The sequence below is a fragment of the Salinisphaera sp. genome (genome assembly GCF_002729955.1).
Taxonomy (GTDB): domain Bacteria; phylum Pseudomonadota; class Gammaproteobacteria; order Nevskiales; family Salinisphaeraceae; genus Salinisphaera.
Genome location: NZ_PBYA01000040.1, coordinates 1 through 49,942 on the forward strand (window position 1 = coordinate 1; position 49,942 = coordinate 49,942).

Consider the following 49,942-nt stretch of genomic DNA (forward strand, 5'->3'; position numbering starts at 1 on the left):
CCTTATACGCACCTTCCCGTCGATCTACCCCCGCTTATTTGCGTATCTTCGCGTTCATTTGCGGACACTTCCGTGCCTGAGCGCAGCCAATGCTTCTCATCGAAAGCGTTTTTATCTGCGTGAATCTGCGTCGATCTGCGGACAAGAAGATCTTCGCGGCCCCAGCTTTTGCTGGCGCGATTCGCGGGCAAAAGGCTTGCTTGCGCACAGCCGATATCATGGCGTCTTTCGTCGGTATGTGTGGACTGTTGAAACGCCATGTCGCTAAGCGCTGAAAGCCCGCGCGCAACCCGTCAGGTCGAGCTGGAACTGGCCGACGAGCGGCTGTGTCTGCGCGGCGATCACAGCCTGTTCTGGCCGGCCCGTTCGACGTTGTTCGTGGCCGATACCCATTTCGGCAAAGCCGGCGTGTTCCGCAAACAGGGGCTGGGCGTGCCCAGCGGCACCACCGATGCCGATCTGGCGCGACTGGGCACGGCGCTGGCCGAAACTCAGGCGCAGCGGCTTGTCGTGCTGGGGGATTTCGTACATGCGCCGCCGACGGCGGATACCCCGTGGCTGGCTCGTTTTGCCGCCTGGCGCGCGCAACATGCGCAGGTCGAAATGATCGTGACCCGCGGCAACCACGATCGCGGCGAGCGGCTGCCTATCGACTGTGACCTGCGTTGGCATGCCGGCAGCCTGTTCGATACGCCTTTCGTGCTACGCCACGAACCCGAGGCGGACGCGCGCGGGCCCGTGCTCGCCGGCCATGTTCACCCGGTGGTTCATCTGGGCGCGGGCCGCGAACGGCTGCGCGTGCCCGTGTTCTGGCGCCATGCCGACGGCTTGATGCTGCCGGCGTTCTGCAGCTTTGCCGGCGGCCAGCGTATTTCGCCGGCCGCGGGTGATCGCGTATTCGTCGTGGGCGACGGCGAGGTGGTCGAGGCGGCGATCGGGTAATCGCCGCCAATCGGCTGCTTCGACCCCATCACTGGGCGCCGTTTTGCTTGCGCCACGCCTCGAAGCGATCGCGTTCGGCCTGGCTGGCGTTGTTCCACCAGTACTTGAGCATCTGCAGCGACTGCGGCGGGGCGTTCTCCGGCGCCGGCTGCGGTGCGTCGCTGCTGGCGGACGGGGTCTTGCCCACCGGCGCGAACACGGTATTGCCGCGGCGGATGGTGTCGATTTCGGGTTCGGCCACGGCCACGTCGCCGCTGACGGTATCGCCGCTGGCGCGGTTTTCGATGGCCAGCGTCGGGTTGGCCGCAAAAGCCTCGCCCGCGCTGGGCGTGGTCGGCCGGTCGCCCGTTACTGCGTACTGGCTGTTCGCGCGGGCGGTGAAACTGACGGTGATGGGCTCGGAAAGCACGCGGGCATAGTCGTCGGTACGGTCTTCGTTGTTCTCGATCAGATCGAAATACCGCAGCACGAGTTCGTGCTCGCCGGGGGCGAGTCGCAGGGTCTGGTCGCGGCCGTCGAAGGTATAGAAGTTCTCGCGCAGCACGGTGCCGTCGATGGCCTGTACCTGGAACTGGTAAGGCACGAACAGCTCGGCGCTGGCCGCGCCGGCCTGCGTGCCGGTATCCAGCTGGCGTACGCCGGCACAGCCGGCCAGGGCGATCAGCGCGGCCATCAGGCCGGTGCCGAGAATGAAACGAGTAGCGAAACGCGACATGAAGCAAGTCCCCGGCGCTCGTGAATGCAATGGGTGATCGAAGCCGCGGTGCGCGGCCGATGCACACCTTGTGCCGTGAATATGACATTGCGATGACAACTACATGACGACAAGGGCCGCCGCCTTCGGCCGGGACGTCTGAGCACATTGCGTGCGCTGCAGGTAGAATCACGCCCATGCTTATCGCAATGATCATCGGTGCCGTCATCGGCGGCGCCATTCTGGGTTTTCCGGGCGTACTGCTGGGCGGCGTTCTGGGTTTCGCGGGCGCACAGATGCTGGCGATGACCCTGCTAAAGGGCGCGCTGGGCACCATACGCGCACAGTTTCTGGATTCCACGTTCGCCGTCATGGGCGCGCTGTGCAAGGCCGATGGCCAGGTCACCCGCGACGAGATTCGCGTGGCCGAGGATCTGTTCGCCAAGCTGCGGCTCAACGACGAGCAGAAGGCCCAGGCGCGGGCGTCGTTCAATCGCGGCAAGGCCGACGATTTCGACCTCGACGGCGAGGTCGCACGCTTTCGCAAGGTCGCGCGCGGCCAGCGGGCGCTGCACCAGATGTTTCTGCAGGTGCAGATTGCCGCGATCGCGGCCGACGGCAAGGTCAGCAACGCCGAGCACGACATGCTCATGCGCGTGGCCCGTGCGCTGGGGCTGTCGGAAATGGAAATCCGCCAGCTCGAGGCCATGCTCTCCGGCGGCGGGCCGGGGCGCGCCTCGGGCGACGGCATGGGCTCGAAGGCCGGCGTCGACCCCAAAGAGCAGCTCGAGCAGGCCTATGCCGTGCTCGGCGTGGATTCCTCGGCCAGTGATAGCGAAGTCAAGAAAGCCTATCGCCGCCAGATGAGCCAGAACCACCCGGATAAGCTCGCGGCCAAGGGCATGCCCGAAAGCATGCGCGAGATGGCCGAGGAGAAAACCCGCGAGATCGGTGCGGCCTACGAGCGTATCTGCGAAGCACGCGGCATCAACTGATCGACAGCGGTATCGGGCCGACCGCGCCTACCGCGGTAACGACAGCCGGTCGATGAACCACTTCAGTGCCCGCCCGCCGGCGCTGCTTTTCCAGAGCAGATAGCTCGGGTGGGGCTCGCGCGGGATCGCCAGTTCGCAGGCGACCAGCCGGCCTTGGCGCAACATCTCGTGCACCCAGCCGCGCGGGCAGTGGCCCACCCCGAGCCCTTGTTCGATGGCTTCTATCTTGCTGTGCATGCTGGCGACGGTCAGGCGCGGCTGGCCGTCCAGCAGCCCGGCGCTGCGCGGTGCCAGCGTACGCGCGCTGTCGGCGACCACCACGGCCCGATGCATACGCAGCGCATCGTCGGCGAGCGGCTGGCCGTGGGCGGCGAGCGGATGATCGGGCGCGCAGCAGAACACGAAATCCACCGACTTGAACGGCGCACGCTGAATGCCGGTCTTGGTCGGTGGGTCGGCCACACCAATGGCCAGATCGACGCGGTCTTCGATGAGCGCCTCCCAGGTGCCGCCGAGTATTTCTTCACGAATGCGGACATCGATCGCCGGATGGGCGCGGTGGAAGTCGGCGAGCACCGGCCAGAGTTCGGCGGGGGCGATCAGGCCGTTGAGCGCCAGGCGCAGTTCCGGCTCCCAGTTGTCGGCCAGCCGCTGCGCGGCCGCCCCCAGTTCGCGGCTGGCGGTGAGAATACGCCGGCCTTCCTCGAGTAGAAGCTGGCCGGCCGGGGTGAGGACGGCGCGATGCCCGCTTCGGTCGAACACGGTCAGTCCGAGATCTGTTTCAAGCTGGCTGATCGTGTACGAGATGGCCGACGGCACGCGATACAGCGATGCAGCCGCCGCGGCGAAGCTGCCGTAACGGTCGATCGCATCCAGTGCCTCCAGGGCCTCGAGCCGAACCGGCGAACCTTGAGCGCTCACGAATGGCGATATTGGTCAGAAAATTTGAACGAGTATGCCAAAAGGCTTCGCTTTCTTCGCGCGCGGCCGGGCTTTATGTTGAACGCAGTCAATCCAAGCCGTGTAGCGGTGGCTTCGGCCATGACCGGCGCGCCTGCAACGAAGGCGGCCACGGGCAACCGATACGGCATGTATACGGTCCAACAAGGAGTTCGTGATGAAAAAGGTCCTGGTTCTCTATTACTCGATGTACGGCCATATCGAGACGCTGGCCAACGCGGTCGTCGAAGGCGCGAAGAGCGTCGACGGTGTCGAGGTCACCCTCAAGCGGGTGCCCGAAACCATGAGCGACGAGGCACTGGAAGCCGCGGGCGCCAAGCGGGATCAATCGGCGCCGGTGGCCGAGCCGGGCGAAATCGCCGACTACGACGCCATCGTGTTCGGCAGCCCGACGCGTTTCGGCAACATGGCCGGCCAGATGCGGACCTTTCTCGATCAGACCGGCGGTCTGTGGGCCAACGGCAAGCTGGTGAACAAGTTCGGCAGTGTGTTCACCTCCAGCGCCACCGGTGCCGGTAATGAAACCACGATCACCTCGTTCTGGAACACCCTGGCCCATCACGGCATGTTGATCGTGCCTGTGGACTACGCGGGCGCACAGGAGCTGTTCGATATTTCCGAACTGCGCGGCGGCTCGCCCTACGGTGCCTCGACCTATGCCGGCGGCGACGGCTCGCGCCAGCCCAGCGACAAGGAGCTTTCGATCGCCCGCTATCAGGGCGAAAAAGTGGCCCGGCTGGCCACGGCGCTGAGCCTCTGACACAGTCGCGACATACGCCGACACAATCGCAAGGATAGGGGCATGACCAAGAACGCAGCGACCGACCACAGCATCCACAACACGCTTGCCGTGCGCTGGAGCCCCTATGCCTTCAGCGACAAGCCGGTACCCGTACAGGATCTGGCCAGCGTGTTCGAGGCCGCGCGCTGGGCGGCCTCTTCCTACAACGAGCAGCCCTGGCGCTATATCGTAGGGGTAAAGAGCGAGGGCGACACCCACGCACGCATTCTCGAATGCCTGGTGGAAGGCAATCGCGCCTGGGCCCAGAACGCGCCGGTACTGGCGCTGGGTGTGGTGGTGCGAACGTTTACCCGCACCGGCGAGCCGAACAAGGCGGCCGAACATGATCTGGGCCTGGCCTCGGCCAACCTGGTGATCGAGGCTACGACGCGCAAGCTGTTCGTGCATCAGATGATCGGGCTCGACCCGGATGCGGCGCGCACCGCTTTCGATATCCCCGATCACGCCGAGGCGTTCACCGCCCTGGCGATCGGTTATCGCGAGACCTCGGCGCACATGAATCAGGCGCTTATCGAGCGCGATACCAAGCCCCGGGAGCGTCGTGCGCTGAGCGAATTCGTGTTCACGAACCGCTTCGGCAACCCCGCCGGATTGTAGGCGTCATCAGTATTTGTGCCGATTTTTGAGTGACTTTCGTTCTGCTCAAGCTGTCGTTAATGAACGACAGTCGTGTTATACGTAGGGGAGGGAATCCACGGTAATAGAAGCGCATGAGCGATAGCGAACAACCTACAAAGGCGGGTATCAATCCGCCTGTATTCTTTCCATCGGTGGCGGTAATCGCCGTACTCGTCGTATTCGGCGCAGCCTTTCCGGACAAGGCCAACGCTTTCTTCAGCGGGATGCAGACCTGGCTGATCGATACGTTCGGCTGGCTCTATCTGGGCGCCGTCGGGGTCTACCTGGTTTTTTGTATCATCCTGGCGTTGTCGCGCTTCGGGCAGTTCCGCCTGGGCCCCGACCATAGCGAACCGGACTTCAGCTATGTGTCCTGGTTCGCGATGCTGTTCTCCGCGGGCATGGGCATCGGCCTGATGTTCTACGGCGTGGCCGAACCGGTCATGCACTACACGAACCCCCCGCAAGGCACCGCCGAGACGGCCGAGGCTGCGCGTTCGGCCATGCGCATCACCTTCTTCCACTGGGGTGTGCACGCCTGGGCGATCTACGCGGTCGTGGGTCTGTGTCTGGCCTACTTCAGCTTCCGCCGCGATCTGCCGCTGCGCATGAGTTCGGCGCTGTACCCGCTGATCGGAAAGCGCATCTACGGCCCCATCGGTCACACGATCGACGTGCTGGCGGTCTTCGGCACGCTGTTCGGCGTGGCCACCTCGCTGGGTTTTGGCGCACAGCAGGTCAACTCCGGCCTGAACTTCCTGTTCGACGTGCCGGAAGGTCTGACCACGCAGATCGTTCTCATCTCCATCATCACCGCCCTGGCCACGACGTCGGTCGTGCTCGGCCTGGATGGCGGCATCCGTCGCGTGTCCGAGCTCAACCTGTGGCTGGCCGCTGCCCTGCTGGCGTTCGTGATCGTGATGGGGCCGACGCTGTTCATCTTCCAGTCCTTCATCCAGAACATCGGCAACTACATGTCCTCGGTCGTGGACATGACCTTCAATTCCTGGGTGTATACGGGTAACGAGGGAACCCAGAGCTTCATGAGCGGCTGGACGCTGTTCTACTGGGCCTGGTGGATTTCCTGGTCGCCGTTCGTGGGCATGTTCGTGGCGCGCGTTTCGCGTGGCCGCACGATCCGTGAGTTCGTGCTCGGCGTGCTGATCGTGCCGGTCGGTGCCACCTTCCTGTGGCTGACCGCCTTCGGCAACGGCGCGCTGCACATGATCATGGTCGACGGCATGAGCACGATCCTTGACGCCGTCAGCGAGAATACGTCGACCGCGCTGTTCGTCTTCCTCGAACAGTTCCCGTTCACCTGGCTGACGTCGATTCTCGGCACCCTGCTGGTGGTGACCTTCTTCGTGACCTCGTCGGACTCCGGTTCGCTGGTCATCGATATCCTCACCGCCAAGGACGGCGACGAGCCGCCGGTATGGCAGCGCGTGTTCTGGGCCGTGCTGGAAGGCGTGGTCGCCATCGTGCTGTTGGCCGCGGGCGGTATCGGCGCGCTGCAGGCGGCATCGCTGGCGTCGGCACTGCCGATCACCATCATGCTGCTCGTGATGGCCTACTGTCTGTACCGTTCGCTGAGTGTCGAGCTGGTCAAGCAGGACAGCCTGCGTCATGCGATGAACACGCCCTCCAACGTCGCCGGCTTCGGTGGCGGCAGCTGGCAGAATCGTCTTCAGACGCTGGTGAGTTCGCCGCGGCGCAAGCAGGTGGACGACTTCCTGACCAACGTGGTCAAGCCGGCCATGGAAGCCGTGTCCAAGCAGTTCGAGGAAAGCGGCATGAGCACGAAGATCAGCGTCGAGGACGACCGCTGTTATCTGGACGTCGACCACGGCGCCGAGATCGACTTCGTCTATGGCGTGCGCGCACGCCGCTTCACCGCGCCCACGTTCTACATGGGCGCGCTGACCCGTCGCGAAGAGCAGCAGAAGGCCAAGGAACGCGAGCACTTCCGTGCCGAGGTCTTCCTGCGCGAGGGCGGTCAGCAGTACAACGTCGTGGGCTATACGAAGGACCAGCTCATCGGCGATATCCTCGACCAGTACGAGAAGCATCTGCACTTCCTGTACCTGTTGCGGTAAACGCTCGCCCGAGCGTGTAACGACCCGGCGCTGCCTCGTGCAGCGCCGGGTTTTTTATGCCAGTGAAGCCATCGTGGCCCGTGCCGTGCGGGCGTAAAAGACGATGCGTTATGCTTGGCGGGTTTCATTCCCAGCCGAGCTTGCCTGCCGATGCGACAGGACCCGTTTGCCGTTTCCAGCGTGCCGCCGATGATCAAATGGCTCTTGATCGCGAACGGGCTGGGTTTTCTGTTCCAGATGTATGGTCCGGGCCTGTTCGTGCAGCAGCTCGCTCTCTGGCCGTTTGGAAGCTACCCGGTGCCACCGTCGATGGGCGGAGGCACGGTCGGCTTCCAGATCTGGCAACTGCTCACCTATGGTTTTCTGCACGGCGGGTTCGGCCATCTGTTCTTCAACATGTTCGGCCTGTGGATGTTCGGCCGCGTGGTCGAACAGGTCTGGGGCGGCCAGCGCTTTCTGATCTATTACCTCGTCTGTGTCGTTGGCGCCGGCCTCACCCAGGTATTGACGCTGGCCCTGATGTCGCCCGGCCAGGCTGTGCCCACGGTGGGCGCGTCCGGCGGCTTGTTCGGCGTGCTGCTGGCCTTCGGCATGATGTTTCCGAATGCCCGGGTGATGCTGCTCATCCCGCCGATTCCGATGACCGCGAAATGGCTGGTGATCGGCTACGGCGCAATGGAGCTGTTCTTCGGCGTGACCGGCACCCAGGCCGGGGTCGCGCATTTCGCGCATCTGGGCGGCATGGCCTTCGGCTTCGGGTTGATTACATACTGGCGCAAGCAGGGCAACGGCCCGCGCATCTGAGTTAGCGCTCGCTGTAGGTATGGGCCGTCGCCGCGAGCGGATCAACCGTTGGTCGACTTTCCGCGGCCGGCGTTTTGCGGCAATCTGGTCTATCAGCGGTTTTGCCTGACCGTGCAACGCGGTACGGGCCGGACATAACGAATTCATAAGCGAAAAATACGGCCGGCTCGCCTCATGTGCAGCGGCCGGATAAAGGGGAGCCATGAGCATCAAACGTCGTCAGTTTCTTACCGGCGCGGCCGGCGCTGTTGCGGCCGCGAGTACCGTCTTCTCGCCGATGACGATCGCGCGCAACAAGAAGTATCGCCTGGGTATGGTCACCTCCTGGCCGTCCTCGATCGATACGCTCTACGGTACGGCCGAGTACATCGGCCGCTCTATCGAATACGCCACCGATGGCGATGTAGAGGTCGAGGTGTTCGCGGCCGGCGAACAGGTCGGCGGGCTGGAAGTCTTCGATGCCGTTTCCAGTGGCGCCTTCGCCATGGGGCATACGGCCTCGTACTACTACATCGGCCAGGACCCCACCCATGCCTTTTTCACCTCCATGCCGTTCGGTCTGACCGGCCAGCAGCAGAACGCCTGGATCGAGGAAGGCGGCGGTGGCGATCTCTGGAACGAGCTCAACGCGCGCAGCAATATGGTCGCCTTTCTGGCCGGCAACACGGGCGGCCAGACCGGCGGCTGGTTCAACAAGGAAATCAATTCTCCGGCCGATCTTAAGGGCCTGAAAATGCGTTTCCCCGGCGTAGGCGGCCAGGTCATGGCCCGGGCCGGCGTGAATATCCAGAACCTGCCGGGCGGCCAGGTTTATTTCGCCCTCGAGCGCGGCGTGATCGACGCGGCCGACTGGGTCAGCCCCTACGACGACGAGATCCTGCAGCTGCACAAGGCGGCCAAGTACTACTACATGCCCAGCTGGGCCGAGCCCGGGGCCACCCTGGGCCTGTACGTCAACAACGACATCTTCAAGGATCTGCCCAAGGATATCCGCGAGACGATCCCGGTGGCCGCCAAGGCCGCCAACGAGCGTATGTTCGCTCAGTACATGGCCCGCAACGGGCCGGCGCTCAAGCGCCTGATCGCCGGCGGGGCGCAGGTGCGCACCTTCCCCTCCGAGGTGCTCGACGTGCTCAAGGGCTATACCGACGAGATCCAGAAGGAGCACGCCGACAAGAACAAGCTCTATGCCAAGGTCTACGATCAGTGGCAGGGCTTTCGCGACGAGGTGCGGGCCTGGACCGACGTCAGCGAGTACAACTTCCTGCGCTATATCAACGACGATCTGGCCTAGCTGGACTTAAGCCCGGCCGACGGAAAGCCGCGCCGCCCGCCGGGCCGCGCGGCTTTTTTAATGCGCGGGCCTACTGTCTGGCTTGCTGAGGCGCGTTCGAAGAAAGACGGTCCGCAAATGAACGCGAATGCACGCGAATAAGACGGAGGTTCCCGCCCTGAGCGATACGCCAATCGCGTCGGCAGCCGGGTAAGCGCCTGCCGCGCGCTTTTTTATTTGCGTTAATGGGCGTTCATTTGCGGACTGTTTTTCATCCGCGGGCTGCGCAGATGGTTTAATCGATTTGTTCGCACCTTGGAATTACGAGCTTTTCGGTCGAATCGGTGCAATCGGCGTAATCTGTGGATTGCTTCAGGCAACAAAGTCTTCGCGTGGCCGAAGGCGAAGATGAGTCCGCAAATGAACGCGAATGCACGCGAATAAGACGGAGGTTCCCGCCCTGAGCGATACGCCAACCGCGTGGGCAGCCGGGTAAGCGCCTGCCAAACACTTTTTTATTTGCGGTTATTGGCGTTCATTCGCGGACTGTTTTTCATCCGCAGACTGCGTAGATGGTTTAATCGATTTGTTCGCACCTTGGAATTACGAGCTTTTCGATCGAATCGGTGCAATCGGCGTAATCTGTGGATTGCTTCAGGGAACAAAGTCTTCGCGTAGCAGAAGGCAAAGATGAGTCCGCAATAAACGCGAATGCACGCGAATAAGACGAAGGTTTCCGCGCCCAGCGATACGCCAACCGCGTGGGCGGCCAGGTAAGGGTCCGGCAACCGCATTTCTATTGGCGTTTACTTGCGGACTGTTTTCCGCCGGGCTCGCGTTGTCGCCTACTGCACCGCGTTGCTGAGCTGCGGCAGCCAGAGCACGAGCTGGGGGAACAGCCAGAGCAGGATCAGCGCGAACAGCTGCAGGCCGATGAAGGGCACCACGCCGCGATAGATATCCACGGTACGAATGCCCGGCGGCGCCACGCCCTTGAGATAGAACAGTGCAAAGCCGAACGGCGGGGTGAGAAACGACGCCTGCAGATTGACCGCGATGAGCACGGCGAACCAGAGCGGGTCGATGCCCAGCTGGATGGCAATCGGGGTGATCACCGGCACGACGATGAAGCTGATCTCGATGAAGTCCACGAAAAAGCCCAGCACGAAGATCGTGAGCATCGTGAAGAACAGGAATGCCAGCGCACCGCCGGGCAGGTCGAGCAGGATTTCTTCCACCAGCTGCGGGCCGCCGAGCGAGGCGAAGACCATGGTGAAGGCCGTCGCGCCGAGCAGGATGATGAACACCATCGCGGTGAGCTTGACGGTCTGATCCATCACCGCGCTCAGGCTTTCCCAGTTCAGGCGGCGATTGATCAGGGCCAGCAGGCTCGCGCCCAGTGCGCCCATGGCACCGGCCTCGGTCGGCGTGGCGATACCGGCGAAGATGGTGCCCAGCACGATGAGAATCAGCGCCAGCGGCGGCGTCATCATGCCCAGTACCCGCAGCATCAGCCGGCGCGGGCTGATATCGCGTTCGCTGGCCGGCAGCGCCGGGGCCCGCTCGGGGTGGCGTATCGCCACATAGACGATCCAGAGCACGAACAGCCCGGCCAGCATAAGCCCGGGGATGAGCGCGCCCAGGAACAGATCGCCGATGGACACCCGCATCTGGTCGCCGAGAATGATCAGCACGATGCTCGGCGGCACGATCTGGCCGAGGGTGCCGGAGGCCGCGACCGTGCCGGAGGCCAGGCCCTTGTCGTAGTTGTACTTGAGCATCACCGGCAGGGCGAGCACGCCCATGGTGACCACCGAGGCACCGACGACGCCGGTCGAAGCCGCCAGCAGGGTGCCGACCACCACCACCGAGATCGCCAGCCCGCCGCGTACGCGCCCGAACAGCAGGCCCATCGTCTGCAGCAGGTCGGAGGCCAGACGCGATTTTTCCAGCATCACGCCCATGAACACGAAGAACGGCACGGCGACCAGTTCGTAGTTGTCCATGATGTTGCCGAAGATACGCCCCGGCAGGATGTTGAGCCGGGCCATGCGAAACGCCGGCTCCCAGGGCAGGGCAATGCCCATATCCGGCAGCATGTCGCTGCCGATCAGCGTGAACAGCACGGCCGTGCCGCCCAGCGTGAAGGCCACGGGGTAGCCGATCAGCAGCAGGCCGATCGCGGTCGCGAACATCCAGAGAGCGAGATAATCCACGGTCAGCAGAGCCTGTTGTCGGGGTATGCGCGCATGCAGGGCTGGCCTAGAGGCCCTCGGTTTCCTGGGTGGCGCGATGGGCTTCGTTTTCGGCGAAGCCGGGTTCGCGGGCCAGATAGGCGATGTTCTTGATCAGCTCGCTTACGCCTTGAAGGATGAGCATCGCAAAGGCCACGAGCATGACGGTCTTGATCGGGTAGCGGGCCAGCCCGCCCGGGTTGGGGCTTTGTTCCATTACTGCCCAGGAGCGCTCTACATAGCCCAGGCAGAAATACAGGCCGAAGATGCAGAACGGCACCAGAAAGAACAGCGTGCCGAATATATCGATCCAAGCTCGCGCGCGCGGGCCCAGGCGGCTGTAGACGATATCCACGCGCACATGGCCGTCAACGCGCAGCAGATAGGCCGCGCCCAGCAGAAAGATCAGATCGAAGGCATAGGTCTGCAGCTCGAGATAGACGTTCGCCGAAAGCTGTACGCCCAGATACTGGCCCAGATAGCGGGTGATCACGTTATAGGCGCCGAGCAGCACCATGGCGATGGTTAGCCACCACATCAGGCGGCCAACGAAGGTGGAAAAGCCGTCGATCGCGCGTGCCACGCCCAGCAGAATGTTCATGTTGTCTCCTCGGCCGTCGTTCTATTGCGACGACTCACGCGCGCATACAAGGCGGCGATTCTAGCCGACCGCGCGGCAATAGCCCAAGCCATGGGCCGCATCATGGGGCGAAGGCGTCGGGATACGCTCGGCAGAAAGAAAAAAGCCCGGCGTGCAGACGCACGCCGGGCCGTTCGGGCACGGGCAAAGCCTAGCGCGTCGCGGTCGTGGCCTCGATGGTTTCCGATTCAAGATTCGGATCGGCGGCAATATCGGCTTGGCGATAGAGCAGCTTGCGGTAGTTCTTGTTCGAATACCGCTGATCCTGGTCCTCGAAATGGTCGGAGCCGGCATCGTCCGACTGGCTGTAGCTGATCAGCCCATAGCCTTCCGGGCCGTTGTCGCCGAAGCTCAGGCCGAAGTGCCAGCTGGTGCCGTAGCCGATCAACCAGCCCTCGTTGGGCGTGCTCGACAGATCGCCCGTATTGGCCAGCGTATCGGCAGGGGCGACACGCGGATAGCGGGTGCCGTCCTCCACCGCGTTGACGTCGGGACGCACGATATTGAAGCCGCCTTCGAGATTCTGGTTGCCGTGCCATTCGATCGGGCTGCCCGAGGGGGCGGGCGTGCCGTTCGGCCGCGTGCCGGCCGATTGCTGCACGCGCTGGACATCGCCCAGGCGTGCGTCATACGCGATATTCCCCTGATCGAGCCGGTCCAGTCCACGCGCCAGCGAGGCCAGCATCGGGTCCTGGGCGGGGTTGCTCGGTGCGGCGTTGGGCGTGCTCGGCGTGGTGGCCGGGTTGGCCGGGTCGAAGGCCACCGAGAACTGGGCCGGATAGCTGGGGTCGTAGTCCGCCATGAACACGCGGAACACATGGGCGCCGGTGCTGTTCACGTCGTAGACGCCGTCCCAGTTCGCCAACGCAGCACAGCCCGCGGCAACCGAGCGGCTGCCCGAGCCGGTGTTGATTGCCGTGTCGCCCGCGTTCGTACAGCGGGTGCGCAGTTCGTCGAGCAGGGTTTCGGCGTAGTAGGCGCGGTTGGAATACAGGGCCTTGATGATCTCCTCTCCGGTGAACTTGCCGTCGCTGCCGGCCGGAGCCACCGTCGAGCGGCCGGGGTCGGTCGGGTTTTCCAGCATCTTCAGGCCCATGCGCGTACGCGGCGAGAGAATGCTGTTGGTCTTGCCATAAAGCGGCGAAAAGCCGGTCAGGAAAGCGTCCGGATTGGTTGCCCAGTAGCTGTCGTTGGAGTTCTGGACATAGTCGCGGCGCTCGAGCTTGGGCGCGCCGGCATAGGGCACCCGCCCGTCGCAGTCGCCCTCGATCCAGTCATTGAGCGAACGGCTGCCGTCGAGCAGGGTCACGCCGGCGTCGAACAGCCCGGCGACCACCGGGTTCACCGTCGCCCGTGCCTGAAACGCCTGCAGCGCACCCTGGGAAAGCTGCGGTACCGACGTGCCATCGATATAGAAGGCCTGGCCGGAGTCGTCGGCATACATGGTGTTTACCCACAGCACGCTCCCGCAGGCCTGGAAGGGCTGTTTGAACTGGGCGAGGTTCGACGCCCGGCCCATGTTCAGCCACTGGTCGACCACCTGGCGGGCGGTTTCAGTATTGGCATCGCGATAGGTCAGGGCCGATGCACGGCCGGCGAACTGGCCGCCCCAGGCCGGCAGGTTCTCGTTGATCACGTTACCGGCCAGCATTGGGCCGTATTCCGAGAAATAGAACTCGCGTTGCAGCGTGGTGGGCGTGGGCGAGCCATTGGCCACCTGGATCGACAGCGTCTTCGACTCGATCTTCTTCGGCTCGCCGTCCTTGATATAGGTCATCCCGCTGGAATCGCTCGGATCCAGGGTTAGATCGTAGAGGGTGAAATGTTGGGCGGTGGATACGGTATGCGTCCAGGCAATGTTCTCGTTGAAGCCGATCAGCGGAATCACGATGCCGATCAGGCCGGCGCCGTTGACGTTGTAGACGCCCGGCACGGTGAGCTGCATCTGATACAGCCGGCGGTTGCCGGTGTAGGGGAAATGCGGGTTCGCGAGCAGTGCGCCCTTGCCGTTTTCGGTCATTTCCGAGCCGATGCCCCAGCCGTTGCTGGCCATGCCGCGATCATTGAAGTCGGTCTTGGCGCCAATCGATTCCGGCGTGGCGGCACGCGCGAACTGGGCAAGCGCCTTGGCATTGAAGACATCAGCTGACGCCGGATCGGCTTGGGCGAACGACGATGAAGTCTGGGCGGTCGCACCTGCCTGCGCCACGGGTGTCGGCGCCGGGTTGGTGTTGGGTGGCACGGCCAGGAAAATGGGCCCGCCGGTGAACTGATCGCCGCTCGCATAGAGAGCTACCAGCTGATAGTAGGCATAGACATCCGTGGCCGAGATCGGCCGTACCCAGGGTCCGCTGTTGCACTTGGCGGGCAGGTTCTGCCGGCCCGTGTCGTTCAGGTACTTGTTATAGCCGGCCGCGAAACCGCGCAGCATGGCCTGGCCCGGGGCCGAAAGCTCGTCGAACTCGTCCTGCGCCTTTTCCAGAAGGCCCAGGGCCTTGTAGCTGAAGTCGGTGATGACGTTCACGCCGATCGGCAGCTGCGGGCTGAGGTTCTCGCCCGGACCGTAATACATCGCCCGCTCGCCGCGAGCGCGCACGATCGAATCCGCGATGATGCAGATATTGTCGCGCGCTTGGACATAACCGGAGCCGAAGGCGGCCGATTCCAGGTTGTCGGCGGTGATATGCGGCACGCCGCCCGTGGTGGTCTGAACCGTGGCCGAGAGCTGGCCGTCGGGCGCGTTGATCTGGCTGTCGCTCAGCGAGCTGGGCCCGGTGTCGCGGTTATTGCTGCGGTCGTCATCGCTGCCATCGGAGGAGCAGCCGATCAGGCCCGCTCCCAGACACAGCGAAACGGTGGCGGCGACCAGCGGCCGCTTCCAATCGAATGTTTTCATGGTTTCCCCTCGCATTATCGATTTTGTTTATCACGCGGGCCGAAGCCTGGGCGGCGCTACAAGCGACGCGCTGAACGGTCGTTCGGCAGTCGCTCGATCATAGCTCGCCGGTTCGCGTTTTGCACGGCCCAAAATCGCGGGCGACGTTCGTTTTAGCCCTGCCATGACATGGCCGCTTGAAATATCCGTAAACGTTTGCGTCCAATGGGACAAAACCGCGCTATATTCAGGCTATGAAACCGAAATTACTCTCGATCGTTCTCTGCAGCGCGCTGCTGGCCGCCTGTGCCAGCGGCCCGGCCTATCGCGCCGCGCCCACCGCCGATAGCTATGGCTATCGCGATACGCAGCTCACCGCCGATCGCTATCGCGTGAGTTTCTCCGGCGATTACGGCACGGCCCGTGAAACGGTCGAGAATTTCGCCCTGTTCCGGGCCGCGAATGTGGCCGTCGAGCACGGCGCGACGCGTTTTCGTATCGTCTCTCGCGATACATCGCCGGTGACCAGCAACTACGGCGGCGGGCCGAGCACGAGCATCGGTTACGGCTGGGGCTACCCGGCCTGGGGCACGAGCATCGGCTATTCGACGGGCGGCTCAAGCCGTACCCGCTATGAAACGGTGCTGGAAATCCAGCTGGGCGCCGAAGTGCCCGAACAGGGCGCCGAGGTCTACGACGCGAACGAGCTCAAGCGCAATCTCTCGGCGGCGGTCGCAGCCGGCGAGCAGCGCTAGCCAGACCGGTCGATCGGGCAGGCCACTGTGTCGCTCCCGGCTCGACGCTCGCCGACCGCGTGCGCGGTGAACGGCACGATTAAGCTGCGGCCGCGAATAGCCCGGCGCTGAATGTCGGCAAATCCGGCGAGCGTTGCCGGCTTTGGCGTCGCCGGATGAACGCCACCGTCCACAGCGCTCAGCGCAGCTGAAACCGTACAGGTACCGTCAGGGCCAGACGCTGCATGGGCACGCTGTCCGGCAGGGCCGGCAAGGGGTCCGCCTTGCGGATCATCTCGCGTACCGCTTCATCCAGCAGCTCGTGTCCCGAGCTCTGGCGTATCTCCCAGTCCAGCACGTGGCCGTTTCGATCCATGACGAAATAGAGGGTCACGGTGCCTTCCTGTCGCAGCCGCCGCGCGCGACGCGGATAGTCCTTGTAGCGCTGCAGCCAGGCGCCGAGTTCGGCGCGATAGTCCGGCGGCGTGTCCGATACGCTGCCGGTCGTGCCCTGCTGGGTGGTCTGCGCAGTCTGCGGTGCCTGGGCCGGGGCGTTGGTCCGATCCTGGCCGCCGGCCGCCTCGGCGTTCGCGTCCCGGCGTGCGCTGCTGCTGGCCGTGCGCGATTCGGGCTCGCTGCGACGTTCCGGCTTGGGCTGCGGTCGCGGTTCGGGCTTGGGCTGCGGTTTGGGCTCGGGCTTGGGCGCCGGTTTCGGTTCGGGTTTGGGCTGGGGCTTGGGTTTGGGCTCCGGTACCGGCGTCGGCTCGGGCTGGGGCTCCGGCTCAGGTTCGGGGGCCGGCTCAGGTTCTGGCTCCGGCTCCGGCTCCGGCTCCGGCTCCGGTTCCGGTTCCGGTTCGGGCTTCGCCTCCGGCTCGGGCGTGTCGTCCTGTTCCACTGCATCGGCGGCGACCTGCTCGGGCTGGGGTTCGCCCTGAGTCGGGGCAAGCGCAATGCGTACGCCGGCCGCGCCCGTGTTCGCGCTGGTGACGGTGTCGTCCAGCTGAAAGCGGATGAACAGCGCAGCATGGGCGGCGATGGCGATCGCGAGCACGATCACCCAGTGATGCAGGCCGATGCGTTTCATGGGTCCTTGTGCTGGGTCAGCAGGTTGACTTCGGCGATGCCGGCGCTGCGCAGGGTGGCGAACAGCCCGCTCAGGGCATCCGCTTTCAGGCCGCCGTCGGCACGAATCTGCAGCGGCTTGTCATCGGGCCAGTCGGCCAGCGCATCGGGCAGTGCTTCGCGCTCGATCGGCTTGCCGCCGAAGGCCAGACGCCCATCGGCGGCCACCGCCAGTACCTGGTTTTCCAGCTGGGTGGATTGCTCCGTATCGGCGGTGGCGGGCGGCGTGAGTTCGAACGGCGGGTTTTGTGCCAGAACCCCGGCGAGCATGAAAAAGATCAGCAGCAGGAAAACGATGTTGATCAGCGGCAGCACGTTTTCTTCGGTGGAACGCGGGCGCTTGGGCGGTGCAACGATCATGGTGCCTCCGCCTTGGCGCCGGTGGCCAGCGACATGGGCGCAACCCCCGCGCCGGAAAGCGCATCGAGCGCGCCGACGGTGACATCGAGCGTGGCTTCGGCCTCGGGCTGCACGATCACGGCCGACACGTCGCCGGCCTCGATGGCGGCGTTCAGGCGCTGTGCGAGCGAACGCGTATCGCGGCTGGCGCTGCCGTTGTAGTGCAGGGTACCGTCGGCATCGACTCGTACCACGGCCGGCGGTGTATCACCGGGCGCGGCTTCGCTGGTGCCGGTCGCCAGGGTGATGGGCCGCCAGTCGGTGAAGCTCGTGGCCAGCATGAAGAACACGAGCAGGATGAACACCACGTCGATCAACGGCGTGAGGCTGATCGAATGGGTGCGCCGCTCGAGTGTTTCGATATGCATGGCGCCGGCTCAGGCGTGGGCGGTGGACGACTGGGCGCTGGCGCTCGTCTGCGAGGCCTTCGCCTTCGTTTGCGCCTGATTGAAGCCGCCGACTTCATGGCGCGTGAAGAATCGGGTCAGGGTGTCCTGCATGTCTTCGTGCAGGCGTTCGACCACGCGCTCGCACCAGTTCAGGGCCGCCACCGCCGGAATCGCCACCACCAGGCCGACCGCGGTGGTGAGCAGGGCTTCCCAGATGCCGTTGGAAAGAACCGACGGGTCCACCTGGCTGCCGGCGTTCGCGAGCTGCTGGAAAGCGGTGATCATGCCCATGACCGTGCCCAGCAGGCCGAGCAGCGGCGCCAGCGAGCCAATCACCTCGAGAGGGCGGAAGTAGCTGCGCATCTGGCTGAGATGGCGGGCGCCCACGCGGGCAGCCTCTTCGCGAACGACCGTCACGTTGGCGCCGGCGTTGACGCCGCGCATGGCCACGGCCAGCGTGTCGGCAATCGGATTGCGCTCGTCGGTGAGGGCGGCAATCGCGCCCTGCCGGTCGCCGCTGTGCCACTGGTCCAGCGCGGGCGCGATGAAGCGGCGCTTGCCGACGCGCACGCTCGCATACTGCCAGCACTTGAGCAGGATGATCGCCAGCGCGATCACCGACATGGCCACCAGTACGGCCACTACCGGGCCGCCCAGGCGCAACAGATCAATCAGGCCGGCCAGATCGAAGACCGCGGAACTATCGGGTGTCATGACAGTTTTCTCGGCTGTGGGATGTTAGAACATTGCGCGACAAGGCGCGGGAGTATGAAGCAAACCGCGTCCAGATGCGAACGATTATTATTACCGGTGTGAGGCAAGTCGTCTGTTACGTGTCGCTGTCATGCGCCTTTCGTCTTATGCAGACAGGCTTTGCATGTGCGTATGCTGACTCGTGTTTGCAATTTCGCATCGGGAGACTCCATGGCTGACAACAAGATCGAATCGGTTCTGAAAGAGGATCGACAGTTCGATCCGCCGCAGGCGTTTCTGGACAGCGCCACGCTCAAGGCTGCCGACGTCGACGCGCTGTATCAGGCCGCCGAAGCCGATCACGAAGGTTTCTGGGCCGATCAGGCGCGCGACAAGATCGATTGGCACACGCCTTTCAGCCAGGTTCTGGACGAATCTGACGCCCCGTTCTTCAAATGGTTCGCCGATGGCGAACTCAACGTCTCCTACAACTGCCTCGACCGGCACCTGGACAGCCGCGGTGACAAAACCGCCATCATCTTCGAAGGGGACGATGGCGAGGTCGAGCACATCAGCTATCGCGAGCTGCATGCCCGCGTCTGTCGTTTTGCCAACGCACTCAAGGCCAACGGCCTGGGCAAGGGCGATCGCGCGGTCATCTATCTGCCCAATATTCCGCAGGCCGCAGTGGCCATGCTGGCCTGTGCGCGCATCGGCGCGATTCATTCGGTCGTGTTCGGCGGCTTCTCGGCCGTGTCGTTGCGTGATCGTATCGACGACGCCGAAGCCAAGATGCTGATCACCGCCGATGGCAACTACCGCGGCGGCAAGCTGATTCCCCTCAAGGAAACGGCTGACAAGGCGTTGTCGGAAGGCTGCCAGAGCATTGAGAAGGTCATCGTCTACAAGCGCTCGGGCGCCGACGTCACCATGGCCGAGGGCCGCGATCTGTGGTGGCACGATGCCGTGGACGGCCAGGCCGACCAGTGCGAACCGGAATGGGTGGATGCCGAGCATCCGCTGTTCATTCTCTATACCTCCGGCTCCACCGGTAAGCCGAAAGGCATCCAGCATTCCTCGGGCGGCTATCTGCTGGGCGCGATCTGTACCTGTCGCTGGGTGTTCGACCTCAACGACAGCGACGTATTCTGGTGCACGGCCGACGTCGGCTGGGTGACCGGCCATACCTATATCACCTACGGGCCCACCGCCTGTGGCGCGACCCAGGTCATGTTCGAAGGCGTGCCGACCTATCCCGAGGCGGATCGCTTCTGGAAGATGGTGGATACCCATCAGGTCACCATCTTCTATACCGCGCCGACCGCCATTCGTGCGCTCATGAAGCAGGGCGACGAATACCCGCAGCGCCACGCGCTGGACAGCCTGCGCCTGCTGGGCACGGTCGGCGAGCCGATCAACCCGGAAGCCTGGATGTGGTATCGCGAAATGATCGGCAAGGAACGTTGCCCGATCGTGGATACCTGGTGGCAGACCGAAACCGGCGGCCACATGATCACGCCGATTCCGTCGAGCACGCCGACCAAGCCCGGCTCGGTCGCCAAGGCGCTGCCCGGTATCGCGGCGGATATCATCGACGAATCCGGCGAACGGGTCAGCGACGCCAACGCCGGCGGCATTCTGGTCGTCAAGAAGCCGTGGCCCTACATGCTGCGTACCATCTGGGGCGACCCCGAGCGGTATCGCGAAACCTATTTCGGCATGTTCGACGAACATACCTATGTGGCCGGCGATTCGGCCCAGCGCGATGAGCAGGGCAATTTCCGGATCCTGGGGCGTATCGACGACGTCGTGAACATCTCCGGCCACCGCATGGGCACCATGGAGGTCGAATCGGCGCTCGTGGCCCACAAGGCCGTGGCCGAGGCGGCAGTGGTCAGCCGTCCACACGAGGTCAAGGGCGAATGCATCGTGGCCTTCGTCATCCTCAAGCAGGATGGCGGCAGCGACGAGCTGGCCTCCGAACTGCGCGACTGGGTGACCGAACAGCTCGGCGCCATTGCCAAGCCCGAGGAAATCCGTTTCGCGGACGGTCTGCCCAAGACCCGCTCCGGCAAGATCATGCGTCGTCTGCTGCGTACCGTGGCCCGCGACGAAGAGATCACCTCGGACGTGTCCACGCTGGAAAATCCGCAGATCATCGACCAGCTGCAGGCCAAGGGCAGCTAACATCGAGGCTGATTGAGGCGGCGGTGCCGACAAGGCGCCGTCGCTGACGATCGCAAGGGGTGGCTGGCCCGGTGTTGCGCGCTGCGCACGCCGGCGCCGGCCTTTTTTATGCCCGTTGCATGCACGGCTGCGACGTGCGCGTTGCTTCGTGCGCTGCCGGCTCGATCGCAAGGCGCAGCCGCGCACATCGCTGCGTCGGCGAAAACCCTCAGCGAATGCATGGGGCAGCGCCTGATTGCGTAAACCGTTCGACACGTGGCGCGAGTCTCCCGCTGAGAGGCCTTCCAGCGCCTTCGCTTTGGCCTTATTCGCGTGTCTTCGCGTTCATTTGCGGACAACCTGCTTGAATGATCGCGGCCGCCCGCGTCTCACACATACGCAAGACGCCTTGAGCGTGGCCGGCGTGCGCCGACAGGCGGATTTTTCGTAACATGGCGGCCATCATGCCGCTGTGCGGCAATCCATTCCCGTTCTGGAGTATCGCCACGTGAAAGACAACATCGTTATCGCCGCCGCCGGGCGGACCGCGATCGGCCGCTTCGGCGGCACGCTGGCCGGCATCGGTGCGACCGAGCTGGGCGCGCATACCATTCGTGCGCTGCTCGCCCGTCACGACATCCCCGTCGACGCCGTTGACGAAGTGATCATGGGGCAGGTGCTCGCTGCCGGTGCAGGCCAGAATCCGGCCCGTCAGTCGTCCATCCGTGCCGGGCTGGGCGATGCCACCCCGGCGATGACGATCAACAAGGTCTGCGGCAGTGGTCTGAAAGCGGTGATGCTGGCGGCCCAGGCCGTGGCGCTGGGTGATGCCGAGCTCATCGTGGCCGGCGGTCAGGAGAACATGAGCTCGGCGCCGCATGTGCTGCCCAATTCGCGCAACGGCAAGCGCATGGGCGATTGGGAACTGGTCGATACCATGATCCGCGACGGGCTTTGGGATGCCTTCAACGGCTATCACATGGGCCAGACCGCCGAGAACGTGGCGGAAAAATATCGTGTCTCGCGTGAAGAGCAGGACGAGTTCGCCGCGCGTTCGCAGCAGCGTGCCGAAGAAGCCCTCAAGCATGGCCGCTTCGAAGACGAAGTGCTGCCCATCGAAGTGCCGCAGAAGAAAGGCGATGCCATTTCCTTCGCCCGCGACGAAGGCCCGCGCCCGGGTGTAACCGCCGAAGGCCTTGCTGGGCTCAAACCGGCCTTCACCCGCGATGGCACCGTCACCGCCGGCAATGCCTCGGGCCTGAACGACGGCGCGGCGGCCGTGGTCGTGACCACCCGCGAAAAATGCGAGGCCCTGGGGCTTACGCCGCTATGTCGTATCGCCGGCTATGCCAATGCCGGCGTCGACCCGGCATTGATGGGCATTGCCCCGGTATCGGCCACGCAGCGCTGCCTCAAGCGCGTGGGCTGGCAGGTGGCCGATCTCGATCTCATCGAGGCCAACGAAGCCTTTGCCGCCCAGTCGGTCGCGGTGGGCCGGCAGCTGGAATGGGACAGCGACAAGGTCAACGTCAACGGCGGCGCGATCGCGCTGGGGCACCCGATTGGTGCATCCGGCTGTCGCGTGCTGGTCACGTTGATCCACGAAATGATGCGCCGCGACGTGCAGAAGGGCCTGGCCACGCTGTGTATTGGCGGCGGTCAGGGCGTGGCGCTGGCGGTCGAGCGCTGAAAACGCCTGGCGTGATTCATCGGCAGGTTTTGTAACCTGCTGATTTGCATGCGTTTCGGTCGACGCCCACGGCGTCGGCCGAGCGGCGGCTTCGCTGCGCGGGCGCGTATGGCACCGCTTTTGCATCACTAGAGGCGTACAGCGATTTTGCGCCGTGTTGTTCTCCTCCAATACGCTAGCGCCAAGTTTTTCTACTGAGTCGCTGTACGATCGCGGCTTCCGGCCGGCGCAGCGCGCCGGCCGGTTTTCTATGCGGCGCAAAAACGGCCGGCCGCGCCGGCTCCCCGCCTTCCTGCCAATACGCCCGGTTGCCGCCTAGAAGGTCTGCCACTCCATATCGTCCTCGGCTTCCTTGGGCGCCGGGGCATGCGTCTTTGCCGGCGTGGCCTGCGCCGTGCTCGGCGCGGGCGCCGGAGCCGCGCGGGCTGGCGCCGGGGCGGGCGTGGCCGGGGTTTCAACCTCGGCCGCCGTCGTGACGTCGAGCTGGAATACCGCCACCGCTTCGCGCAGCGTGCGTGCCTGGGCCTCGAGGGCGTTGGCCGCGCTGGAGGCTTCCGAGACGAGGCGTACGTTGTGCTGTGTGACCTGGTCGAGTTCGGTCACGGCCTGATTCACCTGTGCGATGCCGCGCCCCTGTTCTTCCGAGGCGGTGGCGATTTCGGTCATGAGCTGGTCGACCCGTTTGACCGCCGATACCACCTCGTTGATCGCGCTGCCGGCCTGGTCGACGAGCTTCGAGCCCGCGTCCACCCGGTTCACCGATACGTCGATAAGACCGCGAATCTCTTCGGCAGCCTTGGCCGACCGGGTGGCCAGGTTGCGCACTTCGCCGGCGACCACCGCAAAGCCGCGGCCCTGCTCGCCGGCACGGGCGGCTTCCACCGCGGCATTGAGGGCCAGGAGATTGGTCTGGAAGGCGATCGATTCGATCATGTCGATGATCTGGCTGACCTCGTGCGAACTGCGGCTGATGCCCTGCATCGTCTCGACCACTTCACCGACGATCTTGCCGCCGCGCTCGGCCGTCGCCGAGGCTTCATGGGTGAGCTGGCGGGCTTCGCGGGCGTTCTCGGTGTTCTGGTCGACGGTGGAGGTCAGCTCTTCCATGCTCGACGCGGTCTGTACCAGCGACGCCGCCTGCTGCTCGGTACGTGCCGACAGATCGCCGTTGCCGCGGGCGATGGTCTGGGAATCGGCATGAATGGCGTCGCTGCTTTCACGCACCTGGCCCACGGTATCGGCCAGCGCTTTCTGCATGTGCGTAAGCCCCGCGAACAGACGCCCGATTTCGTTGTTGCCGCGACGCTCGATCCGGCCGTGCAGATTACCGCGGGCAATACGTTCGACATGGTCGACCAGCCGGCCCATCGGACGGGTGACGTTCACGCTGATGCCCCAGACCACGACCCCGATCAACAACAGCGTCGCGAGAAAGGCCAGGCCCATGGCGATTTCCAGGCCGATCGCTCTGCTCTGGAAGGTGTCGTAGAGGGCGCTGCCCTGTTCCTCGACGAGGCTGAAGTAGCCGACGGCCTGGGCCGAAAACCGCTGGGTCAGGCGTTCGGCCTCGTCATCCAGAGCCATATAGGCATCGCGATCGCCGGCGGCCAGCGCGCGAATACGGGGCACGACGGCCGTGTCGAACAGGGCGCGATAGGTCTGTTCCACCTGTTCCACCTGGGCCTGATAGCGCGGCGTGAAGTCGGTGGCGAAAAAGGTCTGAAACAACGCCTCGACCGCTTCGGCTTCCTGGCCGAGTGCATCGGCCGTGGTTCGGGTCGTGGCGGCGGTGGCCAGCGACTGATAGTTGTCCTGGACGTGCAGCCGCAGGGTCAGCAGCGCGCTGTTGGCCCGGTTGAGCTGGGACTTCTGTTCGACCTGTACATCACGCACCTTGGCCAGGGCGCCCTGGCTGTACCAGATGGTGTAGCCGCCGATCGCGCCGACTAGAAGCAGCAGGCCGGTAAAACTGGCCAGTACCAGCGCCCAGCTGGTCTTGACGCTCATGTTGTCGAGTAATTTCATCACAGGCTCGCGAGGGTCAAACCGTCGCCGCGTGGACGCGGCGAATCCCAGTGTCGGTTTATATCGGTCGCGAGCGCGTTTTCTTTTGCCGTTTCGTACCGTTACGCCGGCAAACTATGTTCTCGATCAGTCGCGCCAGGGCAGGGCCGGCGGCAGCTCGCCCGGGGCGTCCACCAGGCGGCGGGTCAGCAGGCTGCCATCGGCAACGAACAGATCGATCAGCGCCTGGCGATAGGCGATGAAGGCATCGATACGGTCGAGTTCGGCGGCCAGCAGGTCGCGCTGGGCCTGGGCGACGAGCAGCCCGGTGGAGCGGCCCACATCGAAGCGGGCCTGTTCGGCCTCCAGGGTCTGGCGCTGCAGGGTGACGGTTGCCGCGCTGGCATCGATCTGGGCCGCGGCGCGTTCGGCCTCGACGAGGGCATAGCGGACCTCGGCCTCGATCACGCGCTGCAGGTTGTCGAGGCTGGCTTCGGCCTGACGTACGCTGGCCTTCGCGCGCTGCTGCAACGCGCGTCCGGCACGATTGCCCAGCGGATATTCGAATTCCAGGGCGCCGGACAGATCGTAGGTATCGCCGCCGTCGAGATTTTCGTAGGCGCCGCCGTAGTTGCGTGCGAAGCCGGTCTGGCCGAGGGTGACGAACAGATCCAGGCGCGGCAGCAGGCCGCTGCGGGTGGCTACAACCTCCAGTTCGTTGCGGGCTACGTCCAGGCGCGCCTGGTTGAGTTCGGGGCGGCGGCGCGCGGCCAGGGCCGCATAATCGGCCGGCGCATCCAGCGGCGCGGCGTCGGTTGCCACCTCGGTGGTGGGTTCGACAGCGCGCTCGTAGCGCAGGCGCTCGGGGGCACTGATCAGCTGCAGCAGACGAATACGCAGGCGTGCCGCCTCGGCGCGGCCGTCGATGAGGTCCTGACGGCGGCGGGCCGCTTCGGCAGCGAACGCGGCCTGTTCGACCCGGGCCACCGTGCCGGCCTCGATACGCAGCCGGGCCTCTTCGGACTGACGCTCGGCCACCTCGACGGCGTTTTCGAGTATTTCGATACGTCGACGTGCGCCCAGAAAGTTCCAGTAGGTGCTTTCGACATCGGCCACCAGCGAGGTGACGAAGCCGCGCAGTTCGTAGGCCGAGGCCAGCGCATCGGCCCGTGCCTGGCGCAGCGTCACGAGATTGCTGGCCACGCCAAAGCCGTTGAGCAGGGCCTGGGTCAGGGTCAGGCCGACCCGCGTGCTGGCCTGGCGCGGCGAACGATTCGACTCGCTCAGATCCTGTTCCACGCTCAGCTCGAGTTCGGTGCCGGTGGGCAGGGTCTGGCGTATACCGGCGCGCGCGGCCTCGCCGTCGTTGCGGACATCGAAGTTCTGCTGGATATCCTCGGACACGCGCTGGGCGACTTCGCGCGAGGTTTCCACCCGCGCGAATACGCTCGGGTCGAACACCGCCCGCTCCACCGCGGCGAAGGTGCCGGCGATCAAAGGCTGCAGCCGCTGCGCGGCCAGCGATGGGTTATGTTCCATGGCCATGCCCACGGCTTCTTCCAGGCTCAGCTCGAGCCGGTTGCGCTGGCCGAGTGCGGCGAGTTCGTCGCTGGTGGGCGGCGTGGCTGCGCTTTGTGGTTCGGCGGGTTCGCCGGGCAGCGATTGTTCCGGCCAGACCAGCGCCCGGGCATCGACAAAGGCGCTGGCCGGCGCGGCACAGGCCGCCAGCAGCAGCACGGCCCAGCGGTATCGCCGTAGCGCGCTCATGCGGGCATGCCCTGCCGGCGTGGCCAGGCCCGGTGTACGCCGGCATAGACCACCGGGATCACGACCAGCGTGATCAGCGTGGCGGTGGTCATGCCGCCGACCACGGCCCGCGCCAGCGGCGCCTGCGACTCCGAGCCCTCGCCCAGACCGATCGCAAGCGGCAACAGCGCAAACACGGTGGTCGCGGCGGTCATCAGAATCGGGCGCAGCCGGCGGCGGCCCGCCTCGCGTACGGCGTCGATTGCACTCATGCCCTCGCGTTGCAGCAGGTTGGCCTGATCGACGATGAGAATCGCGTTGTTGACCACAATGCCGATCAGCATCAGACAGCCCAGCAGCGACTGCGAATTGAGGGTGGTGTTCGTGAGCATGAGGGTGGCGACCACGCCGATCAGCGCCAGCGGCACGGTGACCATGACGATCAAGGGGTCGATCAACGATTCGTACAGACAGGCCATGACCATGTAAACCAGCAGCAGTGCCAGGGCCACGTTCACGCCGATCTCGCGAAATGCGGCCTGCTGGGCTTCGTATTCGCCCACCAGCTGCACATCATAATTGGCGGGAATCGCGATATCGTCGAGCGTGGCCTGCACGTCCTCGACCACCGAGCCCAGGTCGCGCCCGGCGATATTGGCATTCACGCTCACCAGCCGCTGCTGGTTGCGTCGATCGATTTCGATCGGGCCGGTGGCTTCAACAATCCGGGCCACGTCGCCCAGGCGCACGCGGCGCCCGTCGCCGGCCGGGACGGGCAGGTCGAGAATCTGGTCGGGGCTGACCTGGCGCGGGTTGGCCAACTGCACGCGCACGCGGACCTCGTCGCCGTCGTCGAGGAAGTAGCCGGCGTTGGTGCCGGCGATGGCCGTCTCCACGGTTTGCCCGATCGCCTCGACCGTAACACCGCGATCCGCCGCCGCCGCGCGGTCGATGATCACATCGCGCTGCGGCGCCGAGCCTTCGCGCGAGGCGCGCAGATCGGTGATGCCGTCGATATCGGCAATCCGTTGCTGGATACGCTTCGACAGCCGCTGCAGCACGCCGAAATCGTAGCCGCGAATCTCGATTTCCAGGCTTTCGTCGGCGCTGCCTACATCCAGCATGCGAAAGAAAAACGGCTGGCGTACGCGTACGCGCACCTCGGTCTCGGCCAGCTCGCCGATGGCCGCGCGCAGGTCGGCCGCGACCTGCTGGCTGCTGCGCGTGCGTGCACCGGCCGGCGGCAACTCGATACGAATATCGGCTTCGGCGCCGGCATCGGCGCGATAGCCCCCACTGCCCACGGTGGTGACCACGGACACCGCTTCCGGTACCACGCGTCGTACCACCGCTTCGGCCTTGCGGGCCTGGCTGTCCATGAGGGCCAGGCGGGTGCCCGGCGGCATTTCCAGGCCCACGCGCACCTCGCCTTCGTCGGTTGCCGGCATGAACTCGCTGCCCAGCTGGGTGAAGCCGACCAGGGCGGCCAGTGTGGCGAGCACGGCCGCGGCGATCACCCGGCGCGGCGCGGCGAGCGCGCCTTCGAGCAGGCGCCGATAGCCTCGATCCACGCCTGCGTAGAGCCCGGTGCCGATCTGTTCCAGGCGGCTCAGCGCCTTGCTTTTCGCCGGCCGGCGCCGGCCCACGAAGCGTGCCGTGAGCATGGGCATGAGGGTGAGCGCGACCACCAGCGAGCAGGCCAGCGCCAGGGCGACCACGATTGCCAGCTCCCGGAACAGCTGGCCGGTGAGTTCCCGTGCGAACAGCATGGGAATGAAAATGGCCAGCGTGGTGAGCGTGCTGGCCACGATCGGGCCGGCCATTTCGTTGCTGCCGGCCACGGCCGAGGCGTGATCGGCTTCGCCCAGTTCCAGGCGTCGACGCTGGATGTTTTCCAACACCACGATGGCAGAATCCACCATCAGGCCCACGCCCAGCGCCAGCCCGCCGAGGGTCATCAGGTTGATCGTATAGCCAAAGCCGTACATGAGCGCGAAGGTGACGACCAGCGATACCGGGATCGCCACCGATACGGCCAGCGCGGCCCGCAGATGGCCCAGAAACACCAGCAGCACGACGAATGCCAGCACGCTGCCGTAGAACAGCGCCCGCGAGACGTTGGCGATCGATCGGTTGATATAGTCCGCCGTGTTGAAAAACGGCGTGATACGTACCTGCGGGAACTCGCGATTGAGTTCGGCCACCTCACGGGTCACGCGTTCGGCAACTTCGACGGTGTTGGCGCCGGACTGCTTGCGTACCCCCATGCGTACGCCGCGCTCGCCGCCGATACGCACCAGCCGCTCGGCGCGCTGCTGGGTATCGCGAACCGTGGCCAGTTCGCCGAGTGTGATCGGCGTGCCGTCGCGTACCAGCACCACCGCCCGGCGCAGATCGTCGAGATCGGAAAACCGCCCCGGCGTACGCAACACCAGCTCCTGGTTGCCGATTTCGATGGAACCGGCCGGCAGATTGCGGTTGGCCGCGGCCAGGGTGTCGCGGATATCGGTCAGCGACAGATCCAGTGCGCGCACGCGATCGATATCCAGGTTCACCTGAATCTCGCGCTCGGGCTCGCCCCAGATCTCCACCGCGGCCACGCCCGGAATCTGCTGCAGCCGATACGACAGCTGGTTGTCGATGAGCCGGCGCAGCTCGATCGGGTCGATGCCGCTGGCCAGGCCCAGGCCCATCACCGGCAGGTCGGCGGTATCGAACTTGCGCAGGCGCGGGCGGCTGGCGTTGTCCGGCAGCTCGTCGAGCTCGGAGAACAGCCGGTCGCGGACATCGTTGGCGGCGGCGTTGATATCCACGCCCCAGCCGAAGCGCAGGGTGACGTCGGCCGTGCCCTCCACCGAGGTGGATTCCATCTCCTCCAGCCCGGGGGTGGCGGCCACGGCCTGTTCCACGCGCCGGGTGACCAGTTCTTCCATGGTCTCGGGCGCGGCGTTTTCATAGTCGACCGAAATCGTCAGCGACGGCGTTTCGACACTGGGCAGCAGATCGACCGGCAGCCGGCTCAGACCGACCGCGCCGAACAGCAGCGCGATCGCCATGATCATGCAGGTCGCGACCGGGCGTGCGACCGAAAACGCCGGCAGGCTCATCATGCGCCGTCGCGCTCGCTGGCCGTCGTGCGCGCGGCATCGTCATCCACGGCGACCTCGATGCCGTCTTCGAGCTGGGCCTGGCCGAGGGTGACCAACGGCCCTTCGAGGGTGTCGGGCGCACGCAGCGCGGCCTGATCGCCCTGGGTGAAGGCGACGTCCACCGGCACGAAATGCGCGACGCCGGCAGCGCTATCCACGACAAAAACCCCCGTATCGCCCCCGCGGCGTACGAGCGCGGCACGCGGTACCACCAGCGCCGATGTCAGGCGTTGGGCGACCAGGCCCACCTGCACGAACATGCCGGGGGCGAGCCGGCCCTGGGCATTGGGCACGGTCAGCTCCACCCGGGCACGCCGGGTCTCCGGGTCGAATACCGGCGCGATACGTGCGATTTCGGCATCGAATGCGGCGGTTTCGGCGCCGGCGATACGCAGTTGTGCAGGCTGACCTACGGCCAGGGTCGGATACAGCGCCTCGGGCACCTGGATCACGGCGGTGAGCGGGCGCACGGCCACGATGCGCAGCAGCGGCGTGTTGGCGGCCACCGTATCGCCCGGCTCCACCATGCGTTCGCCGATCTGTCGCGGGCGCTCGTCGTCGGGCCACTGGGCGCGGATTTCGGTATAGCCCAGGCGAATGCGCGCGGTCTGCACCTGGGCCCTGGCCTGGGCAATATTGGCGCGGGCCACCGTGGCCGTGGCCCGGGCATTGGAGGCCTCGGCTTCGGCGCTGTCGAGTTCCGCGGTGGCGGCGATGCCCTTGTCGTTGAGTGAGCGCACCCGTGCGAGCGTGCGCTCGGCGGTGCGGGCATCGCTGCGGGCCTGCTCGTACTGGGCCTGTGCGACTTCGAGCTGGGCCTCGGCCTCGGCCAGTGCCTGGCGGTATTCCTCGTCGTCCAGGCGGATGAGGGTATCGCCGCTTTCTACGTCGTCGCCTATATCCGCCGCGATCGAGGCGATCTGGCCGCCGATCTTGGGCGCGACCGTAAGCGTCGCGCTGGCCTCGAGCGTGCCCGAAAACTCGCGGATGTCGTCGATCGAACGCCGTTCGGCGGGGCGGGTTTCGACCGCCACGCGTCCGGCCTCGCGCTCACCCGGCCCGGCCTCGTCGCCGCCTCGATACCCGATGGCCCACACGGCCACAACCAGTACCAGCGCAGCAACCAGCAGCAGCGTGGCGCGACGGCTCATCGGGGCCCGCGCCTTGTCATGGCGCCTTGCATCCGCTGCGAAAGCGGGGCGGTATGGTTAGACAAAGGCGGGCACGTACCGCGTTGCGCGCCAAGATAAATATCCGGTAAAACAAGGTTCATGCGCGTCAACATGCGGTCATATCGCCGTGTGAGCCTAACCGATAAACCGCTCGGCCGGCGCTGTCGGTCCGCGGTGAGGTTGTAATGGAGGTAAAGGCGTCGTGGCAGAAGCGATTCCACGCATACTGAAACTGGATGCCGGGGGCCTGCCCGTGGAGTGGGTGGATTGGCGTGAAGCGGTCAGCCTGTACTTCACCGACAAGATCGCCTGGGAAGCCGGCAGCGAAAAGATCTGCCTGCGCGGCGGGCGTTCGCGTTCGACAGGCCTGCGCAGCCAGATCGAGATCGATTCCATCATCGCGGTACGCGATCGTTCGCATCGGTTTGCCCGTAACCTGGTGCCGGCGCTGACGCGGCGTGAGCTGTTCCACCGCGATGGCGGTCTGTGCATGTACTGCGGTACCCGGCTGACGTTCTCGCAGATGCAGATCGAGCATGTCGTGCCGCGCTCGAAAGGCGGCGGCCATGCCTGGACCAACGTGGTATCCACCTGCGAAGGCTGTAATCGTTTCAAGGACGACCGCACGCCGGAACAGGCGGGGATGACACTGCTGGCACTGCCGTACGAGCCCAATCTGGCCGAGTGGCTGATTCTGGCGAACCGCCGCATCCTGGCCGACCAGCAGGCGTTTCTCGAACGCCTGGCCCCCAAACGCGACGCCCGCTTCGACGCCTAGCTCTTACCGCGATACGGTCGAAAACACCTTCTCGGCGATCGCGTTGCCGGCGGCAGCGGGATTGGCGCGAATCTTTTGCTCCTGCTGGCCGATCACCGCGAACAGCCCGTCCAGCGCCTGCCGGGTGACATAGTCGTTGACGTCGAGATTCATGCCCGGCACGAACGCCAGCATGGGTTTGGCGCGCGAGGTCAGCGCCTCGTAGCGCGATACGGCCTGCGACTGGGCGGTGGTATTCGCGATGATGGGCTCGAATCGGGCCGCCAGATCGTCGCCGGCGTGTTCGCGCAGATAGTCGGTGGCCGCCGTGCTAGAGCCCTGCAGGATGTCGTAGGCATCGCGCACGCTCATGTTGTTGATGGTTTCGCGCACGATCGGCCCGGCTTCGGCGGTGGCCTGCTCGGCGGCCCGATTCATGGACAGTTGAAAGCTGTCGAGCTGGTCGCCAAAGCCGGCGCCACGCAAGGCCGAAGAGGCCTGGCCCATCCAGCCGGGCAGGGGGATACGGCGTGCCGTATTGCCCCAGAAGCCGTCGGTCTGGCCAAGCTGGGTCACGGCGGCCGAAGCGCCGTCGGCCAGGGCGGCACGCAGACCGGTGACCACTTCGTTCTCGGGCAGCTGGCGCGCGCTGGCGTTGGTCTGCCCGCCTTCGAGTTCGCCCATGAACTGTTTGAAGCGATCGCCCAGGCTCTGGGCGCTGGCGGTGGTGGCCACCGCGGCCAGCGCGCCGCTGGCGATGATGCGGATAAGTCTGCGTCGCATGGGCGAAGTGTCCTTGAGTAGTCGGCCTGGTCGATCATACCGCGGCGATCCGGCTGGCAAATGAACGCCGCGTTCGTTGCCTCACCGCAGCGCTCGGCCCCAGAATCGCAGCGATGAATATCGATCGCAGTCAGATCACCGCCGGCATTCTCGCCGGTGGCGCAGCCCGGCGGCTCGGCGGTATCGACAAGGGCTGGTATGTGCTCGATGGCCGTGCGCTTGTCGAACACACGCTGGCACGCCTCGAACCCCAGGCCGGTCATTTGTTGATCAGCGCCAACCGTTCCCTGGACCGCTATCGCGGCCTGGGCTGCGAGGTGGTGATGGATCGAGCCCCCGGCCATGGCGGCCCGTTGCAGGGCCTGGCCAGTCTGCTGCACGCGACGTCGACGCCGTACCTGCTGGTGGTGCCGGTGGATACACCGGCGTTACCCGAAGATCTGGGGCAACGGCTTGCCGAGGCGATGACGCCGGGCATCGATCTGGTCTGTGCGCGGGCCGCACAGCGGCGTCAGCCCCTGCACGCGCTCATGCGCCGGCAGGTGCTGGCCCCGCTGGAAACCGCGCTTGCCGCCGACATGGCCCGGGTGACCGACTGGCAGGCGCGGCTCGCCGTGGCCGAGGTCGATTGGCCGCAGGCGGACGCCTTTGCCAATATCAACGCCCCCAGCGACGCGCGAGCGTGGCAAGAACCACGCTGAATCGCTACTTCGTTCCATCGTCATGAGTGAGCCGATGTTGCAATCCCCCGACGCCTCGGATTTTCGTCCGACCCCGGACAACAAGCCCATGCCTTTGGCCGAGGCCCGTGCGCGCATCGTCGAGGCGATCACGCCCATTCGCGACTGTGAGCGCATCCCCCTGCATGCCGCGTTGCATCGCGTGCTGGGCGAGAGCGTCGTATCGCGGATCAACGTGCCTGGCGCCGACAATTCGTCGATGGACGGCTACGGCTATGCCGCGGCCGATATCGCCGCCGACGGCGACGCGCTTGAGATCGTGGGTGAAAGCCTGGCCGGACATCCCTATGCGGGGTCGCTCGGCGCCGGTCAGTGCATACGCATCATGACCGGCGCGGTGGTGCCGCCGGGCGTGGATACGGTGGTGATGCAGGAAAACACGCAGGCGTCGGGCGCACAGCTGGTGATCGAACAACGACCGAAGGCAGGCAGCAATATTCGCTTGGCGGGAGAGGATATCGCCGCGGGCGCCACCGTGCTGGCGGCGGGCTGCTATCTGCGCCCGGCCGATATCGCCATCCTCGCTTCCGTGGGAGTGAGTGAAGTCGCGGTGGTACGCCGGCCCCGGGTGGCTTTCTTTTCCACCGGCGACGAGCTGCGCCCGATCGACGGGCCGATCGAGCCGGGCGAAATCTACGACAGCAATCGCCACGGTCTGGCCGCGCTGCTCGCCGAACTGGGCATGCAAGGCATCGATCTGGGCGTGGTCGGGGATTCGCCCGAGGCCCTGCGCGGCGCATTCGAACAGGCGGCCGAATACGACGCCGTGGTCACCAGCGGCGGCGTTTCGGTCGGCGCCGCGGATTTCGTGCTCGACGTGCTCGGCGAGCAGGGTGAGGTGGATTTCTGGCGGGTCGCGATCAAGCCGGGCAAGCCGCTGGCCTTCGGCACCCTGGGTAATGCCCGTTTCTTTGGCCTGCCGGGCAATCCGGTATCCACGGCCGTGACCTTCATCCAGCTGGTGCGCCCGGCGCTGGTGCGTATGGCCGGGGGTCATCCGGCGCTGCCCATCCGGCTTGATCTGCCCACCCTGGCCGATCTGCGCAAAAGCCCGGGGCGGGAGAATTTCCTGCGGGCCCGGCTGGTCACGACCGACGCCGGCCGGCTGGCGGTGGAGCCGATCGACCACCAGGGTTCGGGCGTGATGCGATCGATGAGCAGCGCGGATTGCTTCATCGTGCTGCCGGCCCCGCAGCAGGACGTGCCGGCCGGCGAGATGGTCACGGTCGAGCCGTTCGCCCAGACGCTCTGGGGCCACCCCGCCGGCTGACTGCTACCGGCGAAGCGTTCTCCCGGCCATCATCCGACTTTGGTCGCAGAAACGATTGCATATCACATACAGCTGCTAGGGTGCGCGCAAGCTCATGCCTGCGGCGCGGCCGCGTTTTGTCTGGGGGGAATATGGCCGGGTTTTTCGACAAGTCCAGCACGGTGGCCAAGCCGGGCTTCAACCGCTGGATGGTGCCGCCCGCGGCACTGTGTATTCATCTGTGCATCGGCCAGGTGTATGCGTTCTCGGTATTCAAGATTCCCTTGACGCAGATCGTCGGCGTCACCGAGTCGGCCCCGGCCGACTGGTCGCAGTCGACGCTGGCCTGGATCTTTTCGCTGGCCATCGCCGCCCTCGGTCTGGCGGCGGCATTCGGCGGCCAGTGGCTGGAGCGGGTCGGCCCGCGCAAGGCGATGGCGCTGGCGGCGGCCTGTTTCGGCGGCGGCTTCATCGTCTCCGCCTTCGGCGTGTGGTGGCACCAGATCTGGCTGGTGTATCTCGGCTATGGCGTGATTGGCGGCATCGGTCTGGGCATTGGCTATATCTCGCCCGTGTCCACGCTCATCAAATGGTTTCCCGACCGCCCGGGCCTGGCCACCGGCATGGCGATCATGGGCTTTGGCGGCGGCGCGATGATCGGCTCGCCGCTGGCCACCTCGCTGATGGCATTCTTCTCCGGGCCGGATACGGTAGGCGTGGGGTCCACCTTTGTCGCCATGGGCATCATCTATTTCCTGTTCATGATGATCGGCGCGCTGATCGTGCGTATTCCGGCCAAGGACTGGCAGCCGCAGGGGTTCGACCCCGAACAGGACGGCAAGCAGGACAAGATGATCACGCGCGGCCACGTGCACGTGAATCAGGCCATGAAGACGCCGCAGTTCTATTTCATCTGGCTGGTGCTGTTTCTCAACGTCACCGCCGGCATCGCGCTGCTCGAACAGGCCTCGCCGATGGCCCAGGAAATGGTCGGCACCAGCGCGGCCGCGGCGGCCGGCTTCGTGGGCGTGCTGTCGATCTTCAACATGGCCGGGCGCTTCTTCTGGGCCTCCACCTCGGACTACATCGGCCGCAAGATGACCTACGTGATCTTCTTCGTGCTCGGCATGCTGCTCTATGCCGGGGTGCCGAGTATCGCCGCGGGCGGCAATATCGTGCTGTTCGTGCTGGCCTGCTGCATCATCGTTTCCATGTACGGCGGCGGCTTTGCCACCGTGCCGGCCTATCTGCGCGATATCTTCGGCACCATGCACGTGGGCGCGATCCACGGGCGTCTGCTCACGGCCTGGGCCGCAGCAGGCGTGGTCGGGCCGGTGCTGCTCAACCAGCTGCGAGAGGGGCGTATCGAAGCCGGCGTGGCACCGGCGGATGCCTACACCACCACGCTCTACATCATGGTGGCGCTGTTGGCGGTGGGCCTGGTCTGCAATCTGCTGGTGCGGCCGGTGGCCGAAAAGCACCAGTACGAGGGGGATCCGTCGAACCCGGACTAGAACGAAACGGGCTCGCGGCGGCTCGACGCCGTCCGGGGCGGAGTCGAACTTGTTGATTTGATTCGCTGCATTATGCAGGAGACAATGATGAATACCGAAGCCAATACAGCTTCCGCCACGCCGACCTGGCAGATCGCCGGCCTCTGGGCCATGGTCACGATCCCCGCGCTCTGGGGCTTTTTCGAAACGCTGGTCAAGGCATCGCGGCTGTTCACCGGCTAGGTAGGCCTAAAGCAGGGCCTGCAATTGATCCAAGTCCGTTGTCTACTAGGAGACGGGCTTATTCCGGCTTTTATCTCGCGCGCAACATAATCGTGCGAAGATGCAGAACATAGAGGCCGGCTCAGGAGACACCCCATGGATGACGTTGCCGAACAGATCGAAATCACCGTAGACGGCCGTACGGTCTGGGCACGCCCCGGCCAGCTTCTGCCCGAGGCCCTGGAAGGCACCGGCATCTATCTGCCGCATGTCTGCTATCACCCGAGCCTGGGGCCGCTGCAGACCTGCGATACCTGTTTCGTGGAGATCGACGGCAATCTGGTGCGCGGCTGTAGCGTGGCGGTCAAGCCCGGCCTGGACGTGACGATTGAAAGCGATAGCGCCCATGCCGCCCGTCACGAGGGCATCGACCGGATCGCCTCGAACCACGATCTGTATTGCTCGGTGTGCGACAACAACAACGGCAACTGTGAAGTGCACAACACCGTGCGCGACATGGAAGTGCCCGGCCAGCACTACGAATTCCGCGGCAAGCCCTACGAAAAGGACTACTCCAACCCGTTCTATATCTACGATCCGGACCAGTGCATCCTGTGCGGTCGCTGTGTCGAGGCCTGCCAGAACCTGCAGGTCAACGAAACACTGTCGATCGACTGGAGTCGCGAACGTCCGCGCGTGATCTGGGACGACGATATCCCGATCGAGGATTCCTCCTGTGTTTCCTGCGGCCATTGTGTGACGGTCTGCCCCTGCAACGCGCTGATGGAAAAGACCATGCTCGGCAACGTCGGTCCCATGACCGGCCTGTCGCCGCAGGCGCGGGGGCGCTACCAGAAGCTCGGTCGCTCGGCCATCGACCTGGTCAAGGCCGCCGAACACACCACCGGCTTCGGGCCGATCTTCGCCGTGTCGGAAGTCGATGCGGCGATGCGCGAAACCGAGCTCAAGCGCACCAAGACCGTCTGCACTTACTGCGGCGTGGGCTGCTCCTTCGAGATGTGGACCCGCGGGCGTGAACTGCTGAAGGTGCAGCCGCAGCCCGAAGCGCCGGCCAACGGTATCTCCACCTGTATCAAGGGCAAGTTCGGCTGGGGCCATATCAACAGCGAACACCGGCTGACCAAGCCGCTCATTCGCGAAAACGGCGCCTTCCGCGAAGCCGAATGGGACGAGGCCTACGCGCTGATCGCCCGTCGCTTCAACGAAATCCGCGAAGCCAACGGCCCGGACGCGCTGGCCTATATCGCCTCCTCGAAGTGCACCAACGAGGAAGGCTATCTGATGCAGAAATTCGCCCGTGCGGTCATGGGCACGAACAATATCGACAACTGCTCGCGCTATTGTCAGGCGCCGGCCACCGAAAGCCTCTGGCGTACCGTCGGCTACGGTGCCGATACCGGCTCGATCGCCGATCTGGCGGCGGCCGATCTGCTGATGATCGTCGGCTCGAACACGGCCGAAAGCCATCCGGTGATCGCCACCCGCTTCAAGCGGGCCAAGAAGCTGCGCGGCCAGAAACACCTCGTGGCCGACCTGCGCAAGAACGAAATGGCCCAACGCGCCGATCTGTTCGTCAAGCCCGAGCCGGGCACCGACATGATCTGGCTGAACGCGATCGCCAAGCGCATCGTCGAAATGGGCCGGGCCGACACCGACTTCATCGAAAACCATGTCGAGGAGTACGAGGACTACGTCAAGAGCCTCGAGCCGTTCACCATGGAGTTCGCCCAGCAGCGCTGTGGCCTGAGTCAGGACGAGCTCGATCGTATTCTCGACATGGTGCTCGAAGCCAAGACCATCTGCGGCGTCTGGGCCATGGGCGTGACCCAGCACACCATGGGCGCGGATACCGCGACCGCGCTGTGCAACCTGCTGCTTCTGACCGGCAACATGGGCCGCTTCGCCACCGGCGGCTATCCGATGCGCGGGCACAACAACGTGCAGGGCGCGAGCGATTTCGGCTGCATGCCGGGCCGTTTCCCCGGCTACGACTTCGTCACCGACGATACCGTGCGTGCCCGCTACGAGCAGGCCTGGGGCGTCGAGCTGACCACCCGCAAGGGGCTGAACAACCATGAAATGGTCACCCACATGCACGAGGGCGATCTGAAGTCGCTGTATGTGGTGGGTGAAGACATGGGCATCGTCGATTCCGATGCCCTGCACGTACAGTCCGCCTTCGAAAAGCTCGAGTTCATGGTCGTACAGGACATGTTCTTCTCGCGGACCTGCGAGTTCGCCGACGTGGTGCTGCCGGCCAGTCCGTCGGTGGAAAAGGAAGGCACCTTCGTCAATACCGAACGCCGTATCCAGCGTCTGTATCAGGTGTTCGAGCCGATGGGCGATTCCAAGCCCGACTGGATCATTCATACCGAACTGGCGCGTGCGATGGGCGCGGACTGGAACTACAGCCACCCCAGTGAAATCATGCATGAGGCGGCGTCCATCGCCGACCTGTTCGCCGGGGTGCACTACGACCGTCTGCAAGGCTTCAATTCCCAGCAATGGCCGGTGGCCGCCGACGGCACCAGCGAGTCCAATCTGTATTCCAGCGGCAAGTTTCATTTCGATAACGGGCTGGCGCGCTTCCACCCGGTCGAATGGAACGAGCCGACCGACCAGCCCGACGACGAGTACGACCTGCATCTGAACAACGGCCGTCTGCTCGAGCATTTCCACGAAGGCAATCTCACTGACGAAACCGCCGGCATCGTGTTCAAGATCGAGCGCAGTTTTGTGGAAGTCTCGCCGGAGCTGGCGGCCGAGCGCGGCATCAAGCCGGGCAGCATCGTACGGCTTGTCTCGCGGCGCGGCGCGATCAAGGTGAGCGTGGAAGTCACCGATCGCGTGGCCGGCAAGCAGATGTACATGCCCATGCACGGCAAGAAGAACATCGAGGCGATCAACGTGCTTACCAGCTTCGAGTCGGACAAGGACACCGACACCCCGGCCTACAAGGAGCTGGCGGTGAAGATGGAAATACTCAGCGTCGACGGCCATCCGCCGCTCAAGGCGAACAATCAGCGCAACGCCACGCGCAACCCTGTATCGGGCGTGCAGGTCAACGCCAAGTGGAAGCGCGACGACTACAAGCGTCCGCCCAAGGCGCGGCCGGCCGACAGCGGCCTGTAAACAGGCCGGTATTCGTCTTCGCACACCGTTTTTCAGGATTTCGTCATGGCAGAACAGATTCATTACCGGCCCGCCGAGGCCAAGCAGTATCGTAAGGACACGCTGGCGGAGTTCGAGCGTCTGGAAGGGCGGGTCGCCGAGATCAACGGCCTGCTCGACGAGCTCTATGAATCGGGCGTGATTCGCTGGCTCAAGGATTTTGCCGGCGCCTTTCCGCAGATTTCGAGCATCGCCGTGGAAAGCATGAACACCCCGCAGGGGCATGCCGGCATGCGCAATCTGCTGGTGGTTGCCCAGCAACTGGGCAAGATCGATCCGGATCAGCTGGAGCGCACCTTCGGCGCGATTAATGCCGGCATGAACGAGGCCGCCAAGCCGGCAAGCGACGATACGCCCTACAACCCGCCGGGCGTCACCGGCGTGTTCAAGCTGCTGCACGACAAGGAGCTATGGGCCACGCTGTCGCCGCTGATCGCCGGCGCCAGGGCCTATTCGCAGGCGCGCCGCGGGCAGCAGAGCGACGGCGAGAACGCAGGCGAGAACAAGGGCGCCGAGTAAGTAATCCGGGCGCGACGGCTCAGGCGGTCGCGATCATGCCCAGGGCGCTGAGCATGAATACGCCCGCGGTAATGGTCGCGCTCGCGGCCAGCGTGGTCACGGCCACGATATTGGCCGCCAGGCGGGCATTGCCGCCCATGGCCTGCACCATGATGAAGCTGGCGGCGGCGGTGGGTGCAGCGAAATACAGAAACAGCAGCCCCAGCTCGCGTCCTTCGAAGCCGCACAGCCAGCCCAGGCCGGTAGCCACGGCAGGAAACACCACCATCTTGATGGCGGCGGCTGAAAACGCGATGCCGCGGGCTTCGTAGAGCGCACCCAGCGAGAGCGTGCCGCCGATACAGATCAGCGCCAGCGGCAGGGTCAGACGGGCGAAGTATTCACCCGAAGTCATCATCCACTCGGGAATGGGCAGGCCGGCCGCGGCCACGGGTATGGCCACCAGCGTGCCGATGATCAACGGGTTGGTGATGATACCGCGGCTGATGCTGCGCCAGTCGGCTTTCTGGTCGGGCTGATACCAGGCCAGAATCAGCACCGACAGCACGTTGTAGAGCAGAATCACCAGGCCGACCAGAATGCCGCCGGCCGACAGGCCGAAATCGCCGTACATGCTGGCCGCCAGCGCCAGCCCCACGATGCCGCAGTTGCCGCGAAACGCGCCCTGGACATACACCCCGCGTTCCACGGTTTCGACCCGCCAGATCGCCCACAGCCAGGTCAGCGCGAAGCAGGCCAGCGTTGCCGCCGCGAAGTAGAGCATCAGCCCCGGCAGCAGTGCCTGGGACAGATCGGCCTTCACGATGCTGATGAATACGAGCGTCGGCATGCTGCCCTTGAATACCAGCGTCGAGGCGGTATTGATGAAGGCGTCGTCGATCCAGCCCGCGCGCTTCAGGCCGATGCCCAGAAACACCATCGAGAACACCGGCAGGGTGACGTTGAGGGTCTGAACGAATACAGCGAAAAGATCCATGACGAGATCGCGCGAGGGAAGATGAAAAACGGTTGCATGCGCCGTGCCGGGCCGGGGTCGCCGCAGGGCGAGCCGGGCTGCGCGCGTGCAGAATACACAGATTCGGGCCGGTTCGCGGCCCGCATCTGCCCGCGGCCGGCAGCGATGGGTTACCGTGGGGCGATGAGCGCCGACGATGCCGCAACTGCCAGTCCTGCCGAACAAAGCCCGGCGCGTGCGAGTGTGCGTATCCGGGCATACACCCGCGACGGGTTTGCAGGCCGCGACGATACCCTGGCCGTCGAACGCGCGCTGGAAATTCATGTCGCAGGCGCCGAGCCGCTGATCACCATGCGCACCCCGGGGGCGGATGCCGAGCTTGCGGCCGGGCTCATGCACGGCGAAGGCGTGATCCGTTCCCGCGACGACATCGTCTATCTGCGCGCAGCCCCGGGCGAGGCCGACGTGATGCGGCTCATGCTCAAGCCCGAGGCCCGGGCGCGACTGGATCGCGTGGAACGCAATACGCTGGCCACGAGCGCCTGCGGGGTCTGCGGCAAACCCAGCTTCTCGCCGCCCCGGCCAACCGGGCGCCCGAGCAGCGCCGCGGGCCCGGGTCAGGTGGCCCCGGAGCTGCTGCTGGCCCTGCCGGATCGGCTGCGTGCCCGGCAGGGCGTGTTCGACGCCACCGGCGGTATTCATGCCGCCGGCCTGTTCGATGCCCAGGGCCGGCTGTTGTCGGTGCGCGAAGACGTCGGCCGCCACAATGCGCTCGACAAGCTCATCGGCCGTGCACTGCTCGACGATCGCCTGCCGCTATCCGACTGCATCGTCATGCTCTCGGGGCGCGCCAGCTACGAGCTGCTGCAGAAGAGCGTGATGGCCGGCGTTCCGATCGTGTGCGCGGTGTCCGCGCCCAGCAGCTATGCCGTGGCGCTGGCCGAGCAGTTTGGCGTGACGCTGGTGGGTTTTCTAAGAGGCGATCGCTTTAACGTGTATAGCCATGCAGAGCGCGTTTGCGGCGCGAGCTAGCCGCGTGGGGGCTTGGTCTGTGTGGTCGATGCCACCATGGCCTAATAGTCGGCGCTTTGCGCCTCTGGTATTTCTGGCGGTTTACCGGCATCCGCGTGCCGGCGTCGAACAACGATTGAACAGGGGAAGCGATATGGCCACGAAACACGGTCTGTGGATTGCGGGCATTGCCTGCATGGGTTTGCTGCTGGCCGGCTGTGGCAACGGCGACGAGGCCGGCCAGACCGATGCGACCAGCTCGACGGAAAGTACGAGCAGCGAACCGGTAAGCCTCATCTTCGGCACCGGCGGTACCTCGGGCAGCTATTACCCCATCGGCGGCGCGCTCAAGCGGGTGTTCGAGGACAGCGATCAGATCGATCAGGTCCAGGTCGTGTCGACCGGCGCTTCGGTACAGAACATCAACAATATCCAGGACGGCACCAACCAGCTCGCGATCGTGATGAGCGACGTGGCCTACGATGCCATCAACGGCCAGGGCCAGTTCGAGGGCCGCAAGGCCGATATCAAGACCATCGCCGGGCTCTATCCGAACGTGGTGCAGGTGGTCGCCACCGCCAATAGCGATATCCAGAGCGTCGCCGACATGAAAGGCAAGCGTATCGGCGTGGGCAAGGTCGGCTCCGGCGTCGAACAAAGCGCCCAGAAGGTGCTGGAAGCCGCGGGCATGAACTACGACGATCTCGCGCGGGTCAGCCATACCGGCTATGCCGACAGCGTGACCGAAATGAGCAACGGCAATCTCGATGCCGCCTTCTTCACTTCGGGCGTGCCCAATTCGAGCATCACCGGCCTGATGCAGAACACCGACGTGAACTTCGTCAACGTCGACGGCGAAACGGCCGATACGCTGCTCGACAAATATCCCTACTACGAAACCTATGAAATCCCGGCGGGTGCGCCCGAGCGGTACGATCTCGAAACCGCGGTCAACACGGTCGCCATTCGCAATCTGCTGATCGCACCGGCTTCGATGTCGGACGATGTCAGCCGCGAGCTGGCCCAGCGCTTCTATGACTATCTGGGTACCGACAAGGTCTCGGTGGGCGCGCTCAAGCAGTTCGATCGTTCGCGCATGGGCCAGGATGTGGTCGTACCGCTGGCCGCCGGCGCGCAGTCGTTCTACGACAGCCTGAACGGTCAATCCGGCAGCGACTCGGGCGACGACGCCAGTGGCGACACGGATCAAACGAGCCAGAACGCCGAGACCGACGCCAGCTGATCGTCAGCGCAGCCCGTGCGGCATTTTCGTGCCGGCGCGCTCGGCATCTGTGGGGCGTTTCTGCTCGCCCTCGCGGGCCTGGTCGTCTGGCCGCGGACCTGGCTTGTGGTGCGCGATGCCGACGGGCTGCGCTATGCGTTCGTCGTCCAGCAGCAGCCCCGGTTCTCTCTGGCCTGGACGCATTCGGTAGAAAAGGAAAACTGGGTCGAGACGTTTCATATCGACGATCAGGCGATCGTGCTCGCCTCGACCCGGTTCAAGACATTCGGTGCCGGGGTGCCCGCCGAGGCCGGGCATGAAACACGCCTTAAGAACGGCTGGGTGGTGATGGACGCCATCGACCGGGTGGTCGATCCGCTGGCGGTCCAGGCCGCCGCCGCCGAGGGGTATCGCATGCGCTACGGCGGTCGCTGGTTTGCGCTTTCGCGGCCCGGCAAGGCGCCCATACTGACGTTCGCGGTACGCCGGGCGCCGGTCATAGCCATGTGGCGCGGTATGGTCGGCGCATGGCGGGCCCCGGAAACAGGAAAGCCATGAGTCAATCCAAGCAATCGCCGGACGCCGTCGAGCCGGCCGTGGCCGATCAACAGACGCTGGAAAAATACGATCGCGAAAGCCGGGTACGCCATGCGCTGCCGACCCGGGTGATGCAGTTCGTGATCGCGCTTTGCGTGCTGCTGGCGCTGTTTCATCTGTATACGTCGTTTTCCGGGCCGCTGGTCGACGTGGTCCAGCGCAGTATTCATCTGTACGTATTGCTCGGGCTGACCTTCGTGCTCTACCCCTGGGCGATGCGCGGCGCGCGTGATCGCGTGGCGGTGGGTGACGTGATTCTGGCCGTGGCCGCCTTCGCGATCGGCGTTTATATGGTGGTCTCGGCCGACCGGGTGATCGCCTCGGCCGGGCGGATCAATACGCTGGACATGATCGTGGGCCTGGCCGCGCTGGCTCTGGTCATCGACGCTGCGCGACGGGTGACTGGCTGGGGCCTGCCGGGGCTGGCGATCGTGTTTCTTGCCTACGGCTTCTACGCCAAGCTGTCCTTCTACCCGCAGCTGAGCGAATCCATTGTGCTGGCGAGTACGCGCCAGATCGTGTCCCACCTGGTCTATATCACCGAAGGGCTGCTGGGCACGGCAATCGCGGTGTCGGCCAGCTATATCATCCTGTTCATTCTGTTCGGGGCGTTTCTGGTCAAGTCCGGGCTGGGGCGACTGTTCAACGATCTGGCTCTGGCCCTGGCCGGGCCCAGTCGCGGCGGGCCGGCCAAGGTGGCGGTGATCGCCAGCGGTTTTCTCGGCTCGATCAACGGTTCGGCCATCGCCAACGTGGTGACCACCGGGGCGTTCACCATTCCCTTGATGAAGCGCACGGGCTATCGGGCCAACTTCGCCGGGGCAGTGGAGGCCGCAGCCAGCGTGGGCGGCCAGATCCTGCCGCCGATCATGGGCGCGGCCGCCTTCATCATGGCCGAGGTGCTGTCGGTGCCGTATACCCAGGTCATGCTGGCCGGCATCATTCCGGCGCTGCTGTTCTATCTGGGCATTCTGTTTCAGGTGCACCTGCGCGCGTTGCGCAACGGCCTGGAAGGCATTCCGCGTTCCGAGCTCACCCCGCTGAAAAGCGTGCTGCTCGAACGCGGCCATCTGCTGCTACCGATGGTCGTACTGCTGTGGCTGATCTTCGACGGGCGGGCGCCGTTCTTTGCTGCGTTCTGGTCGATCGCAGCCACGATTCTGATCTGTGGCACGCGCAATCTGGTGCTCGGCCTGGCCGTGGTGCTCGTCGCCCTGGTGTTCGAACCCCAGATCTGGGCCCTGATCGAATCACGACCGCTACCCGGGCTGCCGGCATCGCGGCTGTGGCTGTTCGCGATCATCGCGGTGCCGATGGCCATCAATGCCATTCGCAGCCGGCTGGGGCTCGAATCGGAGGTCATGGATCTGGCCGACTGTCGCGATGCCATGACCGAGGGCGTACGCAACTCGATTCCGGTGGCGATTGCCTGTGCGGCAGTGGGTATCGTCGTGGGCGTGGCCACGCTCACCGGCATCGCGCTGGATGCCGCCGATGCGGTGGTCAACCTCGGCCAGGCGATTCCCTCGGAGATGCTGCGCCTGCTGGTGACGCTGGCGCTGACCATGGGCGCATCGATCGTGCTCGGCATGGGGCTGCCGAGCATTCCCTGCTACATCATCACCTCGACCATGGCCGCGCCCATTCTGCTCAACCTGCCCCTGTTTCGGGAGCTGGCGGGGTCGAACGACACGGCCGTGTTCGTGGCCCATATGTTCGTGTTCTATTTCGGCATATTCGCCAATCTCCCCCCGCCGGTCGCACTCGCGGCCTATGCTGGTGCCGGCATTTCCGGCGGCTCGCCCAATGCGGCCGGGGTCCAGGCGATGAAGCTGGCGATTGCCGGCTTCGTGGTGCCCTATATGTTCGTGTTCGCCCACAGCATGCTCATGATCGATGCCACCTGGCTGAATGTGGCTGCGGTCGCGATCACCGGCGTGGTTGGCGTGGGCCTGCTCGCCGTCGCGGTGGAAGGCTATCTGCGCCGACCGCTGGGCGCGCCCTGGCGGCTGCTCGCGCTGGTGGGCGCGCTGGCGCTCATCTACCCGGGCTGGGTCAGCGATACGATCGGCGCGCTGATTGCCGTGTCGCTCGTCATGCTGGGCGCGACGGGCCAGGCCGAACGACAGCCGGCGCGTTGAACCCGCCGGGCACGAATCCGCAAACAACCTGATTCGGTAACCGCGATAGCCTGTTACGCTCGCGCCGAGACACTTGAACGACAGCAAGCAGACTATGACCAAGAACCTGACCGACTGGGAAACCCTGGAACGCGACGAGACCCGCGGTTTCGAAACCATCGGCATTGAAAAGGAAGGCGGCTGGGAAATCGAAGTACGCTTCGACGACGAGACCGAATCCCGGACCACCGACCGCACGCCCAAGACCCGCGAGGAAGCGATCGAAACCGGCCGCGAGCTGGCCAAGATGGGCTAGTCCCCGCGACGCCGAAAGCCCGGCCGCCCGGTATGTGGATCATGCCGGGGCCGGGCTTTTTTGTGCGCGCTATTGCGGGGCGGTTCGGCGCGCGGGGGCACTGACGATGATCACCCCCGCGATGATGGCCACGCCGCCGACCACGAAGTTCCAGGTCAGCGCTTCGCCCAGCAGCAGGGCGCCGAAGATCACGCCGAACACCGGCGAGAGAAACGAGAACACGCCCAGGCGCGAGGCCAGATAACGGCGCAGCAGGGCGAACCACAGCAGCAGCACCCCGAAGGCGATACCGAAGGTCTGAAAGCTCATGCTCACGAGCACGGGCGCGGTGATGCGAATATCGCCGATATGGCCCAGTCCGGCGGCAATCAGCAGCAGCGAAATGCCGGCGATGCTCAGCTGAAAAGCGAGCGTAAGCGTTGGCCGCTGTTCGGACAGCGCGGTGGTACGCACCACCACGGTGGTGGCCGCCCAGCCCATGCCGGCCATCGTGCCGAGGATATCGCCGATGATCAGCGAGCTGACCGCCGGGCCATCGGCCTTGCCACCGCCGGTGGGCGCCATCGCCAACACGATCCCGGCAAAGGCGATCGCAATCCCCGTCCAGTGGCGCAGGCGCAGCTGCTCGCCCGGCACGAGAAAATGCAGCCCGAGCGCGGCGAATACCGGCGCGGTATAGAGAAACACCGACATATGCGACGCCGTGGTGTATTCCAGGCCCAGCGCCACGAAGCAGAACTCTGCGCTAAAGCCGATACCCACCGCCACGCCCGGCCAGAATACGGCACGGGCATCGGCGAGCCGCACGCCGCGGGCCCAGGCCACGGCGATGACCAGCACGGCAGCCAGCAGCGAGCGGATCGCGATCTGGGCGATCGGCGCGATATCGGCGGCAATCCATTTGATGGCCACCTGCTGCAACCCCAGCGCCAGACAGAACACGAGCATGAGCAGGCTGCCCTGCATATCCAGCGCGCGCCGGGTGGCGGGCGTGTCCGGGGTCGGCTGTGTGGCGGCACGGGTCGTCATGGGTATGCGGGGCGCTAACAAACGTGGCGGCAAGGAAAACAGCCGGCCGGTATCTGCGCAAACCATTAAACTGGCCGGCCAGGCTCAGGAAAACTCAACCGCGATGATCGATCGGCTGCCCTTGAACGCCCTGCGTGCGTTCGTGTTCGCCGCGCGCCATGAAAGCTTCAAGGCCGCGGCACTCGATCTGCATGTCACCCCCGGCGCGGTGAGCCGCCACGTCAAACAACTGGAAACGCTGCTCGGCGCGGATCTGTTCGTACGCCATGCCCAGGGCGTGAGTCTGACCGAACGTGGCGCGCGGCTGGCCGACGAGTCCGGCGAGGCGTTCTCACGGCTGGCGCGCAGCGTCGAAGCCGCACGCAAGACGAGCAGCGGCGGCGCCCAGCTCACCGTCAGCGCCTCGCCATCGCTCATCCAGCACTGGCTGCTGCCACGGCTGGCCGATTTCGAATCCCGCCACCCGGATATCGCCCTGGCGCTGGAGGCCAGCGCCCAGCTGGTCGAGCCGGGCTGGCACGAGGATCGTGCCCAGCTCGCCATTCGCTACGGGCAGGGGCCTTGGACGGGGGTGCGCAGCCAGCCGTTGATGCAGGAAACGCTGTTCCCCGTCTGTGCGCCCTCGCTGCTGGCGCACGGGCCGGCACTCGACACGCCGGCCGATCTGGCCGGCCACACGTTGCTGCATGTGAAGTGGCTGTCGAACCAGGCCGAGCTTTTCCCGGGCTGGCGCGAATGGCTGCAGGCCGCCGGCGCCCCCGACGTGGATATTGCCGTACACCGGCGCTATTCGTTGTTCGGCCTGGCCCTGGACCAGGCCATCGCCGGGCGCGGCGTCGCCCTGGCCACCAGCGTGCTGGCCGCCGATCGGCTGGCCAGCGGCGTGCTCGTTGCGCCGTTTGGCGCGCGGCATGTGATCGATTCGCCGTTCTCCTACGAATTGCTCATGCCGGCGACGGGCGAGGTGCCGGCCGCGGCGGCCGCGTTTGCCGACTGGTTGATCGATCAGGCCGCGCGCTTTCGTTGGGATGCCTCGTTGCACGAATCTTGCAGCCCCGCCTGCCAGTCGTAAGTACGTACTATGGATGCGCTCAGCGCGATCGGGGTTTTCGATTGCGCGCCGGATCAGGTCTAATGCGCGCGTTCGCCCGCGAATCGCCGACAAAGGAAGCTGCCCATGGACGAGAACGTGACCGTCATCGATCATCCGCTCATCGCACACAAGCTCACGCTGATGCGACGCAAGAACTCGTCCACGCAGAAATTTCGCAGCCTGCTGCGCGAGGTCGCCCATCTGCTGACCTACGAGATCACCCGCGATCTGGAAATGACCACCGAGCGCATCGAAACGCCCATGCAGGAAATGGATGCGCCTACACTCGCCGGCAAGAAGCTGTGCTTCGTATCCATCCTGCGGGCCGGCAACGGCCTGCTGGAAGGCATGGTGGAGCTCATGCCCTCGGCGCGGGTCGGCCATATCGGCATGTTTCGCGACCCGGACTCGCTGGAAGCGGTCGAGTACTACTGCAAGGTGCCCCAGGATATCGGCGAGCGCCGTGTGATCGTGGTCGACCCGATGCTGGCCACCGGCAATTCGGCCATCGCCTCGATCTCGCATCTGAAGAAGCAGGGTGCCAAGAACATGAAGTTCCTCTGCCTGCTGGCTGCCCCCGAAGGCGTGGCCGCCCTGCGCGAAGCCCACCCGGACGTGCCGATCTTCACTGCGGCTATCGACGAACGGCTCGACGAGCACGGCTATATCCGCCCCGGTCTGGGCGATGCCGGTGACCGCATGTACGGCACCAAGTAAAACGATACGCCTGGCGCGGCCGAGGGTCGAGTGCGTGCGGGCCGCTGAGCAACGGGGGGCATGGATGGCGGTAGAACGGAAACACGGCGACGAGGCAGGCCTGGCGTATCGCTTTCGGGCGCGCGATGGCCTGCTGGGCGCACAGATGCTGTTCGTGGCCTTCGGCTCGCTGGTGCTGGTGCCGCTGCTCACCGGGCTGGACCCGAACGTGGCGCTGTTCACCGCCGGCATCGGCACGCTGGTGTTCCAGATCGTCACGCGCGGGCGGGTGCCGGTCTTTCTGGCCTCGTCCTTTGCCTTCATCGCGCCCATCATCTACGGCGTCGAAACCTGGGGCATACCGGGCACCCTCTGCGGGCTGATGGCGGCCGGCGGTGTCTACATGCTGTTGTCGCTGCTCATTCGTGTACGCGGTGTGGGGGTGATCACGCGTTTGTTGCCCACGATCGTCACCGGGCCGGTGATCATGGTCATCGGGCTCGTGCTTGCGCCGGTGGCGGTCAATCTGGCGATGGGCCTGGACGGCAACGGCAATAGCCAGCTGGTCGAGCCGACGGCGGCGATGACGGTGTCGTTCGTGTCGCTGGCGGTCACGGTGGCGGTGTCGCTGTTCGGGCGCGGCTTTCTCTCGCTGGTGCCGATTCTGTGCGGCGTGGTCGCCGGCTATCTGGTCAGTCTGCCGTTCGGGCTGGTGGATTTCGCCCCGATCGCGGCCGCGCCCTGGTTTGCCGTGCCGAACTTCGTGGCGCCGGAATGGAACTGGCAGGCGGTGCTGTTCATGGTGCCGGTCGCCATCGCCCCGGCGATCGAGCACTTCGGCGATATCGTGGCCATTCGTTCGGTGACCGGGCGCGATTACCTCAAGGACCCGGGCATCGATCGCACCATGCTGGGCGACGGCCTGGCGACCTCGCTGGCGGCGGCCCTGGGCGGGCCGCCCAATACCACCTACTCCGAAGTCACCGGCGCCGTCACGCTGACCAAGGCCTACAACCCGGCCCTGATGACCTGGGCGGCGGGCTTTGCCATCGTGTTCGCCTTTGTCGGCAAGCTGGGCGCATTGCTGGCCAGCATCCCGACGCCGGTCATGGGCGGCATCATCGTGCTGCTGTTCGGCGCGATCATTGTCGTGGGCATGAACAGCCTGGCCAAATCCGAGGAAGAGCTCACCGAGCCGCGCAATCTGGCTATCGTGGGCATCATTCTGGTGACCGGGGTGGGCGGCCTGAGCTTCTCGGCCGGTGAATTCGCCCTCGAAGGCATTGCCCTGGCCGGCGTGCTGGGCGTGGTCCTCAATCTCGTGCTGCCCTGGGGCCGAATGGGGCGCTGATGTTGACAGCGTGCAATGGCACGTTATCTACTGCGGTGCTGGCTTGGCACGGAAATGAAGCATGCCGCAGGTCTCGAATGATGAAGGCGCCGCAATCGCCCACGATGTGATCGTCATCGGTGCCGGTTTTTCCGGCATCAATGCCGGTATTCGTCTCAAGCAGCAGGGCATCGAGGATTTCGCGATTCTCGAACGTGCCGATGATGTGGGCGGCACCTGGCGCGACAATACCTATCCCGGCTGTGCCTGCGATGTGCCCTCGCATCTGTATTCCTACTCGTTCGAACAGAACCCCGACTGGTCGACCACCTATTCGGGTTCGGCCGAGATTCATGCCTATATCCAGCGCTGTGCCGACAAATACGATCTGCATGCCCATCTGCATTTCGGTGTGGGCATC

General features: G+C 65.1%; 42 protein-coding genes. 26 read left to right on the forward strand and 16 right to left on the reverse strand.

The window, feature by feature from the left end; all coding sequences use genetic code 11:
• Positions 1 to 258 precede the first annotated feature (258 nt).
• Positions 259 to 942 carry a ligase-associated DNA damage response endonuclease PdeM gene (gene pdeM / locus CMN27_RS11540; RefSeq protein WP_293626586.1) on the forward strand — a complete coding sequence of 228 codons (684 nt, stop codon included), beginning with the start codon at positions 259 to 261 and terminating at the stop codon, positions 940 to 942.
• Positions 943 to 970: 28 nt separating this feature from the next.
• On the opposite strand, the gene CMN27_RS11545 is transcribed toward pdeM, so the two are convergent.
• Positions 971 to 1,657, reverse strand: a complete 687-nt coding sequence (locus CMN27_RS11545; RefSeq protein ID WP_293626588.1) for a DUF2057 family protein — start codon at positions 1,655 to 1,657, stop codon at positions 971 to 973.
• A gap of 176 nt (positions 1,658 to 1,833) precedes the next feature.
• Here CMN27_RS11545 and djlA point away from each other — a divergent pair, with 176 nt between their 5' ends.
• On the forward strand, positions 1,834 to 2,631 hold the full coding sequence (gene djlA, locus CMN27_RS11550; protein WP_293626590.1) for a co-chaperone DjlA: 798 nt from the start codon (positions 1,834 to 1,836) through the stop codon (positions 2,629 to 2,631).
• Between the two features lie 27 nt (positions 2,632 to 2,658).
• Here djlA and CMN27_RS11555 read toward each other — a convergent pair whose 3' ends face one another.
• Entirely contained in the window at positions 2,659 to 3,552 is an 894-nt protein-coding gene (locus CMN27_RS11555) for a LysR substrate-binding domain-containing protein (RefSeq protein WP_293626592.1), read from the reverse strand.
• A 196-nt stretch (positions 3,553 to 3,748) separates the two neighbouring features.
• On the opposite strand from CMN27_RS11555, the gene wrbA reads away from it, so the two are divergent.
• The 5 genes from wrbA (at position 3,749) to dctP (ending at position 9,205) form a co-directional block, all read left to right on the forward strand.
• Positions 3,749 to 4,351, forward strand: coding sequence for an NAD(P)H:quinone oxidoreductase (gene wrbA, locus CMN27_RS11560; protein ID WP_293626593.1), 603 nt, complete (start codon positions 3,749 to 3,751; stop codon positions 4,349 to 4,351).
• 42 nt (positions 4,352 to 4,393) lie between these two features.
• A complete protein-coding gene (locus CMN27_RS11565; protein WP_293626594.1) occupies positions 4,394 to 4,990 on the forward strand; it encodes a nitroreductase family protein in 597 nt (198 codons plus the stop codon).
• A gap of 113 nt (positions 4,991 to 5,103) precedes the next feature.
• Positions 5,104 to 7,107 carry a choline BCCT transporter BetT gene (gene betT, locus CMN27_RS11570; RefSeq protein ID WP_293626596.1) on the forward strand — a complete coding sequence of 668 codons (2,004 nt, stop codon included), beginning with the start codon at positions 5,104 to 5,106 and terminating at the stop codon, positions 7,105 to 7,107.
• A 189-nt stretch (positions 7,108 to 7,296) separates the two neighbouring features.
• On the forward strand, positions 7,297 to 7,911 hold the full coding sequence (locus tag CMN27_RS11575; protein WP_293626598.1) for a rhomboid family intramembrane serine protease: 615 nt from the start codon (positions 7,297 to 7,299) through the stop codon (positions 7,909 to 7,911).
• A 202-nt stretch (positions 7,912 to 8,113) separates the two neighbouring features.
• Complete coding sequence (gene dctP, locus CMN27_RS11580) at positions 8,114 to 9,205, forward strand: TRAP transporter substrate-binding protein DctP (protein ID WP_293626600.1); 1,092 nt, start codon at positions 8,114 to 8,116, stop codon at positions 9,203 to 9,205.
• An 824-nt stretch (positions 9,206 to 10,029) separates the two neighbouring features.
• Here dctP and CMN27_RS11585 read toward each other — a convergent pair.
• From CMN27_RS11585 to CMN27_RS11595, 3 genes are all read right to left on the reverse strand, one after another.
• Positions 10,030 to 11,406 (reverse strand): TRAP transporter large permease subunit, encoded by a 1,377-nt coding sequence (locus tag CMN27_RS11585; RefSeq protein ID WP_366515452.1) that lies wholly within the window; start codon positions 11,404 to 11,406, stop codon positions 10,030 to 10,032.
• 40 nt (positions 11,407 to 11,446) lie between these two features.
• The gene (locus CMN27_RS11590) at positions 11,447 to 12,019 is read right to left on the reverse strand and encodes a TRAP transporter small permease subunit (protein ID WP_293626604.1); all 573 of its coding nucleotides are present in this window, start codon (positions 12,017 to 12,019) and stop codon (positions 11,447 to 11,449) included.
• A gap of 190 nt (positions 12,020 to 12,209) precedes the next feature.
• The gene (locus CMN27_RS11595; protein WP_293626606.1) at positions 12,210 to 14,954 is read right to left on the reverse strand and encodes a penicillin acylase family protein; all 2,745 of its coding nucleotides are present in this window, start codon (positions 14,952 to 14,954) and stop codon (positions 12,210 to 12,212) included.
• A gap of 233 nt (positions 14,955 to 15,187) precedes the next feature.
• Here CMN27_RS11595 and CMN27_RS11600 point away from each other — a divergent pair, with 233 nt between their 5' ends.
• The gene (locus tag CMN27_RS11600) at positions 15,188 to 15,688 is read left to right on the forward strand and encodes a hypothetical protein (protein WP_293626608.1); all 501 of its coding nucleotides are present in this window, start codon (positions 15,188 to 15,190) and stop codon (positions 15,686 to 15,688) included.
• 178 nt (positions 15,689 to 15,866) lie between these two features.
• Here the strand turns inward: CMN27_RS11600 and CMN27_RS11605 are convergent, their stop codons facing one another.
• Genes CMN27_RS11605 through CMN27_RS11620 form a run of 4 tightly spaced genes read right to left on the reverse strand, consistent with a single transcriptional unit; the run spans position 15,867 to position 18,291 of the window.
• Positions 15,867 to 16,751 carry an energy transducer TonB gene (locus tag CMN27_RS11605; RefSeq protein ID WP_293626609.1) on the reverse strand — a complete coding sequence of 295 codons (885 nt, stop codon included), beginning with the start codon at positions 16,749 to 16,751 and terminating at the stop codon, positions 15,867 to 15,869.
• Positions 16,748 to 17,149 (reverse strand): biopolymer transporter ExbD, encoded by a 402-nt coding sequence (locus CMN27_RS11610; RefSeq protein ID WP_293626611.1) that lies wholly within the window; start codon positions 17,147 to 17,149, stop codon positions 16,748 to 16,750. Before CMN27_RS11610 ends, CMN27_RS11605 begins: the two co-directional genes overlap by 4 nt.
• Complete coding sequence (locus tag CMN27_RS11615) at positions 17,146 to 17,556, reverse strand: biopolymer transporter ExbD (protein ID WP_293626612.1); 411 nt, start codon at positions 17,554 to 17,556, stop codon at positions 17,146 to 17,148. The genes CMN27_RS11610 and CMN27_RS11615 overlap by 4 nt, the downstream gene beginning before the upstream one ends.
• 9 nt (positions 17,557 to 17,565) lie before the next feature.
• The gene (locus CMN27_RS11620; RefSeq protein ID WP_293626614.1) at positions 17,566 to 18,291 is read right to left on the reverse strand and encodes a MotA/TolQ/ExbB proton channel family protein; all 726 of its coding nucleotides are present in this window, start codon (positions 18,289 to 18,291) and stop codon (positions 17,566 to 17,568) included.
• A gap of 210 nt (positions 18,292 to 18,501) precedes the next feature.
• On the opposite strand from CMN27_RS11620, the gene acs reads away from it, so the two are divergent.
• Positions 18,502 to 20,457 carry an acetate--CoA ligase gene (gene acs, locus CMN27_RS11625; RefSeq protein WP_293626616.1) on the forward strand — a complete coding sequence of 652 codons (1,956 nt, stop codon included), beginning with the start codon at positions 18,502 to 18,504 and terminating at the stop codon, positions 20,455 to 20,457.
• A gap of 487 nt (positions 20,458 to 20,944) precedes the next feature.
• A complete protein-coding gene (locus CMN27_RS11630; RefSeq protein WP_293626618.1) occupies positions 20,945 to 22,126 on the forward strand; it encodes an acetyl-CoA C-acetyltransferase in 1,182 nt (393 codons plus the stop codon).
• A 315-nt stretch (positions 22,127 to 22,441) separates the two neighbouring features.
• On the opposite strand, the gene CMN27_RS11635 is transcribed toward CMN27_RS11630, so the two are convergent.
• The 4 genes from CMN27_RS11635 to CMN27_RS11650 form a co-directional block, all read right to left on the reverse strand.
• Positions 22,442 to 24,151 carry a methyl-accepting chemotaxis protein gene (locus CMN27_RS11635; RefSeq protein ID WP_293626620.1) on the reverse strand — a complete coding sequence of 570 codons (1,710 nt, stop codon included), beginning with the start codon at positions 24,149 to 24,151 and terminating at the stop codon, positions 22,442 to 22,444.
• Between the two features lie 126 nt (positions 24,152 to 24,277).
• Entirely contained in the window at positions 24,278 to 25,897 is a 1,620-nt protein-coding gene (locus CMN27_RS11640) for a TolC family protein (RefSeq protein WP_293626622.1), read from the reverse strand.
• Positions 25,894 to 28,986 (reverse strand): efflux RND transporter permease subunit, encoded by a 3,093-nt coding sequence (locus CMN27_RS11645; RefSeq protein ID WP_293626623.1) that lies wholly within the window; start codon positions 28,984 to 28,986, stop codon positions 25,894 to 25,896. Before CMN27_RS11645 ends, CMN27_RS11640 begins: the two co-directional genes overlap by 4 nt.
• Entirely contained in the window at positions 28,983 to 30,176 is a 1,194-nt protein-coding gene (locus CMN27_RS11650; RefSeq protein WP_293626625.1) for an efflux RND transporter periplasmic adaptor subunit, read from the reverse strand. Before CMN27_RS11650 ends, CMN27_RS11645 begins: the two co-directional genes overlap by 4 nt.
• 223 nt (positions 30,177 to 30,399) lie before the next feature.
• Between CMN27_RS11650 and CMN27_RS11655 the strand changes: the two genes are divergently transcribed.
• Positions 30,400 to 30,975: an HNH endonuclease gene (locus CMN27_RS11655; protein ID WP_293626626.1), complete on the forward strand. Its 576-nt coding sequence runs from the start codon at positions 30,400 to 30,402 to the stop codon at positions 30,973 to 30,975.
• Between the two features lie 3 nt (positions 30,976 to 30,978).
• Here CMN27_RS11655 and CMN27_RS11660 read toward each other — a convergent pair whose 3' ends face one another.
• Positions 30,979 to 31,737 carry a DUF4197 domain-containing protein gene (locus tag CMN27_RS11660; RefSeq protein ID WP_293626627.1) on the reverse strand — a complete coding sequence of 253 codons (759 nt, stop codon included), beginning with the start codon at positions 31,735 to 31,737 and terminating at the stop codon, positions 30,979 to 30,981.
• Between the two features lie 113 nt (positions 31,738 to 31,850).
• Here CMN27_RS11660 and mobA point away from each other — a divergent pair, with 113 nt between their 5' ends.
• From mobA to CMN27_RS11690, 6 genes are all read left to right on the forward strand, one after another.
• Positions 31,851 to 32,438, forward strand: a complete 588-nt coding sequence (gene mobA, locus CMN27_RS11665) for a molybdenum cofactor guanylyltransferase MobA (protein ID WP_293626629.1) — start codon at positions 31,851 to 31,853, stop codon at positions 32,436 to 32,438.
• 34 nt (positions 32,439 to 32,472) lie between these two features.
• Complete coding sequence (glp, locus tag CMN27_RS11670; RefSeq protein WP_293626630.1) at positions 32,473 to 33,747, forward strand: gephyrin-like molybdotransferase Glp; 1,275 nt, start codon at positions 32,473 to 32,475, stop codon at positions 33,745 to 33,747.
• A gap of 131 nt (positions 33,748 to 33,878) precedes the next feature.
• On the forward strand, positions 33,879 to 35,240 hold the full coding sequence (locus CMN27_RS11675; RefSeq protein WP_293626631.1) for an OFA family MFS transporter: 1,362 nt from the start codon (positions 33,879 to 33,881) through the stop codon (positions 35,238 to 35,240).
• Between the two features lie 87 nt (positions 35,241 to 35,327).
• Complete coding sequence (locus tag CMN27_RS11680) at positions 35,328 to 35,462, forward strand: hypothetical protein (RefSeq protein WP_293626632.1); 135 nt, start codon at positions 35,328 to 35,330, stop codon at positions 35,460 to 35,462.
• A 135-nt stretch (positions 35,463 to 35,597) separates the two neighbouring features.
• The gene (fdhF, locus tag CMN27_RS11685; protein WP_293626633.1) at positions 35,598 to 38,594 is read left to right on the forward strand and encodes a formate dehydrogenase subunit alpha; all 2,997 of its coding nucleotides are present in this window, start codon (positions 35,598 to 35,600) and stop codon (positions 38,592 to 38,594) included.
• 45 nt (positions 38,595 to 38,639) lie between these two features.
• Positions 38,640 to 39,152, forward strand: a complete 513-nt coding sequence (locus CMN27_RS11690) for a hypothetical protein (protein ID WP_293626634.1) — start codon at positions 38,640 to 38,642, stop codon at positions 39,150 to 39,152.
• Between the two features lie 19 nt (positions 39,153 to 39,171).
• On the opposite strand, the gene CMN27_RS11695 is transcribed toward CMN27_RS11690, so the two are convergent.
• The gene (locus CMN27_RS11695) at positions 39,172 to 40,128 is read right to left on the reverse strand and encodes an AEC family transporter (RefSeq protein ID WP_293626636.1); all 957 of its coding nucleotides are present in this window, start codon (positions 40,126 to 40,128) and stop codon (positions 39,172 to 39,174) included.
• 162 nt (positions 40,129 to 40,290) lie between these two features.
• On the opposite strand from CMN27_RS11695, the gene fdhD reads away from it, so the two are divergent.
• From fdhD to CMN27_RS11720, 5 genes are all read left to right on the forward strand, one after another.
• Positions 40,291 to 41,139 carry a formate dehydrogenase accessory sulfurtransferase FdhD gene (fdhD, locus tag CMN27_RS11700; RefSeq protein ID WP_293626637.1) on the forward strand — a complete coding sequence of 283 codons (849 nt, stop codon included), beginning with the start codon at positions 40,291 to 40,293 and terminating at the stop codon, positions 41,137 to 41,139.
• A gap of 133 nt (positions 41,140 to 41,272) precedes the next feature.
• Entirely contained in the window at positions 41,273 to 42,361 is a 1,089-nt protein-coding gene (locus tag CMN27_RS11705) for a TAXI family TRAP transporter solute-binding subunit (RefSeq protein WP_293626638.1), read from the forward strand.
• A 15-nt stretch (positions 42,362 to 42,376) separates the two neighbouring features.
• Complete coding sequence (locus CMN27_RS11710) at positions 42,377 to 42,898, forward strand: DUF1850 domain-containing protein (protein WP_293626639.1); 522 nt, start codon at positions 42,377 to 42,379, stop codon at positions 42,896 to 42,898.
• Positions 42,895 to 45,078, forward strand: a complete 2,184-nt coding sequence (locus CMN27_RS11715) for a TRAP transporter permease (protein ID WP_293626640.1) — start codon at positions 42,895 to 42,897, stop codon at positions 45,076 to 45,078. Before CMN27_RS11710 ends, CMN27_RS11715 begins: the two co-directional genes overlap by 4 nt.
• Positions 45,079 to 45,172: 94 nt before the next feature.
• Positions 45,173 to 45,373, forward strand: a complete 201-nt coding sequence (locus tag CMN27_RS11720) for a hypothetical protein (protein ID WP_293626642.1) — start codon at positions 45,173 to 45,175, stop codon at positions 45,371 to 45,373.
• A gap of 69 nt (positions 45,374 to 45,442) precedes the next feature.
• On the opposite strand, the gene CMN27_RS11725 is transcribed toward CMN27_RS11720, so the two are convergent.
• Positions 45,443 to 46,402 (reverse strand): DMT family transporter, encoded by a 960-nt coding sequence (locus CMN27_RS11725; RefSeq protein WP_293626643.1) that lies wholly within the window; start codon positions 46,400 to 46,402, stop codon positions 45,443 to 45,445.
• 103 nt (positions 46,403 to 46,505) lie between these two features.
• On the opposite strand from CMN27_RS11725, the gene CMN27_RS11730 reads away from it, so the two are divergent.
• The 4 genes from CMN27_RS11730 to CMN27_RS11745 all read left to right on the forward strand — a co-directional run.
• Positions 46,506 to 47,474, forward strand: coding sequence for a LysR substrate-binding domain-containing protein (locus tag CMN27_RS11730; protein ID WP_293626645.1), 969 nt, complete (start codon positions 46,506 to 46,508; stop codon positions 47,472 to 47,474).
• A 105-nt stretch (positions 47,475 to 47,579) separates the two neighbouring features.
• A complete protein-coding gene (upp, locus tag CMN27_RS11735; protein ID WP_293626646.1) occupies positions 47,580 to 48,212 on the forward strand; it encodes a uracil phosphoribosyltransferase in 633 nt (210 codons plus the stop codon).
• A gap of 64 nt (positions 48,213 to 48,276) precedes the next feature.
• Positions 48,277 to 49,542 carry a uracil-xanthine permease family protein gene (locus CMN27_RS11740; RefSeq protein WP_293626648.1) on the forward strand — a complete coding sequence of 422 codons (1,266 nt, stop codon included), beginning with the start codon at positions 48,277 to 48,279 and terminating at the stop codon, positions 49,540 to 49,542.
• A 61-nt stretch (positions 49,543 to 49,603) separates the two neighbouring features.
• The coding region (locus CMN27_RS11745) for an NAD(P)/FAD-dependent oxidoreductase (protein WP_293626650.1) at positions 49,604 to 49,942 on the forward strand (339 nt) is incomplete at its 3' end.

Excerpts from the sequence above, each read along its gene's own strand:
- pdeM (WP_293626586.1), top strand. The coding sequence starts at position 259 with ATGTCGCTAAGCGCTGAAAGCCCGCGCGCAACCCGTCAGGTCGAGCTG.
- CMN27_RS11545 (WP_293626588.1), bottom strand. The coding sequence starts at position 1,657 with ATGTCGCGTTTCGCTACTCGTTTCATTCTCGGCACCGGCCTGATGGCC.
- djlA (WP_293626590.1), top strand. The coding sequence starts at position 1,834 with ATGCTTATCGCAATGATCATCGGTGCCGTCATCGGCGGCGCCATTCTG.
- wrbA (WP_293626593.1), top strand. The coding sequence starts at position 3,749 with ATGAAAAAGGTCCTGGTTCTCTATTACTCGATGTACGGCCATATCGAG.
- CMN27_RS11565 (WP_293626594.1), top strand. The coding sequence starts at position 4,394 with ATGACCAAGAACGCAGCGACCGACCACAGCATCCACAACACGCTTGCC.
- betT (WP_293626596.1), top strand. The coding sequence starts at position 5,104 with ATGAGCGATAGCGAACAACCTACAAAGGCGGGTATCAATCCGCCTGTA.
- CMN27_RS11575 (WP_293626598.1), top strand. The coding sequence starts at position 7,297 with ATGATCAAATGGCTCTTGATCGCGAACGGGCTGGGTTTTCTGTTCCAG.
- dctP (WP_293626600.1), top strand. The coding sequence starts at position 8,114 with ATGAGCATCAAACGTCGTCAGTTTCTTACCGGCGCGGCCGGCGCTGTT.
- CMN27_RS11590 (WP_293626604.1), bottom strand. The coding sequence starts at position 12,019 with ATGAACATTCTGCTGGGCGTGGCACGCGCGATCGACGGCTTTTCCACC.
- CMN27_RS11595 (WP_293626606.1), bottom strand. The coding sequence starts at position 14,954 with ATGAAAACATTCGATTGGAAGCGGCCGCTGGTCGCCGCCACCGTTTCG.
- CMN27_RS11600 (WP_293626608.1), top strand. The coding sequence starts at position 15,188 with ATGAAACCGAAATTACTCTCGATCGTTCTCTGCAGCGCGCTGCTGGCC.
- CMN27_RS11605 (WP_293626609.1), bottom strand. The coding sequence starts at position 16,751 with ATGAAACGCATCGGCCTGCATCACTGGGTGATCGTGCTCGCGATCGCC.
- CMN27_RS11610 (WP_293626611.1), bottom strand. The coding sequence starts at position 17,149 with ATGATCGTTGCACCGCCCAAGCGCCCGCGTTCCACCGAAGAAAACGTG.
- CMN27_RS11615 (WP_293626612.1), bottom strand. The coding sequence starts at position 17,556 with ATGCATATCGAAACACTCGAGCGGCGCACCCATTCGATCAGCCTCACG.
- CMN27_RS11620 (WP_293626614.1), bottom strand. The coding sequence starts at position 18,291 with ATGACACCCGATAGTTCCGCGGTCTTCGATCTGGCCGGCCTGATTGAT.
- acs (WP_293626616.1), top strand. The coding sequence starts at position 18,502 with ATGGCTGACAACAAGATCGAATCGGTTCTGAAAGAGGATCGACAGTTC.
- CMN27_RS11635 (WP_293626620.1), bottom strand. The coding sequence starts at position 24,151 with ATGAAATTACTCGACAACATGAGCGTCAAGACCAGCTGGGCGCTGGTA.
- CMN27_RS11640 (WP_293626622.1), bottom strand. The coding sequence starts at position 25,897 with ATGAGCGCGCTACGGCGATACCGCTGGGCCGTGCTGCTGCTGGCGGCC.
- CMN27_RS11645 (WP_293626623.1), bottom strand. The coding sequence starts at position 28,986 with ATGATGAGCCTGCCGGCGTTTTCGGTCGCACGCCCGGTCGCGACCTGC.
- CMN27_RS11650 (WP_293626625.1), bottom strand. The coding sequence starts at position 30,176 with ATGAGCCGTCGCGCCACGCTGCTGCTGGTTGCTGCGCTGGTACTGGTT.
- CMN27_RS11660 (WP_293626627.1), bottom strand. The coding sequence starts at position 31,737 with ATGCGACGCAGACTTATCCGCATCATCGCCAGCGGCGCGCTGGCCGCG.
- mobA (WP_293626629.1), top strand. The coding sequence starts at position 31,851 with ATGAATATCGATCGCAGTCAGATCACCGCCGGCATTCTCGCCGGTGGC.
- glp (WP_293626630.1), top strand. The coding sequence starts at position 32,473 with ATGTTGCAATCCCCCGACGCCTCGGATTTTCGTCCGACCCCGGACAAC.
- CMN27_RS11675 (WP_293626631.1), top strand. The coding sequence starts at position 33,879 with ATGGCCGGGTTTTTCGACAAGTCCAGCACGGTGGCCAAGCCGGGCTTC.
- CMN27_RS11680 (WP_293626632.1), top strand. The coding sequence starts at position 35,328 with ATGAATACCGAAGCCAATACAGCTTCCGCCACGCCGACCTGGCAGATC.
- fdhF (WP_293626633.1), top strand. The coding sequence starts at position 35,598 with ATGGATGACGTTGCCGAACAGATCGAAATCACCGTAGACGGCCGTACG.
- CMN27_RS11690 (WP_293626634.1), top strand. The coding sequence starts at position 38,640 with ATGGCAGAACAGATTCATTACCGGCCCGCCGAGGCCAAGCAGTATCGT.
- CMN27_RS11695 (WP_293626636.1), bottom strand. The coding sequence starts at position 40,128 with ATGGATCTTTTCGCTGTATTCGTTCAGACCCTCAACGTCACCCTGCCG.
- fdhD (WP_293626637.1), top strand. The coding sequence starts at position 40,291 with ATGAGCGCCGACGATGCCGCAACTGCCAGTCCTGCCGAACAAAGCCCG.
- CMN27_RS11705 (WP_293626638.1), top strand. The coding sequence starts at position 41,273 with ATGGCCACGAAACACGGTCTGTGGATTGCGGGCATTGCCTGCATGGGT.
- CMN27_RS11715 (WP_293626640.1), top strand. The coding sequence starts at position 42,895 with ATGAGTCAATCCAAGCAATCGCCGGACGCCGTCGAGCCGGCCGTGGCC.
- CMN27_RS11720 (WP_293626642.1), top strand. The coding sequence starts at position 45,173 with ATGACCAAGAACCTGACCGACTGGGAAACCCTGGAACGCGACGAGACC.
- CMN27_RS11725 (WP_293626643.1), bottom strand. The coding sequence starts at position 46,402 with ATGACGACCCGTGCCGCCACACAGCCGACCCCGGACACGCCCGCCACC.
- CMN27_RS11730 (WP_293626645.1), top strand. The coding sequence starts at position 46,506 with ATGATCGATCGGCTGCCCTTGAACGCCCTGCGTGCGTTCGTGTTCGCC.
- upp (WP_293626646.1), top strand. The coding sequence starts at position 47,580 with ATGGACGAGAACGTGACCGTCATCGATCATCCGCTCATCGCACACAAG.
- CMN27_RS11740 (WP_293626648.1), top strand. The coding sequence starts at position 48,277 with ATGGCGGTAGAACGGAAACACGGCGACGAGGCAGGCCTGGCGTATCGC.